Origin of the sequence: Pseudomonas sp. JL2 (assembly GCF_031570495.1) — a bacterium.
Classification (GTDB): Bacteria; Pseudomonadota; Gammaproteobacteria; order Pseudomonadales; family Pseudomonadaceae; genus Aquipseudomonas; species Aquipseudomonas rhizophila.
Window position 1 is genome coordinate 285,662 of sequence record NZ_JAKUDH010000002.1, and the last position, 57,671, is coordinate 343,332.

The 57,671-nt window shown below is 59.8% G+C and carries 43 protein-coding genes, 3 tRNA genes and 2 pseudogenes (1 of these 48 cut by a window edge); 11 read left to right on the top strand and 37 right to left on the bottom strand.

What is annotated here, in order from left to right:
- Window positions 1–505 precede the first annotated feature (505 nt).
- A complete protein-coding gene (locus tag MKS85_RS05340; protein WP_047229034.1) occupies window positions 506–2,089 on the bottom strand; it encodes a peptide chain release factor 3 in 1,584 nt (527 codons plus the stop codon).
- Window positions 2,090–2,378: 289 nt separating this feature from the next.
- Here MKS85_RS05340 and MKS85_RS05345 point away from each other — a divergent pair, with 289 nt between their 5' ends.
- Genes MKS85_RS05345 through MKS85_RS05360 form a run of 4 tightly spaced genes read left to right on the top strand, consistent with a single transcriptional unit; the run spans window position 2,379 to window position 5,888 of the window.
- Window positions 2,379–3,137, top strand: coding sequence for an ABC transporter permease (locus MKS85_RS05345; RefSeq protein ID WP_223194354.1), 759 nt, complete (start codon window positions 2,379–2,381; stop codon window positions 3,135–3,137).
- Window positions 3,138–3,162: 25 nt separating this feature from the next.
- The gene (locus tag MKS85_RS05350; RefSeq protein ID WP_188250984.1) at window positions 3,163–4,065 is read left to right on the top strand and encodes a glycine betaine ABC transporter substrate-binding protein; all 903 of its coding nucleotides are present in this window, start codon (window positions 3,163–3,165) and stop codon (window positions 4,063–4,065) included.
- Between the two features lie 15 nt (window positions 4,066–4,080).
- Window positions 4,081–4,734 carry an ABC transporter permease gene (locus MKS85_RS05355; protein WP_139049130.1) on the top strand — a complete coding sequence of 218 codons (654 nt, stop codon included), beginning with the start codon at window positions 4,081–4,083 and terminating at the stop codon, window positions 4,732–4,734.
- Entirely contained in the window at window positions 4,731–5,888 is a 1,158-nt protein-coding gene (locus tag MKS85_RS05360; RefSeq protein ID WP_139049129.1) for a betaine/proline/choline family ABC transporter ATP-binding protein, read from the top strand. Before MKS85_RS05355 ends, MKS85_RS05360 begins: the two co-directional genes overlap by 4 nt.
- Before the next feature lie 3 nt (window positions 5,889–5,891).
- Here the strand turns inward: MKS85_RS05360 and MKS85_RS05365 are convergent, their stop codons facing one another.
- The gene (locus MKS85_RS05365) at window positions 5,892–7,463 is read right to left on the bottom strand and encodes a hypothetical protein (RefSeq protein WP_188250985.1); all 1,572 of its coding nucleotides are present in this window, start codon (window positions 7,461–7,463) and stop codon (window positions 5,892–5,894) included.
- Between the two features lie 50 nt (window positions 7,464–7,513).
- Complete coding sequence (locus tag MKS85_RS05370; RefSeq protein ID WP_188250986.1) at window positions 7,514–8,959, bottom strand: DUF2599 domain-containing protein; 1,446 nt, start codon at window positions 8,957–8,959, stop codon at window positions 7,514–7,516.
- A gap of 629 nt (window positions 8,960–9,588) precedes the next feature.
- Here MKS85_RS05370 and MKS85_RS05375 point away from each other — a divergent pair.
- Together MKS85_RS05375 and MKS85_RS05380 are read left to right on the top strand one after the other, a co-directional pair.
- Window positions 9,589–10,752: a type III PLP-dependent enzyme gene (locus MKS85_RS05375; protein ID WP_047229038.1), complete on the top strand. Its 1,164-nt coding sequence runs from the start codon at window positions 9,589–9,591 to the stop codon at window positions 10,750–10,752.
- Window positions 10,753–10,943: 191 nt separating this feature from the next.
- Window positions 10,944–13,469: a sulfite reductase flavoprotein subunit alpha gene (locus tag MKS85_RS05380; protein ID WP_139049126.1), complete on the top strand. Its 2,526-nt coding sequence runs from the start codon at window positions 10,944–10,946 to the stop codon at window positions 13,467–13,469.
- A gap of 139 nt (window positions 13,470–13,608) precedes the next feature.
- Here the strand turns inward: MKS85_RS05380 and MKS85_RS05385 are convergent, their stop codons facing one another.
- From MKS85_RS05385 to ptsP, 4 genes are all read right to left on the bottom strand, one after another.
- Window positions 13,609–15,150 carry an alkaline phosphatase gene (locus MKS85_RS05385; protein ID WP_139049125.1) on the bottom strand — a complete coding sequence of 514 codons (1,542 nt, stop codon included), beginning with the start codon at window positions 15,148–15,150 and terminating at the stop codon, window positions 13,609–13,611.
- Between the two features lie 200 nt (window positions 15,151–15,350).
- Window positions 15,351–17,093: a PTS fructose-like transporter subunit IIB gene (locus tag MKS85_RS05390; RefSeq protein ID WP_188250988.1), complete on the bottom strand. Its 1,743-nt coding sequence runs from the start codon at window positions 17,091–17,093 to the stop codon at window positions 15,351–15,353.
- Window positions 17,094–17,107: 14 nt separating this feature from the next.
- A complete protein-coding gene (pfkB, locus tag MKS85_RS05395; RefSeq protein WP_188250989.1) occupies window positions 17,108–18,049 on the bottom strand; it encodes a 1-phosphofructokinase in 942 nt (313 codons plus the stop codon).
- Window positions 18,049–20,913: a phosphoenolpyruvate--protein phosphotransferase gene (gene ptsP / locus MKS85_RS05400; RefSeq protein ID WP_188250990.1), complete on the bottom strand. Its 2,865-nt coding sequence runs from the start codon at window positions 20,911–20,913 to the stop codon at window positions 18,049–18,051. The genes pfkB and ptsP overlap by 1 nt, the downstream gene beginning before the upstream one ends.
- Before the next feature lie 289 nt (window positions 20,914–21,202).
- On the opposite strand from ptsP, the gene cra reads away from it, so the two are divergent.
- Together cra and MKS85_RS05410 are read left to right on the top strand one after the other, a co-directional pair.
- Window positions 21,203–22,198 carry a catabolite repressor/activator gene (cra, locus tag MKS85_RS05405; RefSeq protein WP_188250991.1) on the top strand — a complete coding sequence of 332 codons (996 nt, stop codon included), beginning with the start codon at window positions 21,203–21,205 and terminating at the stop codon, window positions 22,196–22,198.
- A 20-nt stretch (window positions 22,199–22,218) separates the two neighbouring features.
- Entirely contained in the window at window positions 22,219–22,995 is a 777-nt protein-coding gene (locus tag MKS85_RS05410) for a TatD family hydrolase (RefSeq protein WP_188250992.1), read from the top strand.
- A gap of 58 nt (window positions 22,996–23,053) precedes the next feature.
- Here the strand turns inward: MKS85_RS05410 and MKS85_RS28890 are convergent, their stop codons facing one another.
- The 5 genes and pseudogenes from MKS85_RS28890 to MKS85_RS05430 all read right to left on the bottom strand — a co-directional run bounded on the left by MKS85_RS28890 (window position 23,054) and on the right by MKS85_RS05430 (window position 29,027).
- Window positions 23,054–23,983 carry a methyl-accepting chemotaxis protein gene (locus tag MKS85_RS28890; RefSeq protein WP_370695208.1) on the bottom strand — a complete coding sequence of 310 codons (930 nt, stop codon included), beginning with the start codon at window positions 23,981–23,983 and terminating at the stop codon, window positions 23,054–23,056.
- Window positions 23,960–25,051 (bottom strand): annotated as a pseudogene (locus MKS85_RS28895) (methyl-accepting chemotaxis protein); the annotation flags it as partial. The pseudogene MKS85_RS28895 and the gene MKS85_RS28890, both read right to left, overlap by 24 nt.
- 307 nt (window positions 25,052–25,358) lie before the next feature.
- Window positions 25,359–26,195, bottom strand: a complete 837-nt coding sequence (gene ampE, locus MKS85_RS05420; protein WP_188250993.1) for a regulatory signaling modulator protein AmpE — start codon at window positions 26,193–26,195, stop codon at window positions 25,359–25,361.
- Window positions 26,192–26,752, bottom strand: a complete 561-nt coding sequence (ampD, locus tag MKS85_RS05425) for a 1,6-anhydro-N-acetylmuramyl-L-alanine amidase AmpD (protein ID WP_188250994.1) — start codon at window positions 26,750–26,752, stop codon at window positions 26,192–26,194. Before ampD ends, ampE begins: the two co-directional genes overlap by 4 nt.
- 64 nt (window positions 26,753–26,816) lie before the next feature.
- On the bottom strand, window positions 26,817–29,027 hold the full coding sequence (locus tag MKS85_RS05430; RefSeq protein WP_188250995.1) for a DUF1631 domain-containing protein: 2,211 nt from the start codon (window positions 29,025–29,027) through the stop codon (window positions 26,817–26,819).
- 288 nt (window positions 29,028–29,315) lie between these two features.
- Between MKS85_RS05430 and nadC the strand changes: the two genes are divergently transcribed.
- Window positions 29,316–30,164 (top strand): carboxylating nicotinate-nucleotide diphosphorylase, encoded by an 849-nt coding sequence (nadC, locus tag MKS85_RS05435; protein ID WP_047229050.1) that lies wholly within the window; start codon window positions 29,316–29,318, stop codon window positions 30,162–30,164.
- Window positions 30,165–30,245: 81 nt separating this feature from the next.
- Here nadC and MKS85_RS05440 read toward each other — a convergent pair whose 3' ends face one another.
- Window positions 30,246–30,551, bottom strand: a complete 306-nt coding sequence (locus MKS85_RS05440) for a DUF6388 family protein (protein ID WP_188250996.1) — start codon at window positions 30,549–30,551, stop codon at window positions 30,246–30,248.
- Window positions 30,552–30,850: 299 nt separating this feature from the next.
- On the opposite strand from MKS85_RS05440, the pseudogene MKS85_RS05445 reads away from it, so the two are divergent.
- Window positions 30,851–31,395: pseudogene (locus MKS85_RS05445) on the top strand (hypothetical protein).
- 10 nt (window positions 31,396–31,405) lie between these two features.
- Here MKS85_RS05445 and MKS85_RS05450 read toward each other — a convergent pair.
- The 16 genes from MKS85_RS05450 to rlmE all read right to left on the bottom strand — a co-directional run bounded on the left by MKS85_RS05450 (window position 31,406) and on the right by rlmE (window position 46,934).
- A tRNA-Thr gene (locus MKS85_RS05450) sits at window positions 31,406–31,481 on the bottom strand.
- Window positions 31,482–31,606: 125 nt separating this feature from the next.
- The gene (gene pnp / locus MKS85_RS05455; RefSeq protein ID WP_047229052.1) at window positions 31,607–33,712 is read right to left on the bottom strand and encodes a polyribonucleotide nucleotidyltransferase; all 2,106 of its coding nucleotides are present in this window, start codon (window positions 33,710–33,712) and stop codon (window positions 31,607–31,609) included.
- A gap of 175 nt (window positions 33,713–33,887) precedes the next feature.
- Window positions 33,888–34,157 carry a 30S ribosomal protein S15 gene (gene rpsO / locus MKS85_RS05460; RefSeq protein WP_024684882.1) on the bottom strand — a complete coding sequence of 90 codons (270 nt, stop codon included), beginning with the start codon at window positions 34,155–34,157 and terminating at the stop codon, window positions 33,888–33,890.
- A gap of 142 nt (window positions 34,158–34,299) precedes the next feature.
- Complete coding sequence (gene truB, locus MKS85_RS05465) at window positions 34,300–35,217, bottom strand: tRNA pseudouridine(55) synthase TruB (RefSeq protein WP_076383530.1); 918 nt, start codon at window positions 35,215–35,217, stop codon at window positions 34,300–34,302.
- Between the two features lie 3 nt (window positions 35,218–35,220).
- Complete coding sequence (gene rbfA / locus MKS85_RS05470; RefSeq protein WP_003177871.1) at window positions 35,221–35,622, bottom strand: 30S ribosome-binding factor RbfA; 402 nt, start codon at window positions 35,620–35,622, stop codon at window positions 35,221–35,223.
- 159 nt (window positions 35,623–35,781) lie between these two features.
- The gene (gene infB, locus MKS85_RS05475) at window positions 35,782–38,304 is read right to left on the bottom strand and encodes a translation initiation factor IF-2 (protein WP_047229053.1); all 2,523 of its coding nucleotides are present in this window, start codon (window positions 38,302–38,304) and stop codon (window positions 35,782–35,784) included.
- Between the two features lie 27 nt (window positions 38,305–38,331).
- Window positions 38,332–39,813 carry a transcription termination factor NusA gene (gene nusA, locus MKS85_RS05480; RefSeq protein WP_047229054.1) on the bottom strand — a complete coding sequence of 494 codons (1,482 nt, stop codon included), beginning with the start codon at window positions 39,811–39,813 and terminating at the stop codon, window positions 38,332–38,334.
- 59 nt (window positions 39,814–39,872) lie between these two features.
- Entirely contained in the window at window positions 39,873–40,331 is a 459-nt protein-coding gene (gene rimP, locus MKS85_RS05485; RefSeq protein ID WP_025211790.1) for a ribosome maturation factor RimP, read from the bottom strand.
- Between the two features lie 141 nt (window positions 40,332–40,472).
- Window positions 40,473–40,549 (bottom strand) — tRNA-Met (locus tag MKS85_RS05490).
- A gap of 97 nt (window positions 40,550–40,646) precedes the next feature.
- A tRNA-Leu gene (locus MKS85_RS05495) sits at window positions 40,647–40,732 on the bottom strand.
- Between the two features lie 21 nt (window positions 40,733–40,753).
- Window positions 40,754–41,137 (bottom strand): preprotein translocase subunit SecG, encoded by a 384-nt coding sequence (secG, locus tag MKS85_RS05500; protein ID WP_047229055.1) that lies wholly within the window; start codon window positions 41,135–41,137, stop codon window positions 40,754–40,756.
- A 4-nt stretch (window positions 41,138–41,141) separates the two neighbouring features.
- Window positions 41,142–41,897 carry a triose-phosphate isomerase gene (tpiA, locus tag MKS85_RS05505; RefSeq protein ID WP_107321863.1) on the bottom strand — a complete coding sequence of 252 codons (756 nt, stop codon included), beginning with the start codon at window positions 41,895–41,897 and terminating at the stop codon, window positions 41,142–41,144.
- Window positions 41,898–41,963: 66 nt separating this feature from the next.
- Window positions 41,964–43,301: a phosphoglucosamine mutase gene (gene glmM / locus MKS85_RS05510; protein WP_139049106.1), complete on the bottom strand. Its 1,338-nt coding sequence runs from the start codon at window positions 43,299–43,301 to the stop codon at window positions 41,964–41,966.
- A gap of 16 nt (window positions 43,302–43,317) precedes the next feature.
- Window positions 43,318–44,169, bottom strand: a complete 852-nt coding sequence (gene folP, locus MKS85_RS05515) for a dihydropteroate synthase (protein ID WP_188250999.1) — start codon at window positions 44,167–44,169, stop codon at window positions 43,318–43,320.
- Between the two features lie 8 nt (window positions 44,170–44,177).
- Window positions 44,178–46,091 carry an ATP-dependent zinc metalloprotease FtsH gene (gene ftsH, locus MKS85_RS05520; protein ID WP_047229059.1) on the bottom strand — a complete coding sequence of 638 codons (1,914 nt, stop codon included), beginning with the start codon at window positions 46,089–46,091 and terminating at the stop codon, window positions 44,178–44,180.
- A 192-nt stretch (window positions 46,092–46,283) separates the two neighbouring features.
- A complete protein-coding gene (gene rlmE, locus MKS85_RS05525; protein ID WP_047229060.1) occupies window positions 46,284–46,934 on the bottom strand; it encodes a 23S rRNA (uridine(2552)-2'-O)-methyltransferase RlmE in 651 nt (216 codons plus the stop codon).
- Window positions 46,935–47,041: 107 nt separating this feature from the next.
- On the opposite strand from rlmE, the gene MKS85_RS05530 reads away from it, so the two are divergent.
- The gene (locus MKS85_RS05530) at window positions 47,042–47,350 is read left to right on the top strand and encodes a YhbY family RNA-binding protein (RefSeq protein WP_003177852.1); all 309 of its coding nucleotides are present in this window, start codon (window positions 47,042–47,044) and stop codon (window positions 47,348–47,350) included.
- A gap of 10 nt (window positions 47,351–47,360) precedes the next feature.
- Here the strand turns inward: MKS85_RS05530 and MKS85_RS05535 are convergent, their stop codons facing one another.
- The 8 genes from MKS85_RS05535 to grpE form a co-directional block, all read right to left on the bottom strand.
- A complete protein-coding gene (locus MKS85_RS05535) occupies window positions 47,361–47,765 on the bottom strand; it encodes a hypothetical protein (RefSeq protein WP_047229061.1) in 405 nt (134 codons plus the stop codon).
- Window positions 47,766–47,793: 28 nt separating this feature from the next.
- Window positions 47,794–48,270 (bottom strand): transcription elongation factor GreA, encoded by a 477-nt coding sequence (gene greA / locus MKS85_RS05540; protein WP_027911987.1) that lies wholly within the window; start codon window positions 48,268–48,270, stop codon window positions 47,794–47,796.
- 2 nt (window positions 48,271–48,272) lie between these two features.
- Complete coding sequence (gene carB, locus MKS85_RS05545; RefSeq protein WP_047229062.1) at window positions 48,273–51,494, bottom strand: carbamoyl-phosphate synthase large subunit; 3,222 nt, start codon at window positions 51,492–51,494, stop codon at window positions 48,273–48,275.
- Window positions 51,495–51,599: 105 nt separating this feature from the next.
- Window positions 51,600–52,736 carry a glutamine-hydrolyzing carbamoyl-phosphate synthase small subunit gene (gene carA, locus MKS85_RS05550; RefSeq protein WP_047229063.1) on the bottom strand — a complete coding sequence of 379 codons (1,137 nt, stop codon included), beginning with the start codon at window positions 52,734–52,736 and terminating at the stop codon, window positions 51,600–51,602.
- 294 nt (window positions 52,737–53,030) lie between these two features.
- Window positions 53,031–53,837 (bottom strand): 4-hydroxy-tetrahydrodipicolinate reductase, encoded by an 807-nt coding sequence (gene dapB, locus MKS85_RS05555; RefSeq protein WP_107321860.1) that lies wholly within the window; start codon window positions 53,835–53,837, stop codon window positions 53,031–53,033.
- 9 nt (window positions 53,838–53,846) lie between these two features.
- Window positions 53,847–54,971 carry a molecular chaperone DnaJ gene (dnaJ, locus tag MKS85_RS05560; RefSeq protein WP_047229065.1) on the bottom strand — a complete coding sequence of 375 codons (1,125 nt, stop codon included), beginning with the start codon at window positions 54,969–54,971 and terminating at the stop codon, window positions 53,847–53,849.
- 360 nt (window positions 54,972–55,331) lie between these two features.
- Window positions 55,332–57,248, bottom strand: a complete 1,917-nt coding sequence (gene dnaK / locus MKS85_RS05565) for a molecular chaperone DnaK (protein WP_047229066.1) — start codon at window positions 57,246–57,248, stop codon at window positions 55,332–55,334.
- 101 nt (window positions 57,249–57,349) lie between these two features.
- Window positions 57,350–57,671 carry the 3' portion of a nucleotide exchange factor GrpE gene (gene grpE, locus MKS85_RS05570; protein ID WP_188251000.1) on the bottom strand. 245 nt of this gene lie beyond the right edge of the window, so 322 of the gene's 567 nt are visible here — the last part of the coding sequence; the start codon falls outside the window, past its right edge — the gene reads right to left on this strand; its stop codon occupies window positions 57,350–57,352.

Sequence of the window (57,671 nt, forward strand, 5' to 3'; positions counted from 1 at the left end):
AGCCGATTCCTTTTTTTCTCTGGTTAAAGCCCAAGCCTGACGGCGTTCAAGAAACGCTGCTCCTGAACGGTCGGTTCCTCAGATAAGACGCCTATGTACAGGCAGAAATGCCGTCCGCTGACAGAATGGTTTCGCATAACGTTTATCCCGAACGGTTATGAACTGAGCCTACTTACCAACCCACCCCAGAAACCTTGTGGGAGCAAGGCTTGCCCGCGATGGCGAAGGCACATTCAACACCCCCGCAAGCTGACCCACCGCTATCGCGAGCAAGCTTTGCTCCCACAGAGTGATATGTGCCGAACACATTTTTTTGCCCGCTGAAGTTCCTGTGTGGGAGCGAGCCTGCTCGCGATGGCGGTGGGTCAGCAGCTTTGAGATTGACTGACACTGCGCCATCGCGAGCACGCTCGCTCCCACCGGGGGTTGGTGGTGCCCAGTCGTTAAGTGGAAATAAAAAACCCCGCAGCTTTCGGTGCGGGGTTCTGGGTGTAAAGCTCAGCGCTTAGTGATGCTCACGCGTCGCACGGAAGTTCACATCCGGCCAGCGCTCTTCCATCAGCGCCAGGTTGACCCGGGTCGGGGCCAGGTAGGTCAGGTGACCGCCGCCATCCAAGGCGAGGTTTTCCACGGCCTTGTTGGAAAACTCTTCGAATTTCTTCTTGTCGCCACATTCGACCCAACGAGCGGAGTACACGGTGATCGGCTCGTAGGAGCACTCGACCTTGTATTCCTCCTTCAAACGGCTGGCGACGACGTCGAACTGCAGCACACCGACAGCGCCGAGGATGATGTCGTTGCTGCGGGTCGGGAAGAACACCTGGGTGGCGCCTTCCTCGGCCAGTTGCTGGAGGCCCTGGCGCAGTTGCTTGGACTTGAGCGGGTCTTTCAGGCGCACGCGGCGGAACAGTTCCGGGGCGAAGTGCGGGATGCCGGTAAAACCCAGGGCTTCGCCTTCGGTGAAGGTGTCGCCGATCTGGATGGTGCCGTGGTTATGCAGGCCGATGATGTCACCGGCAAAGGCTTCTTCCAGTTGCTCGCGTTCCGAGGAGAAGAACGTCAGGGCATCGCCGATGCGTACGTCCTTGCCGGTGCGCACGTGGCGCATCTTCATGCCTTTTTCGTATTTGCCCGAGCAGATGCGCATGAAGGCGATGCGGTCGCGGTGCTTGGGGTCCATGTTCGCCTGGATCTTGAACACGAAGCCGGTGAACTTCTCTTCCACCGGCTCCACGGTGCGCTCGTTGGCGACGCGGGCCAGCGGGCGCGGCGCCCAATCGACAACGGCGTCGAGCACATGGTCGACACCGAAGTTGCCCAACGCCGTACCGAAGAACACCGGGGTCAGTTGGCCGTCGAGGAATTCCTGCTGGTCGAACTCATGGCAGGCGCCTTGCACCAGCTCCAGTTGCTCGACAAAACGGTCGTACTCGTCGCCCAGGTGGGCGCGGGCTTCGTCGGAGTCGAGCTTCTCGATGATTTTGGTTTCGGTGCGTTCATGACCATGCCCGGCGGTGTAGACGATGATGTAATCGTCGGCCAGGTGGTACACGCCCTTGAAGTCGCGATAGCAGCCGATCGGCCAGGTGATCGGCGCGGCCTTGATCTTCAGGACCGCTTCGATCTCGTCGAGCAGTTCGATCGGGTCGCGGATGTCACGGTCGAGTTTGTTGATGAAGCTGACGATCGGCGTGTCCCGCAGACGGCAGACATCCATCAGGGCGATGGTCCGTGGCTCGACGCCTTTACCGCCGTCGAGGACCATCAGCGCCGAGTCCACCGCCGTGAGGGTGCGGTAGGTGTCTTCGGAGAAGTCTTCGTGGCCCGGGGTGTCGAGCAGGTTGATCATGTGATCGCGATACGGGAACTGCATGACCGACGTGGTAATGGAAATACCCCGCTGTTTTTCCATTTCCATCCAGTCGGAGGTGGCATGGCGGTCGGACTTGCGAGATTTCACCGTGCCGGCTACCGCAATCGCCTTGCCCATCAGCAAGAGCTTTTCGGTGATGGTGGTCTTACCGGCATCGGGGTGGGAAATAATGGCGAAAGTGCGGCGTTTCGCGACTTCGGCGGCCTGTTTGGTCATGGGAAATCGCCTGGCAGGTGATTCAAAAAAGGGCGGCGATTATAGCTCAACTTGTGCCAGGAACCGAACCATTGGGCACATCCGGGGTGGCCAAATGCCCCCTGACGTGGGAACCTTTCGCCGTGTGAAGACGTCCACCACCCTGATACAGCTGTTCGTCAGGGTCTGCAAAATCAGCAAGTTAGCCTGACGAGGCTGCGCTTATGGCTCAATTTACAGGCCGTTTTACCGGCACTGAACAGAGCTGCTTCTCGCGAACGTTTTCCCGGCAACCTTGACGGTTCGCCGCATGGGAAAGCGCGCGCCGACTGAAATACAAAGGAGTCCGCCTGTGGCTATCCGCTATGGCAAAGGGCTGACAGGGGGCGCGATCGTCGTCGCTCTCCTGGCCCTGCTGGTCTATTGGATCGGTATCGATACGATTGAGCGTTACCACGACGATTTACTGTTTTACCTGCAAGCTCACCTGATGCTCGTTGTGGCGTCCATGTTGGCGGCCCTGATCGTGGGCATCCCCGCCGGCATCGCCCTCAGCCGTCCCGCAATGGTCGGGCGCGCCGAACGCTTCATGCAAGTCTTCAACATCGGCAACACCGTGCCGCCCCTGGCCGTACTGGCCATCGCCCTGGGCTTCCTGGGTATCGGCAGCGGGCCCGCCATCTTCGCCCTGTTCCTCGCCTCGCTGCTGCCCATCGTGCGTAACACCTATGAAGGCCTGAAAAACGTTCAGGGCTCCCTCAAGGAAGCCGCCGTCGGCATCGGCATGACCCCGCGCCAGGTGCTGTGGAAAGTCGAGTTGCCCAACGCCGTGCCGATCATCATCGGTGGCGTGCGGGTGGCACTGGCGATCAACGTCGGCACCGCCCCACTCGCGTTCCTGATCGGCGCCAACAGCCTTGGCAGCCTGATATTCCCCGGCATCGCCTTGAACAATCAGCCGCAACTGCTGCTCGGCGCGGTATGCACCGCCCTGCTGGCGTTGCTGCTCGACGGCCTGGTGACACTGGCCAGCCGCCTCTGGCTGGAACGCGGTCTGCGAGCGGCATAGACCCGGCTGCAATAAAGGAATCGTTATGAAGAAGTTGAGCTTGATACTGGGCTGCGTCCTGCTGTTCGCAGGTTTTGCCCAGGCCGCTGAAAAACCGCTGATTCGCCTCGGCGCCCGAGTGTTCACCGAGCAGACGCTGCTGGCAGAAATCACCGCCCAATACCTACGCGGCAAAGGCTACGACGCGCAAATCACCGGCGGACTTGGCAGCAACCTGGCCCGCAGCGCCCAGGAGAGCGGACAACTGGACCTGCTCTGGGAGTACACCGGCGTGTCGTTGGTGTCCTACAACCACATCACGGAGAAACTCGACAGCGCCCAGTCCTACGCCCGGGTGAAAGAACTCGACGCCAAAAAAGGCCTGACCTGGCTGACGCCGTCGAAATTCAGTAACACCTATGCCCTGGCCTTGCCGGAAAAAATCGCGCAGCAATATCCACAGATCAACACCATCAGCCAATTGAACACCGTGTTACAGGCCGAGGCCGATGAACATCATCTGGTGGCCCTGGACACCGAGTTCGCCAACCGTTCCGACGGGCTGGATGGCATGGTCGAGCTGTACGGCATGAACCTGACCCGCGAGAACATCCGGCAAATGGACGCGGGTCTGGTCTACACCGCCCTGCGCAACGGCCAGGTATTCGCCGGCCTGGTGTACACCACCGACGGACGTCTGAGCGCGTTCAAACTCAAACTGCTGGAAGACGACAAGCAGTACTTCCCGGACTACACCGCCGCGCCCGTGGTGCGCCAGACGACTCTGGATGCAAATCCACAACTGGCCGCGCAGCTCAAACCCCTGGCCGAACTGTTTGACGATGAAACCATGCGCCAGCTCAACGCCCGCGTAGACGTCAACCACGAAAGCCCTTCCGCCGTTGCCGCCGATTTCCTGCGCCAGCATTCCCTGCTCTCAACCCAATGACCTGGAGGAAAAGCCATGGATTTTCTTGACGCCTTTTCCCATCTGGACTGGCCGCTGGTGCTGCACCTGACCTTGCAGCACATCACCCTGGTGGGCATCGCCGTGACCCTGGCGATCGTGGTCGGCGTGCCGCTGGGCATTTTCATGACCCGCTTTCCGGCCCTCGCCGGCCCATTGCAGGCCAGCGCCACGGTACTGCTGACCATTCCGTCGATCGCCTTGTTCGGCCTGCTGCTGCCGGTCTATTCCACGTTCGGCCAAGGCCTGGGGCCGATGCCGGCGATCACCGCGGTGTTCCTCTATTCCCTGCTACCGATCATGCGCAACACCTATCTGGCCCTGACCGGCGTGGAACCGGGCATCCGCGAAGCCGCCCGTGGCATCGGCATGACCTTCGGCCAGCGCCTGCGCATGGTCGAGCTGCCCATCGCCGTACCGGTGATCCTGGCCGGCGTGCGCACCGCCGTGGTCATGAACATCGGTGTCATGACCATCGCCGCCACCATCGGTGCCGGTGGCCTGGGCGTACTCATCCTCGCTTCCATCAGCCGCAGCGACATGTCGATGCTGATCGTCGGCGCCGTGCTGGTCAGTCTCCTGGCCATCTTCGCCGACCTGCTTCTGCAATGGCTGCAACGCTCGCTGACCCCAAAAGGACTCCTCAAATGATCGAACTTCAAAACCTCAGCAAAACCTTCAAAAGCAACGGCAAGGACGTCAAGGCCGTGGACTCGGTGAGCCTGACCGTCAACGAAGGCGAGATCTGCGTGTTCCTCGGGCCATCGGGCTGTGGCAAAAGCACCACGCTGAAGATGATCAACCGCCTGATCGCGCCCACTTCGGGCAAGGTCTTGATCAACGGCGAAGACACCACCGGCCTGGACGAAGTGACCCTGCGTCGCAACATCGGCTATGTGATCCAGCAGATCGGCCTGTTCCCGAACATGACCATCGAGGAAAACATCACTGTGGTCCCGCGCCTGCTGGGCTGGGACAAGCAGAAATGCCACGACCGCGCCCGCGAATTGATGAGCATGATCAAGCTCGAACCCAAGCAGTACCTGCATCGCTACCCCCGTGAACTGTCGGGTGGCCAGCAGCAACGGATCGGCGTGATCCGCGCACTGGCGGCCGATGCGCCACTGCTGCTGATGGACGAACCCTTCGGCGCAGTGGACCCGATCAACCGTGAGATGATCCAGAACGAGTTCTTCGAGATGCAACGGGCGCTGAACAAGACCGTGATCATGGTCAGCCACGACATCGACGAAGCCATCAAGCTGGGCGACAAGATTGCGATCTTCCGCGCCGGCAAGCTGATCCAGTTCGATCACCCCGACACACTGCTGGCGCATCCTGCCGACGAGTTCGTGAGCAACTTTGTCGGCCAGGACAGCACACTCAAGCGCTTGTTGCTGGTCCGCGCTGAAGACGCGGCGGACAATGCGCCATCGGTCAGCCCCGAGACACCGGTGGCCGAGGCGCTGGAGTTGATGGACGAACATGACCGTCGCTACCTGGTGGTGACCTGCGCCGAGAACAAGGCCCTGGGCTTTGTACGACGCCGCGACTTGCACCGTCAGACCGGCGCCTGCTCGCAGTACCTGAGCGAATTCAACGCCACAGCGGCGTACGACGAACACCTGCGGATCCTGTTGTCGCGCATGTACGAGTTCAACCGTTCGTGGCTGCCGGTGATGGATGCCGAGCGGGTATTCCTCGGGGAGGTGACCCAGGAATCGATTGCCGAGTACCTGAGCTCCGGCAAGTCCCGTGGGGGTAAGACCAGTATTGTTTCGCCAGCCGAGACAGCGTTGGCCTGACGTTTATAGCTGGACCCGGAGCACTTGGGAAAACAACCACTGCGGGCTGAGTTTGGTAAACACCGAATAATTGATCAGCACCGTTTTTCCCTTGTGTTTCGAGACCCAGGTCGGGTCAAGCACGAAAGAGTTGGGCTTACCGGCCGTAACCAGCTGATGGGCCGTATCAAGGAGGGTTTCCCCCACGACACGTACGCGCAGGGTCGAGCCCGACGGAGCTGGAGAGTTGACCGTGACTGTCCCCGAGGCATAACTGGGTGCAGGAAGCACCAGCGCCTGGGGATCGATGGTCAGAAACCGCACCCCAGACTCCAGGGTTTCACCGGCACCGCTTTTCTTGATGGTGTAGCTCACCGGTACGGTGAGCCCGATGCTATCGACGACCTCAGTGCGGGGAATCAGCACCTGTTTGTTCGCGGGAAGCTCGCCGTATGCGACCGGCGGACTGCTGTATGGCACCCGGCCTCCCCACCGAACGCTCAAGATATCGGAGGCGGCAATTGCTTCGGTGGGCAATTGCACGATGAGGTACTCATCTCTATAGATATCCTTAGTGTTCAGACGGTCGCCAGAGACTGTGCTGTAAGCCTTGGGAATGGTGGGTGCAGCAAAAGCGGGCATCGGGATAACCGGGGAGATCGCCTGGTCCGCACTCACATATTGGAAACTGAAATGACCTTGTGGGCTGGGAGGCAATGTGACGCGAACGATGGGGATAAAAAGACCGTTGGTGCGCTCATGATATTTTTTTTGGTCGATTCGGGAGGCTTCCAGATCGTTTGAGCCGGTGATCCAGAAAAACGCCTGGATGGGCAGCGCAGCCGGATTTTTTTCTGGCCAGGCTTCGATGCGAAGCTCGTTGTGATTCTTGAAATTAAAATCGGCGCCCCCTGCCTCAAGCTCAACAAGTTTTCTGACTTGCAATCCCGCATTGAAGTTAGCCACGGCTTGCTCATTCAACGCATCGTTGAGCATCCACGCGCAACTGGCAGGATTTCCGTAACTGACCCTTCGAAAATGGGTCAGCCAGGCCCTGGCAGTGAAAATATTCTGTTCATTACAGGGTTTACTCAGGGGATAGACGAACTGAGTAATGCTGTCACGGCAACCGCGGGCGCCCGGTTTGCTGCGATAGATCGTCGCGCCATCGTAGGGAAAATAGCAGATGATCGAGGGCCTTATTTTTCCCTGCGGAGCCCGGAGGGTGGGATAAAAAATATAGCCATGCCGGGCTTCGTTGTTGCCCCATGGCGCACCACCAAACTTGGCGTCGGCCCTCAGGTAGGAAAATGAAACCGCGCCGCTGGTCCTGGAAAATTCGCTATGGTCCCAAGGATCGAAGTTTCCTGCGTTGGTCGTGCGTGCCACGACACCCGTGCATAAAAAAGCCGGTGCCGTGGCAGCGCCACAGTTGACCGCGGTGTCGTAGTAGTTACGGGTCAAGGCGGCTGCGGTTGCTTCTCCTGATTGCACGCTCGTGGCCACGAGCGCTTCGCTAAAGGACAGCGGCAAAACACAAAGATTGCCCAGTAGAATCAACAGCTTTGCTGATTTTTTTAGCGTGAGAGTTGCCATGTTCGTCGCCCTGAGTATCCCGGTCGGGTCAACAGCCTGATCTGACCCTTTCAATGAGGATTACACCGGTTATCACCCGGCAATTTAATAATCACATCATGGGCCACATAGGGACGAGCGGGCTCAAGGCTCCACGTAGGTTTATTCTCGGCGATATCGGGGGAGTCAAGATGGCAGGCCAACTGACGGCGCATGCTGCTGCCCATGTTATCGAAATTCCAGTCCTTGCGATTCGGATCAAGGGCAGCAGCCTTGATCGCCAGCTCGGCCAGCACGACATTGGTTTTCCCTACGCCGGCTTTTCTTCCGCAGGCCGTGGGCGTGACCTTAAGCGATGAAATTTTTCCCAATACGGGTTCTACATAATTGTTATCCCACTCGATCTTTTCTATGTAGTTATCGCAGGAACGACTATCCACCGGGGGTTGAACATGCTGATCGGCGGGATAGTAAGCAAATTTCGCGTCCTCAGCGATCGAGTTCGGAAATTGTATTTTTATGATCGGCTTCCACGTATTGTCTTGCTCTACCCATCGGCGCTGATCATCTCGAGCAAGTTCACGAGACGTAAAAGTCTTTGTAGTTCTGTCAATGTAATCAATACCACTCTCATAAATAAAAGCAGCGATAGGGAGCTCCAGGTACGTGGCTTTTGCTGAGTCGCTGTCACTGGCGACAGGCGCATCAAACTTCACCCGTGCCTGACTGCCCCAGTCCCTTTTCCAGTGTTTATTAGGTGGCCAGGTTTCAATTCGCAGCTCCGACTGGGTATGGATCGCATCGTCCTTTTCCTCAGGATCATTGGCCAAAATTTTTCGTGCTTCGACAAACGTATTGAATGCATCAGCCTTGTTGTAGGTACCGAAGTAGTCTCTCGTGGTATCAAAGCCGCATTGAAACTTGTGCGCTTTCGTGGCTTCAGGGTCTCGGGTTTGACGGTCATAGTGCTCCATCCACGCCTTGGCATTGCTGATGCCCAGCTTCTGGCAATAGTCCTCGACAACGCCGAGGGAGTTCCCGTTCTCCTGATAATCGCCGCAGCCGCTGTTGTTTCGATAATTCGTCCAGGAATCAATAGGAAAGGCACACAATACTTTGATTTTGAATTGCGTCTTTTCATTCACAAAATCATTGGGCACCAAGGCAAAGCCATTGAACCTGAGCATACCCAGCCCATTGTACTCAACATCTTTTCTTAAATATGAAACCGATGTACCTCCGGCCGCTATACCGGTGCCCCCCGCTTCCAGGCTCTGCGATAACGGACTGGGATCCCACGGCAAATAACTCTGTTTACTGGCGATCCCTCGAAGTATCAAGCCAGAGCAATCAGACGCCAACCTGCCACTTCCACAATCCCGTGCGGTCAATCGATACCAGTACTCCATCAATTTGGCCGTATCGGTGCCAGGGCTTGCCTGCAACAGGCTGGAGCCCGATACAAAACCGAGAAACAAAGAAATGTTTAATATCCGTATGACCCGACGCTTGCGCATGACTCTCTCCTAGAGCTTTTCATCGCTCAGCTCAATCAGTTATGCAATCCCGCCTAATAACCTGCGTTCCCGGCATAAACCCAACACCGGTTTTATTCAGCGGCGAGTACAACTGGAGTCTTGAGTATTCGATGATCGCTTCGTCGCGCCCACTGTCGACACTTACAGTTTTTTAGATCTGTTTAAACGATTTCCTCATAACCGGCCGCCAATCAGTCAACAAATGATCTGCCATGAAACGCCCTTCCAAGCTGCCATGTGCAAATGGCCAACCTGGAGGCCTGTGTCGCATTGCCGAGGAACATCTGACTGTCACACAGGTCGGTTACATCAGGAGCTGTCGCGGGCCGCACGACGAATGAGTGCAAAAACGCGACATTTTTTGTTGATCTCAGGCCCCTCACGCCCTAAAGTTCGCGCCGAACGTCCATGCTGGAAACGATCCATCCGGCTCAAGTACTGACGACGAGACAGCAAGGCCAAGGGAATCAAGCATCCCGTGGCCTTTTTGCTTTCGGCGACATGCCTTGGGAAGTAGGCGAACCAAAGTGGGGATACGGAGGACGTTCACGAGGGCTGCTTGCCCTTACACCCATTGATCCTGATGTTTGCCAGTAGGAGTCCCAAGTATGTCGATCCAGGTCGAAGATTATTTCGCGCGCGAGACCTTTCAGAAAATGAAGGCGTTCGCCGACAAGCAGGAAACCCCGTTCGTGGTGATCGACACCGCGATGATCTCCCAGGCCTACGATGACCTGCGCGCAGGTTTCGAATTCGCCAAGGTCTATTACGCCGTCAAGGCCAACCCGGCAGTGGAAATCATCGACCTGCTCAAGGATAAAGGCTCGAACTTCGACATCGCTTCGATCTATGAACTGGATAAAGTCATGAGCCGTGGCGTAGGCCCGGATCAGATCAGCTACGGCAACACCATCAAGAAATCCCGGGACATCCGCTACTTCTACGAGAAGGGCGTACGCCTGTATGCCACCGACTCCGAAGCCGACCTGCGCAACATCGCCAAGGCCGCGCCGGGCTCGAAAGTCTACGTGCGCATTCTTACCGAAGGCTCGACCACCGCTGACTGGCCGCTGTCGCGCAAGTTCGGCTGCCAGACCGACATGGCCATGGACCTGCTGATCCTGGCCCGCGACCTGGGCCTGGTGCCGTACGGCATTTCCTTCCACGTCGGTTCGCAACAGCGTGACATCAGCGTCTGGGACGCGGCCATCGCCAAGGTCAAAGTGATCTTCGAGCGCTTGAAAGAAGAAGACGGCATCGTGTTGAAGCTGATCAACATGGGCGGTGGCTTCCCGGCCAACTACATCACCCGCACCAACAGCCTGGAAACCTACGCAGAGGAAATCATCCGTTTCCTCAAGGAAGACTTCGGCGACGAACTGCCGGAGATCATCCTGGAGCCGGGCCGTTCGCTGATCGCCAACGCCGGCATCCTGGTCAGCGAAGTGGTGCTGGTGGCCCGTAAATCCCGTACCGCCGTCGAGCGCTGGGTGTACACGGACGTGGGCAAGTTCTCCGGCCTGATCGAAACCATGGACGAAGCCATCAAGTTCCCGATCTGGACCGAGAAGAAAGGCGAGATGGAAGAAGTGGTCATCGCCGGCCCTACTTGCGACAGCGCCGACATCATGTACGAAAACTACAAGTACGGTTTACCGCTGAACCTGGCCATCGGTGACCGTCTGTACTGGCTGTCGACCGGTGCCTACACCACCAGCTACAGCGCGGTGGAATTCAATGGCTTCCCGCCGCTGAAGTCGTTCTACGTGTAATTCGCTGGTCGCTGGACCCGAAAGCCCGTGACTGTGTCACGGGCTTTTTTGCAATAGCGCAAAACGCGCCCATCAGCGCAATGCTATTGACTTCAGGCTTGTCTGAATCATGTGGCTTTTATGTGTGTTTATGAATGGTTCTCGATAACATGCGCGCCATGATGAACAGCAATGACTGAAAGGCGAGTGACGTGTTTAAGAAAACCCTGTTCCAGTTGCACTGGTTTTTCGGCATCAGCGCCGGGCTGGTCCTGGCGTTTATGGGCATTACCGGTGCCGCGGTGTCGTTTCAGGACGAAATCCTGCGGGCGTTGAACCCCCAGGTGTTGATGGTCCCGAAACAACCGGAAGGCGTCCTGCCGCCTGCCGAGCTGGTGCAACAGATCGAGGCCGCTTCCGGTAAAACCGTCGCCATGCTTTGGGTCGAGACCGACAGCGGCCACGCCGCACGGGCAATTTTCGCCGCCCCGCCTGGGGAAAAGCGCGGGCCCATGCGCTATTTCAACCCGTACAACGCACAATTCATGGGCGATGTGGTGGGCCAGGATCTCTTCGCTCTGATACTCAGGCTGCATCGCGTCCTGGCCTTGGAGGATGTGGGTCGACAGATTACCGGTGCCTGCACGCTGATCCTGGTGTTTTTCTGCCTGTCCGGGCTGTACCTGCGCTGGCCACGCCAATGGAAAAGCTGGCGTGCCTGGCTGACCCTCGACTGGGCGAAAAAAGGCCGCAGCTTCAACTGGGACCTGCACTCGGTGGCGGGCACCTGGTGCCTGGCGTTCTATCTGCTGGCGGCCCTGACCGGCCTGACCTGGTCCTACGATTGGTACAACAAAGGCGTGACCCACCTGCTCTCCGATTCCCCCGAAGAAGAACGGGTGCGCAACCGCGGCCCAGCGCCGAGCGGCCCGCCGCCGGTGGCCGATTATCGGGCCATGTGGAGCAGCATCTACAGCGCCGCGGGCCCTGGCCTGATCGCCTACAACGTGCGCATGCCGCCGGTGGCCGGGCAACCGGCAACGGTGTTCTACCTGCTGAAAAACTCGCCTCATGACCGGGCGCTGAACCAGCTCATCCTCGACCCGGCCACCGGTGTCATCAGTGGTCACAGCCGCTACAGCGACAAGAGCCTCAAGGCGCAGTTGCTGACCAGCGTCTACGCCTTGCATATCGGCAGCTATTTCGGCCTGATCGGGCGGATCCTGGTGACGGTCGCCGCGCTGACCATGCCGCTGTTCTTCATCACCGGCTGGTTGCTGTACCTGGACCGTCGCCGCAAGAAGCGCCAAATCAAGAATGCCCGCCAGGAGCTGGGTGCCAACCGCAGCGATGCGCCCGCCTGGCTGATCGGGTTCGCCAGCCAGAGCGGTTTCGCCGAGCAACTGGCCTGGCAGACCGCCGGCCAGCTCCAGGCTGCCGGTTTGCCGGTGAAGGTCCAGCCGCTGGCCGGTGTCAGCGAGCAGGAGCTGAGCAATTGCAGCCACGCCTTGTTCGTCGTCAGCACCTTTGGCGACGGCGAAGGACCGGACAGCGCCCGGGGTTTCGAGCGCAACGTGTTGGGTCGGGCCATGAGCCTGGAGCGCCTGCAGTATTCGGTGCTGGGCCTGGGCGATCGGCAATACGAAAACTTCTGCGGCTTCGCCCGACGCCTGCACACCTGGCTGTCGGAGCACGGCGGCAAGACCCTGTTCGCTCCGGTGGAAGTCGACAGTTGCGACCCTTACGCCTTGCGTCACTGGCAACAGCAATTGGCCGAACTGACCGGCCAGGCTCCGCTGGACACTTGGCAGGCGCCCAGTTTCGAGAACTGGACCCTGCACCAGCGCACCTTGCTCAACCCCGAGAGCAGCGGCTCAGGCGTGTATCTGTTGGGCCTCACCGCGCCCGGCCCGAGCAGTTGGCTGGCCGGTGACCTGGTGGAAATCCTGCCGCGCAATGACCTGTCGGCCATCGACCATTTCCTGGAGGGCCTGGGCATCGCCGGCGTTGCTCGCGTGCAGGTCGATGGCTTGCCCCAGCGCCTCGATCAGGCCCTGGCCAACCGCCAACTGCCGGAAAATCGCGCCCATCTGGTGGGCATGCATGCCCAGGCCCTGGTGGATGCCCTGGCGCCACTGGCACTGCGCGAATATTCCATCGCTTCGATTCCCGCCGATGGCCTGCTGGAACTGATTGTGCGCCAGGAACGTCACGCCGACGGCAACCTGGGTATCGGCTCCGGTTGGCTCACCGAACATGCGCCGCTGGGCAGCGCCATCAGCCTGCGGGTACGCCGTAACAGCGGCTTCCATCTGCCGCCTCAAGGCGTGCCCATGATATTGCTGGGTAACGGCACCGGTCTGGCCGGCCTGCGCAGCCTGCTCAAGGCGCGGGTGGCCGAGGGCATGCAGCGCAACTGGCTGCTGTTCGGCGAGCGCCAGCGCGAGCATGATTTCCACTGCCGTGATGAGTTACAGGAATGGGTGACCTCCGGCGATCTGGAACGCCTGGACCTGGCGTTTTCCCGGGATCAGGAACAGAAAATCTACGTCCAGGACCGCCTGCGCGAATCCTCGGCCCTGCTCAAGCAATGGCTGGTCGATGGTGCGGCGATCTATGTCTGCGGCAGCTTGCAGGGCATGGCGTCGGGCGTGGATCAGGTGCTCAACGACGTGCTCGGCGCCGCGGCAGTGGAGCGCTTGATCGAACAGGGCCGGTACCGGCGGGATGTCTACTGACAAGCCACCCGCTAAAACACTGCCCTCTGTGGGAGCGAGCCTGCTCGCGATAGCGGAGTATCAGACGGCACTCTTGTCGACTGACACAGCGCATCGCGAGCAGGCTCGCTCCCACATTGATTGGTGGCGTACTTGAAACTCAGACCGGCTGCAACTTCTTCTCGAACACTGCCACGCCCTCCAGATCCCGCAACACCACGCTCATCTCCCCGCTCGACCCATCGATGTTCACCTCGCCAAAGAACTGGTATCCGGCAAACGGCGACGTGTTCTGCGCCGGGGGCGCTTTCTGGAACACCACTTCGGGACCGAACGTCTTGTCCAGAGGATTAGGCCCGAAGCTGCCGGCATTCAACGGCCCGGCGACAAACTCCCAGAAGGGTTCGAAATCCTGGAACGCGGCCTGTTCCGGGTGGTAATGGTGGGCGGCGCAATAGTGCACGTCAGCGGTGAGCCAGACGTAGTTGCGCACCTGATGCTTGCGTAGGTAGCCGAGCAACTCGGCGATCTCCAGTTCACGGCCCTGGGCCGGCCCCGGATCACCGTTGGCGACCGCTTCCCAGCGCGACACGCCGGGGCTGACTTCGCCGTCGGGCACACCCAGGCCGATGGGCATGTCGGCAGCAATGACTTTCCACTGGGCACGGGACTGCTTCAGTTCGCCCTTGAGCCAGTCCAACTGCTCGCGACCGAGAAAGGGTTTGGCCCCGCCGAGGTTGGCGTCGTTGGCTTCGCGGTAGCTGCGCATGTCCAGCACGAACACATCCAGCATCGGCCCGTAAGCGAGCTTGCGGTAGATCCGCCCGCCGCCGTCGGCCTTCTGCAAGCGCATGGGGGCGTATTCCAGCCAGGCCTGCCGCGCACGGCCCACAAGACTGTGGATATCCTTGGTCTGGTAGCGTTCATCCAGTTGCTTGCCCGGCGACCAGTTGTTGACCACCTCATGATCGTCCCATTGCCAGATCTGCGGCACTTCGGCGTTGAAGCGGCGCACGTTCTCGTCCATCAGGTTGTAGCGGTAGTTGCCACGATACTCGTCCAGGGTCTCGGCGACCTTGCTCTTGGCTTCAGTGGTGAGGTTGCGCCAGATGCGCCCGCCTTCGGTGGTGATCTGCGCCGGCACCGGACCGTCGGCGTAGATGGTGTCGCCGCTGTGGATAAAAAAATCCGGCAGGCGCAAACGCATGGCTTCGTAGATGCGCATGCCGCCAATGTCCGGGTTGATCCCAAAGCCCTGGCCGACGGTGTCGCCGCTCCAGACAAACCGGATGTTGCGCTTGAACTGCGGGACGCTGCGCAGGTGACCGAGCCAGGGCTCACTGGCGACGCCGGTCTGGGCGTCTTCAAAATGCACGCGGTAGAAAATCGCCTGGTCAGGCGGCAGCCCGGTGAGCTCGACCCGAGCGGTAAAATCGCTGCGGCTGTCGACCAGTGGCGAGACGAAACGCCGCGGGTTGGGCAACTGGCTGCGGGTGTCCCATTCCACCACCATCCGGGCCGGGCGGTCGCAGCGGCTCCAGATCATCGCCCGGTCGCCCTGCAAATCGCCAGACTGCACGCCATCGGTGAGCACCGGGCGATCCTTGACTGAGGCAATCACCGCCGGCGCCAGCCCCGGCAACAACAACCCCGCACCCACGGCTTGCATCACACGGCGACGGCCCAGGTCAAATTCGCTCATGGTGTTTCCCCCAAATGGGGAAACTTAAGCATGGCAGTGTTAATCAGGCGTGACAGGGATCTTGTGAACACCCCAAAACCACTGTGGGAGCGAGCCTGCTCGCGATTGCAGAGTATCAGGCAACCCATTGTCGACTGATACACCGCTATCGCGAGCAGGCTCGCTCCCACAGGGAATTTTCATTGTTCAAACTTAAGTGATCAGGCCTTGGCCGGCTCCAACGCCATCTCCACCACTTCCGGCCGCTTGAGCAGCGCATAGGACACCGCCGTCAGCAGGCTCCCCGCCACAATCGCCAGCAAATACAACAACGCATGGTTGATGGCATTGGGGATCAGCATCACGAACAAGCCACCGTGAGGCGCCATCAGTTTGCAGCCGAAGTACATCGACAGCGCACCGGTCAGTGCGCCGCCGGCGATGCTGGCCGGGATCACCCGCAAAGGGTCCTTGGCGGCGAACGGAATCGCCCCTTCGGAGATGAAGCACAGCCCCAGCACCAGCGCCGCTTTACCGGCCTCGCGTTCGGTCTGGGCAAACTTGCGACGGGCGATAAAGGTTGCGATGCCCAGGCCAATCGGCGGCACCATGCCAGCGGCCATGGCCGCCGCCATCGGTGCATAACTTTGCGACGCCAGCAGTCCCACGGAAAACGCATAGGCGGCCTTGTTGATCGGCCCGCCAAGGTCGACACACATCATCGCCCCCAGCAAAACACCCAACAGAATCGCGTTGGTGGTGCCCATGCTGTCGAGGAAATGGGTCAGGCCATCCAGCATGCCCGCCACCGGTTTGCCGACGATGTAGATCATCACCAGACCGGTAAACAGGCTCGCCAGCAACGGGATGATCAGGATCGGCTTGAGCGCTTCCAGGCTCTGGGGCAGGCGCGCGTAGCGGTTGATCGCCTTGGCCGCGTAACCGGCCAGGAAACCGGCGATGATCCCGCCGATGAACCCCGCGCCCAAGGTGCTTGCGAGCATCCCGCCGATCATGCCGGGCGCCAGGCCGGGACGGTCGGCGATGGAATAGGCGATGTAGCCGGCCAGCAACGGCACCATCAGTTTGAACGCGGTGTCACCGCCGATCTGCATCAGCGCCGCCGCCAGCGTGCCGGGCTCCTTGAACGCGGTAATGCCAAACACGAACGACAAGGCGATCAACAGACCACCGGCCACCACCATCGGCAACATGAACGACACGCCGGTCAGCAGGTGCTTATAGACGCCGGTCTTCTCCGATTTTGCCGCAGCGCCGGCACCGACCGACGCGCTTTCCTGGCGGCCTTCGGCAAGCGCCTTGTTCAGCGTGGCTTCAGCCTGCTTCAAGGCGATGCCAGTGCCGCAGCGATAGATCTTCTTGCCGGCAAAACGCTCGGTGGCGACTTCGATGTCGGTGGCCAGCAGCACCACGTCGGCCTCGGCGATGGCCTCGGGGCTCAACGGATTGCGGGCGCCCACCGAGCCCTGGGTTTCCACTTGCAAGTCGTAACCGAGCTTCTTCGCTGCCTGCTGCAACGCCTCGGCGGCCATGAAGGTATGGGCCACGCCGGTTGGGCAAGCAGTGATGGCGACCAGACGCGGAGCCCGCTCAGCCGAAACCGCAGGTGCCTCTTCCAGCACATCCGACTCGACAAAAACCTTGGCCTCTTCGGCGCCGCGACGCAGCACCGAATCGACATCCTGCAGGGCCTGGGCCGGGGTGCTGCGGAACAGACGTTTGCCGACGAACCGCGACATATCCACCGGGCCGCTGGCTACCAGCAACACCCACTCGGCCGCTTCCAGGGTCGCCGCCGATAATTGGCGCTCCGGATGGGCCGCGTCATGGACTTCCACGCTGGTGCTCCAACCCTGGCGCTGGGCCGCCGCGTCCAGCAGGCGGGCGCACAACACACTGGTGACCATGCCGTTCGGGCAGGCCGTCACAATGGCTAATTTCATTCTTGCGAACCCTCTTATTGTTCGGTCAGGGGGCGCACGCGCACGCCCTGTTCAAGCGACGCCAGCAACGCGCTGTCATGGATGCCAAAACCGATCTGCGTCACGGCCATGGCGGCGATGGCCGTGGCGGTGCGCAGGGTCTGTTGCGGCGTGTCGGCGCTGAGCAGGCCATGCAGCATGCCGGCCAGCAGCGAATCGCCGGCCCCCACGGTACTGGCGACAGTGACGCTGGGCGGCGAGGCATGCAGCGCCGAACCGACACTGAACCAGTTCACGCCGTCGGCACCGTGGGAAATCACCACATGCTCAATGCCTTGGGCGTGCAATCGTTGCGCCGCTTCCGCCTGGGCAAATTCGCTCACCACGTCGCAACCCAGCGCATCGGCCAGTTCCTCGGTGTTTGGCTTGATCAGCCACGGCCCCGCCGCGAGGGCGACGCGCAAGGCTTCGCCGCTGGTGTCGAGGGCCACGTTCAAGCCCAGTGCCTTCAAGCGAATGATCAGCGCCTGCAACCATTGCGGGCTGACGCCCCGGGGCAGGCTGCCCGCCACTACCACGGCATCGTGGCCCGGGGCGATGTGTTCCAGTCGCTCAAGCAGCGCTTGCTGCGCGGCGTCGTCAACTACCGGGCCTGGACCGTTGAGGTCGGTGATGCGTCCGTCCTGCTCGGCCAGCTTGATGTTGCTGCGGGTCTCCCCTGGGACGCGAATAAAGGCGTCGACAAAACCGCGCTGGGCGAACAGCGTTTCGAATGCCTGGGCGTTGTCTTCACCGAGAAAGCCGCTGACAGTCACGGTGTGGCCGAGGTCAGCCAGCACCTGGGCCACGTTCACGCCCTTGCCGGCGGCGTGGCTGTGCATGGCATCGCTGCGGTTGACCTGACCGGGTTCCAGGCGCGCCAGTTCCACCGTGAGGTCGAGCGCCGGGTTGAGGGTCAGGGTAAGGATCTTGGCCATTACAGCGCCTCCACTAATGCGCGCACGTCATTGGCGCTGCCCACGGCCAAGGCCTCTTGGGCGAGGATTTTTACCTGCGCCAGGCTCACTTCGCGTACCCGCGCCTTGACCTCGGCAATGCTGCGTGCCGAAACACTCAGCTCGTCTACGCCCAGGCCCACCAGCACCGGCACCGCCAAAGGGTCGGCCGCCAGCTCACCGCACACGCCGACCCACTTGCCATGCGCATGGGCGGCACGCACGGTGATGTCGATCAGTTGCAGCACCGCCGGGTGCAGGCCGTCAGCCTGAGCCGAAAGGGTTGGATGACCGCGGTCAATGGCCAGGGTGTATTGCGTCAGGTCGTTGGTGCCGACACTGAAGAAGTCGACTTCCTTGGCCAGCACCGGCGCCAGCAGTGCCGCGGACGGCACCTCGATCATGATCCCCAGTTGCAGGTCCGCCACCGGGATCTCCAGGCGCAGGCGCTCGGTCATGTCCCGGGCCTGACGCCACTCATCGACGCTGCCCACCATCGGGAACATGATCCGCAACGGACGGTTGTCGGCAGAACGCAACAAGGCGCGCAATTGCGCTTCCATGACCTGCGGACGTTGCAAGGTCAGGCGAATGCCTCGCACGCCGAGAAACGGGTTTTCCTCTTTCGCGATCGGCCAGTACGGCAGCGGTTTGTCGCCGCCCACATCGAGGGTACGCACCACCAGCGGTCGCCCGGCCAGGCCATCGAGCACCTTGCGGTATTCGGCTTCCTGAGTCGCTTCATCGGGAGCCTGGGTATGAGCCATGAAAATCAGTTCGGTGCGCAACAGGCCAATGCCTTCGGCGCCCTGCTCCACCGCACTGGTGACCCCGGCGCTCTCGCCGATGTTGGCGAACACTTCCACGGCATGACCGTCACGGGTCAGCGCCGGTTGATGACGTTGTTCGGCAGCGACCTTGAGACGTTGCTCGCGGGTGTCGCGCTCCTCGGTGGCCCGTTGCAGCGTGGGGGCGTCGGGGTCCACGTGCAGGCGACCACGCTGGCCGTCCAACAACAGTGAAGTGCCCGGCGCCAGCAGCAGCACCGCCGCACCGGCCCCCACCAGCGCCGGGATACCCAGGGCTCGGGCGACAATGGCGCTGTGGGCGGTGGCGCCGCCGCGCGCGGTGAGAATCCCCGCTACGCGGGCGGGATCCAGACGGGCGACGTCGGACGGGCCAACCTCGTCCATCACCAGAATGTAAGGTTGCTCGGGTTCGCTCGGGGTTTCGACGCCGCACAATTGCGCCAGCACACGCCGACCGACGTCCCGCAGGTCGGCGGCACGTTCGGCGAGCAGTGCGTCCTGCAGCGCTTCCTGTTCTTTGGCAGCCGCTTCGATCACGCCCATCCACGCCGCTTGCGCACTCTCGCCCAGCTTCAATCGAGTGTCGACTTCGTCGGTCAGCGCCGGGTCATCGAGCATTTCCTGATGGGTGATAAAGATTTCGCGGATGGCCTTGGCCTTGGCGCGTTCGACCAGACCTTCGATGTCGCGGCGCACTTGGTTCAAGGCGTTTTGCAAGCGCTCACGCTCGATCGCCGCTGATTCGCCGCGCAATGGATACTCGAAGGCCTGCAACACCTGGATGTGGGCCGGGCCGATGGCAATGCCCGGAGCGGCGGCAACGGCCTGGATCAAGCTACCGGATTCGGGCGCCAGCACGACGGTAGCAACCTCGGCCATGGTGGTTTGCTGAGGCGCACTCGGTGGTGGCAGCGGCTCGACTTCTTCGCCAAGGCCCTCTTCGATGGCGGCCAGCAGCGCCGGCAAGGCGTCAGCGGCGATGCTCGGTTCGGCGATGAACTCCAGGACCTGGCCGCGACGAGCGCCCAGGCTCAGCAATTTGCTCAGGCTCTTGACCGACACGGCGCTGTCCTGGCCGTCGACGATGCGCACGCGGATCTCGCCTTCGAAGCTTTTCGCCAGTTGCGCGAGGATCTTCGCCGGACGCGCGTGCAAACCATGGGCATTGGCCAGGCCGATGCGGGCGCTGGGCCAATCGGCGGGCAGTTCGCCGCCCAACACTTCCAGCACCTTGCGGCTGCTGGTGGCGCGCCCCAGTTCATGACCGCGACCTTCGATCAACAACGCACAGAGCCTTTCGAGCAAAGCCTGGTGAGCCTCGCCGAGGCTGGCGAGACAGAACAGACCGCTCAAGGGCTGACCGAGGTAACGGATGGGCTTGTCCGGCGTGACGAAGGCCAGGCCCGGACGCTTGACGGTCTGTTCGCTGTGCAGCCACCACAGGCCATCGCCCAATGGCAGCGCCTCGACCTGCTGCAACACCCCAGCAAAGCCGTTGCTCACACAGTCGGCCTGGCGCAGCAGACGGGCACCGCGCCAGACCAGCTCTTCGAAATCGTCGGCCGACACGCCGAGGCCGATCATCTGCGCATCCAAGGCCAGTTCCTGTGGCGCGCCTTGCAGAAGCTTCAACAGCGCTTCGGCCGAACCTGCGCGGCGCAGGGCCTGGCCCAGGTCGGTCTCGCCGAGGGCGCGGGTCAGCAGTTGCAAAAGACGCAAGTGTTCGTCGGACTTGGCCGCGATACCGATCGCCAGGTAAACGATCTGACCGTCCCCCCAGTCCACACCGTCGGGGAACTGCAACAGACGCACACCGGTGGAGTACACAAGATCGCGGGTTTGCGGGGTGCCGTGGGGGATGGCAATACCTTGGCCAAGAAAGGTCGAGCCCTGGGCCTCGCGAGCCTGCAAGCCGGCCAGGTAACCCTCGGCTACAAGGCCATCGGCCACCAGTTTGTCAGCGAGCAATTGCAGCGCGGCGTCTTTATCCACAGCCGTCTGGGCCATGGATATCTGCTCTAGAGTGAGCTCGAGCATGCTTTCTCCTTTTTGGCGTCGGGTTGGCGCCAGGTATTGTTTTGAATGAATCAGCTTAGCGTTACAGGACGGCTTTTGGCGCTATCGCGGCAGACGGGCCAAAAAATCCTGCTAACCTTGAAAATACGCCTGCTGAAACGTTTAATCTAGAAAGATTGGCACGTTACTCGATAATCTCTCATCCTTGAAGTGCAACTTGTCGCCGCCGTCGCGACAGTAACCGTCGTCCTGAATCGGGTAGGATGCCCCTCATTGTCGGGGCAAACTCGAAAAAACAAGGAAAACCGGGTTGAAACTCAGTGATATCGCCCAGTTGGCCGGTGTGTCCGTGACCACCGCCAGCTATGTCATCAATGGCAAGGCCGAACAGCAACGCATCAGCAGCGCCACCGTCGAACGCGTACGCGCCGTGGTCGAGGAGCATGGCTTCACGCCCAACCCCCAGGCTGCCGGGTTGCGCAGCCGGCATACGCGCACGCTGGGTTTCATCCTGCCGGACCTGGAAAACCCCAGTTACGCCCGCATCGCTAAACTGCTGGAACAGGGTGCCCGAGCGCGGGGCTATCAATTGCTGATCGCCAGCTCCGACGATGCGCCCGAGAGCGAACGGCAACTGTTGCAACTGTTCCGCGCCCGGCGCTGCGATGCGCTGATCGTCGCCAGTTGCCTGCCTGCCGGGGACGACAGTTATCGCCAGTTACAGGCTAAAGGTATCCCGATCATCGCCATCGACCGGGTGATGGAGCCTGCGCACTTCTGCTCGGTGATCAGCGATGACCGCCAGGCCAGCCTGCAACTGACCCGTAGCCTGCTGGAAACCAATCCCCGCCAGATCGCGCTGATCAGCGCCCGGCCCGAATTGAGCATCAGCCAGGAACGCACCGCCGGTTTCAACGAAGCCCTGGCCGGGTTCGAAGGCCAGGTGCTGATCGAGCACGGCGAGTCGTTCAGCCGTGAATGCGGTCGCCAGTTGATGGACGAATTGCTCGCGCGACTGGGGCACCTGCCTGATGCGTTGATCACCACCTCCTATGTGCTGCTGCAAGGGGTGTTCGACGCCCTGCACGACTTCCCGCTCAAGTCGCGCCCACTACGGTTGGGCACCTTTGGTGATACGCAACTGCTGGACTTCCTGCCGCTGCCGGTCAACGCCATGTCCCAGCAGCACCAACTGATCGCCGACAAAGCCCTGGCGCTGGCCCTGGCCGCCATCGAAAACGATGATTACCAACCCGGTGTGCAGGCCATCCCACGCACGTTCAAGCAGCGCATTCATCACGGCTGAGTATTCTTCAGGATTGAAGCATGGAACTGATCGATACCCACACCCATCTGGATTTCCCCGACTTCGATGCGGATCGCCCGGCGCTGCTGGCCGAAAGCCGCGCCTTGGGCGTGCGGCAGATGGTGGTGCTGGGGGTGTATCGGGATAACTGGCAACGGGTGTGGGATCTGGTGCAAAGCGACCCGGACCTGCACGCCGCGCTGGGCCTGCATCCGGTGTATCTCGATCAGCATCGCCCCGATGATCTGGGGCAATTGTGCCAATGGCTGATCCGCCTGGCGGGGCATCGGCAGTTGTGCGCGGTGGGGGAAATCGGTCTGGACTACTTCATCCAAACCCTGGACCGGGAGCGCCAGCAGGCATTGTTCGAGGCGCAACTGCAACTGGCGGCGCAATTCCAATTGCCGGCGCTGATCCACGTGCGCCGCAGCCACGCCGCCGTGATCGCCACCCTCAAGCGCATTGACCTCAAGCGCGGGGGGATTATCCACGCCTTCGCCGGCAGTTTTGAGGAGGCTCGCGAGTACATCAAGCTCGGCTTCAAGCTCGGCCTTGGTGGCGCCGCCACTTGGCCTCAGGCCCTGCGCATGCATCGGGTACTGGCAAAACTGCCGCTGGACGCGGTGGTGCTGGAAACCGATTCGCCGGACATGGCCCCGGCGATGTTTCCCGGCCAACGCAACAGCCCGGCACATTTACCGGCCATTTGTGAAGCACTGGCTGGGATCATGGCGATCAGCCCTGATCAGTTGGCAGAGGCCAGCACGGCCAACGCCCGCCAATTGTTCAATTGGTGACCCCCTGTGGGAGCAGGCTCGCTCCCACATTGGATCGGTGGTGAGCACCATCCTTTAACTACACCCGAAACGCATTGATCAACTGCTTGAGCTGCACCACTTGGGCGGACAACTCACGGCTGGCGTCTTCGGTCTGGTGCGCGCCTTCGGCGGTGCGTTCACCGGCGCGATTGATCTCGACGATGTTCTGGTCGATGTCATGGGCCACGGCCGTCTGCTGCTCCACCGCTGCAGCGATCTGCTGGTTCTGGTCGACGATCATGCCGACGGCGCCGAGGATATTTTCCAGCGCCTGCTGGACCTTTTCCGACTGCCCCACCGTGCCACTGGCCATCTCATGACTGGTGCCCATGGCTTTGACGGCAGCGCCCACGCCGCCGTGCAAGCGGGTGATCATTTCTTCGATTTCTTCGGTCGATTGCTGGGTGCGCTTGGCCAGGGTCCGCACTTCGTCAGCCACCACCGCGAAACCGCGCCCCTGCTCTCCGGCTCGTGCGGCTTCGATCGCGGCGTTGAGCGCCAGCAGGTTGGTCTGTTCGGCAATGCTCTTGATCACGTCCAGCACACGACTGATGGCCTGGCTGTCAGTCGCCAATTGATTGATCACCTGCACCGACTGATCGATCTCGCTGGCCAAACGCACGATGCTGCTCTGCTGTGACTCCACCAGCCCGCGCCCGCTGAGGGTTTCGTCGTTCACGCTGTGGGCGCTACTGACCGCCGCGGCGGCGCTACGAGCCACTTCCTGGGCGGTGGCCGACATCTGGTTCATCGCCGTGGCGACCAGTTCGATCTGGCTGCGCTGCCCGGACACGGCCTGGTTGCTCTGGGCCGACACCGCCTCCACCTGCCCGGCCTGGCGCTCGACCTCGGCAACGGTCCGGCCGACCTGTTCGATCAGGTCATGGATCTTCGCCACCGTGCCATTGAACACTTCACCCAACTCCCCCAACTCATCCTTGCTGCGCGCCACGAAGTTGACCGTCATGTCGCCCGCTGCGACCTTGTCCATCATCTCGCCGAGATGTTTGAGTGTGGTGCGGGTCGAGGCGTAGAAGCCGGCGTACAGGTAAAAGATCAGCAGAAATACGGCGACCAGCGCAACGGCTTGCAGCACCATGTGGCTGCGGTTCTGCTCCAGGCGATGCTGCAACTGAACATCCAGAAAACCCAGGGTTACGTCGTTCAGTCGGTAGGTTTGCTCCATCAGACTGCTGACCTGCTCGTAAAACGGCAGCCATGGAGCATCCAGCGTGTCAGCCATCACCACCTGTTCTTCGATCAGTTCACCGGCTTTCTTCAAGGTTGCCTTGCTGCCTTCGGCCTGACTGGCAAGCGCCTGCTCGGCCGCCTTGCTGGAACCCAGGGCGTCCTGAAGCTTGAGGTCATATTCACCCTGCAGCTTTTCGATTTGCCCCAGCAACTCGTCGAACCGGGTGCTCGACGCCGAATTGAGAAAGCCCAGGCCCAGGGACGCAGCGCCCAGCGCACGGCCTTCACCCAGGGTTTGGGTCACGTTGGGGGTCACGCTGATGATCAATTCGCTCAGTTGGCGGATGTCGCCCTGGTTGTCGCGGCTCAGGCCAGCCTGGCTGGCGATGATTTGACTGAACATCTGCGCGCTGTTGAGCAGCTTGCCAATCAGTGCGCTTTTGCTTTGCAGGGAGCGCTCGGCCTGCTGGGCCTTGAAAGCGGCAATCATTTCGTCGCGCTTGGCATCGAAGGCGCTGACCTGTTCAGGATCGACGGCCATGGCTTTCAAGCTCTGCAACCGCGCCAGCACCTGCTTTTCAAGGGTGCCGATCTTCGCTTCCACGTCCCCGGCCTTGCCGGACTGACCGAGGCTGGCATTGATCTGCACCAGATTGTTCAGGGTTTCCAGGTCGCGCCGCAGGGTCAGGCTGTTGCCCAGCAGATCGAGGCTTTGCAGCTCCACTTGCGTGCCCTGGAATTCGCGATAGGAATCGCGCACCAAAAAGAAATTGGTCACCAGCATCGGCAGCAGGAACAACACGCTGATCAGGCTGAACTTCATGCCGAAGCTCAGGCGGTTCATCAGCGCGACGGCGGGCCAGAGCAAACTCTTCACAAGGAAGTCTCCCGGTTGTATTTCTTGTTTTTATGGGCAGGCGCACAGAGACAGCAGATAGCCACTATTTGGGCGCTGTCCCTGTATAGCCTAAATCGGCGGGAAGATTTGTAACTTAAGGTTAACGACGAGCCGTGGCACGGTTCTTGTGGCGAGGGGATTTATCCCCGCTGGGGCGCGAAGCCGCCCCTAGCTATCTTAAAACCCGCAATCAAATGGGGCTGCTGCGCATCCCAGCGGGGATAAATCCCCTCGCCACAGAGCGTGCGTATGCCTAAGCCAGCACTGTCCACAGTGCAAACCCGGCATACCAGAGCACCGCCGCACGCAACAACAGCTCCCACAGCCGATCCAAGCTGTTGATGCCGTCCGGGCCCGCGACAGGGTCGGGAATCTCGCCGGCCACCAGCCCGACCTTGCCGATCAGGTCTGCTGCGCTGATGTTCCAGTTCAGCAACTCATGCAGCATGACCCGGCTGACTGCCACGAAGTTGCCCACCAGGGCGAAGCTCGCGGTCAGCAACCGCACCGGCACCCAATCGAAGGCATGGCGCAACTGCGTCGCCCGCTCGGCCACGCCGGGGTTCTGACTGTGCTCGGCGGCCAGCGCCAGCAGGCGATAGCTCAGCGCCGCGACTGGCCCCAGCAGGAAATACCAGAAAATCACCGCGAAAAAACTCTGATAGGCCTGCCACAGCAGATGCCCCTGGACCCGCTCCAGCAACTGCTCGCCGCTATCGGCCTCGATATTCAGGTCGCGCTTGGCCACATGGTCGGCCGCCTGCAGGTCTTCCCGTCGCCAGGCGTCACGAAACGGCCCCAGGTCAGCGAGCAGATCCCCTCGACCCAGGCTGTAAATCACCACCAACAGATGCACCGGTAGTGCCAGCAGACCGTAGGCCACCGGCTCCAATACCCACAGTAACAACGCCAGCAGTGCCACGGGCAGCAGGATCAACACAACCAACACCAGCCAGGGCCGGTTGACCCAGCGTGGGTTCGTCTCGAGTTTGTTCAGTTCGCGCAGCCAACCGCCGTCACGCTGGACCCGATGGCGCAACGCCGAGAATTTCTCGATCCAGATCGCCAGCAGCAGCACCAGAAAACTCATTGCCCTTCCCCTTCTATCAAGGCAGCGCGGTAGCGCGCCCAGTCGAATGCCGGTCCCGGATCGGTCTTGCGACCCGGGGCGATGTCGCTGTGCCCGCAGATGCGCTGCGGCGTGATCGCCTTGAACGCCGCCTGCAACTGCCGGGTCAGGCAGACCAATGCGGCATATTGCGCGTCAGTGAAGGGCAGATCGTCGGTGCCTTCCAGCTCGATGCCCAAGGAAAAATCGTTACACGTCTCCCGCCCTTCGAAACACGAAACGCCCGCGTGCCAGGCACGATCCAGACAGGAGACAAACTGGGTAATCGCGCCGTCACGCTCGATCAGAAAATGCGCAGACACGCGCAGATCGGCGATACCGGCAAAATAGGGGTGTTGCGTGACATCCAGACGATTCTGGAAAAACTCCTGCACCTTGCCCGTGGAAAACTGTGCCGGCGGCAGGCTGATGTTGTGGATCACCAGCAGTGAAATTTCGCCTTCGGGGCGCGCATTGAAGTTGGGTGATGGGCAATGCCGCACGCCATCGCACCAACCACTGGCGGGGTCCAACTGCATACAGGTTCCTTCGATGACATCAGTGAATGCCGCCAGTATGCCGCGATCGGCCCTGGCTGTGCGATCACTTGCCGCGATTGAGCTGACGCAGATTGCCCAGCACCGATTCCAGCGCCCGGTCGAACAGCAAGGTGTCGTCCAACAGACGCGCCGTCCCCCGGCGAAATTCCAGGGCCAGGCTGGTGCGGCTGTGCTCCAGCACTTTGAGGCCAGTGCGGTTGACGAAGACGTATTTGCCGGTGGCCTCGATGATCGCCGCCAGTTTACAACGCAGGCTGTTGTCATCGTCCTCCTGGAACTCAACCCAGCTTCCCAATCGCAACTGATCGACCTGAAGCAGGCCCACATCATCGGCCGGCAAGTGCACCGCCGCACTGTCTTCCGGGGCCTTTTGAGCGGTGCGCAGGACAATTTTCTCCGAGACCTGGACCATGACCGGCGAATTGAACGACTGGGTTTGTTCCGTTGCCTGTCCCATGCGTTCGAGGGCCAGCACGTGGAGGGTTTCCAGCTCGCTGAAAAACTCGCTGGTGGCAAACGGGTCGAACGCCGAACGGCTCAGGCCTTCACGCAAGGCTTTGAGCAGCTGCGGCACTATCGTCAGCAAGCGCAGGCCGGCATCCGGTTCTTCGTGATGCTGGACGCTCCAGATCAGCTGTTCCAGCGTCAAAACGTCGGCCTGCCACTCGGCTGAATATTTGCCGTGCTTGAAGCAGGTCAGCAATAACACCTGGCTCCAGGCGTGCTGCACGAACTCCACCACCGCTTGCGGCAACACTTTGCCCAGCATGACCTGATTCAGCACGCCTTCGACGCGCAGGCGCGCCAGTTCGGCCTTGGCCCGACCTTCTTCGGCGTCACGAATACGCTGTTCGAGCAATTCGCTGCGACGTCTTTCATCGCTGGTGAAGGCCAGGAAATCGGCCAGCAATTCAGAGAAGATCGCCGGGTCATCGACAAAGTCATTCAACAACCGCTGCACCACCTGTTCAATGCGCAGATAGAGGCTGTCGCGCTGATGGTCGTCGCAATCGCCCCAGCCCGTGGCAGCAGCGGCGATTTCATTGAGCAACCGTCGGGCCGGATGATTGCCCCGACTGAAAAAGCTCTTGTCCTGCACCGCAACCTTGAGCATCGGAATCTGCAGACGGCCGATCAACGCCTTGAAGGAGTCCGGCAGGTTATGGTCGTCGAGGATGAATTCAAACATCATCGAGATCAGGTTGATCACGTCTTCATCGGCGTCGTCGACCACCCGCGACTTGCCGCTTCTGACGCTGACCCGGGTCAGCAGCTGTTCGAGTTGGCTGCGCAGGTCGAACTCATCCTCGATGGCAGGCGCCGGCACGTACTGCTGCAAATGGGAAAGCAGGCGCAGCAAATCACGGGTCGAGATCGGTTGGGCCGGTGCGCTGGCCTCCAGAGTCGGCGCCACGCTGCCACGCACCTGCATCAATAGTTTCTGCAACGCAGCAAATACTTCCTGCACGCTGTCATCGACTTCGGCGGCCTTGGGGCCGGCACTTTCAGTCTTGGTACGCGGGGCCTCATCGGCGCGATCCGACGCTCGTCGCGAGGGTGAAATCTTGAGATCCGGCAGGATGCCCGTAGCGGCCAGCAACTGGTTGGCCTCGGTATACAGTTGATCGCACTCGCTGAGCACATAGCGCTCGAACAATTTGAGCAAGATCAGCTTGACCTTGATCTCCACCCCCAGGTTGCGACCGGCCTGTAGAAAGTTTTCACACAGCAGCGCTGGGCTCAAAGGGTTCTGCTGGTTTGCCAGCGGCCTGGTGAGCAAGACGCTGAGCCGTGCAGTCAGTTGCTCAAGAGCCACGCTATCGCGACTGAGCACACGGGTGACCATGGCCTCCACCGCCAGATGGCGCTCCAGGTCATCATGCGTGCGCTGAACCTGAGGGCCGGAGGCGTGCGCCGGCGCCAAGGTGGCTTGGGTCGGATCGTATTGGGCGAGGCTGACAAAGGCTTCGAAAAACTGCTCGATAAATTCGCGCTCAATGCTTTTGCGCTTGAGGCGCAAGTCCCGCATGGCTTCGAAGAACAGGTTCTGATCGACATCGTTGCGCGCCCGATCGGCCATTTCAAACAGCGTGTCGTCGGCATTGTCGAACAGCCCCTGCAAACCAAGGCGCAACTGCTGGGCGGCCTTGTCGCGCACCTGAAGCAGAATCACAGGCAGGCGGGCGAGCGGCGAACGGTTCGCCTGATCGGTAGAAACCTTGTGCAAGGGCACTACATTCCCGTCGTTGTGCATCCTGGTCTCCTGAAAGGGTGCTCTTGCGCTCGAAACGTCAAAGCCATGACGTCAATCGAAAGGCGGATTATCTGGTAAAAGAACCCGGTCATGCCAGCAGACTCTGTGACCCAGGTCGAAATACTCCGCAATAAGTGACCGGACAATCGGGGAAATGTTGCGAGGATGCGACCAAATGCAGGTTTCGATGCCTGGCGCAGACGTCCGGCGCCGTCCCCCATAAGGAACATTGTTTGTGAGACAAGCCACTGGCCCTATAATCGGGCCACTTTGTTTGTGGAGCCCGTTATGCCGAATCTACGTCTCGCCGATCTGACCGCCGAAATCGAGGCCAACGTGCGCCGCGCGTTGCTCGAAGACATCGGCAGCGGCGACATCACCGCGCAACTGATCCCCGCCGAACGCCTGGCCAAAGCCACCATCATTACCCGGGAAGCCGCAGTCATCAGCGGCACGGCCTGGGTCGATGCCGTGTTCCGGCAACTGGATCCGCGCGTCGCCGTGCATTGGCAAGTACGCGATGGCGACCGGGCAAGCCCCGACCAGGCGCTGTTCCACCTCGAAGGCCCGGCCCGCTCGCTGCTGACCGGCGAACGCAGCGCGCTGAACTTTCTGCAGATGCTTTCTGGCGTGGCCACCCGGGCCCGCTACCTGGCCGACTTTGTGGCCGACACCCAGGTCAAGCTGCTGGACACTCGCAAAACCCTCCCTGGGCTGCGCCTGGCCCAGAAGTACGCCGTCACCTGTGGCGGTTGCCATAACCACCGCATCGGCCTCTACGATGCCTTCCTGATCAAGGAAAACCACATCGCAGCCTGCGGCGGCATCGCCCAGGCCATTGCCGCCGCCCACAAGATCGCACCGGGCAAACCGGTGGAAATCGAAGTGGAAAGCCTGACTGAATTGAAAGAAGCGCTGGCGGCCAATGCCGACATCATCATGCTCGACGAACTGAGCCTGGACGACATGCGCGAAGCCGTACGCCTGAACGGCGGCAAGGCGAAGCTGGAGGCCAGCGGCGGGATCAACGAAAGCACGTTGCGCCCCATTGCCGAGACCGGGGTGGACTACATCTCGATCGGGGCAATGACCAAGGATGTGAAAGCGGTGGACCTGTCGATGCGGCTCAGTCTCTGAGCAGCTTCAAGCCCCAAGCTGCAAGCATCAAGCCATTCCGTGCTTGCCCTGCAGCTTGTAGCTTGTAGCTTGAAGCTGCTTTTAAACTACAAGATTATTCATCTCGCAGTATTCATCCCATTCCACACCCAGTACCTCGGCCGCTTCCTTGTGCAAGGCAAGGCGCTGTTCCTCGAACTCTTCAGGTGTGCTGGTGTACTTGAGCGTCAACTCCCAAGGCTGTAATCCCTGGGCTTCGGCCTCATCCTCGAACGCCCACTGGATCTGGTCTTTTTGATCGTCGGCGCTCAGGTCCTTGATCTCTTCGAGCAACTGGGGCGCATCCAGCACGTACTTCTTCAGTGCTTCTTCGTATCTGGCTTCCTGGGTGAGTTCTTTAGCAGTCATGTCGTTCTCGCTGATCGGAGGAATGGAAGATGGATCTGGATCATCAAGGATCTCTCTGCCGCAGAAACCGTTACAAGCCCTGTTTTCCTGGCCTTCAGAACCATTCGGGGATCATCTGAAAACTGCTGGGCGATGCTCATGCAACGACGAATATAGGACGTTTTGCCGATGATTTACACGGCTCTTTACATCTATCCCACAAAAAACAGTTGCGCAAGGTGCGCAAGAAGTTGGGAACATATGTCAAAACATCCAGTCATAGCCATGTGCCACATCAGCATTTCACAAGGAACCCAGTGATGCGCATTTTTTCCAAGCTTCCCTCTACCCCCCTTGCGATCGCCACCTTGCTGTTCGGCAGCCTGACAGTGGCCAGCCTTGCTCAAGCCGCTGTCGAAGCCACCTCTGATTTGCCGTTGGCCTCCGACACAATTCCTGCTCTTCGCAACTCATTGACAAGGACATACTCGTCAAGACCAACATCAGCGTAGGGGCCTTGGAAAGTCTGCCAAAAACGGTGAAGGACAACGCCGCCGAACTGGAAAATCAAAAGCACATCCTCCGCGAGCAAGCTCGCCAGATTGAGGAGCTCAAGCGCAATAGTGGGACCAGTTCCAACTCCAGCAGCAAGGAGATTGAGGATCTCAAACGCACGATCAAGGACCAGGAAAGCGATCTGAAAGACCTTGCCAAGCAAGTGGAAGAACTCAAGCGCAACAGCGGCTCGAACTCGAGCTCGAACAACAGCGAAATTTCGTCCCTGAAACGGGAACTCAGCGATCAGGATCGCGAGATGGATCAGCTCAAACGCACTGTCGATGAACTGAGCAGAAAGATGAAATAGCGAGGGGAAATGGTGCCCGAGACAGGAATCGAACCTGCGACCTTCGCGTTACGAGTGCGCTGCTCTACCGGCTGAGCTACACGGGCGGTGGGCTAAACCTAGCACTGAGCTTATGGCCAGGCAACCTGCGACACGGTGATTTCCCGCGCATAGCAAAACGCCCCGAACCAGTCGGGGCGTTTGCTTGTTCAGCGGCTAAGCGAGGGGGTGATTAAACGCCCGACGCCTTGGCTGCCGCTACGTCCTTGATGGACAGTTTGATACGGCCGCGGTTGTCCACGTCCAGTACCAGCACTTCCACTTCCTGACCTTCTTTGAGGATGTCGGTCACTTTCTCGACGCGAGCATCGCTCAGCATGGAGATGTGAACCAGACCGTCCTTGCCCGGCAGGATGTTGACGAACGCGCCGAAGTCGACGATGCGCTCAACCTTGCCCACGTAGATCTTGCCGATCTCGGCTTCTGCGGTGATGCCCAGGACGCGCTGACGTGCTGCTTCTGCCGCTTCCTTGGTTTCGCCGAAGATCTTGATCGAGCCGTCGTCTTCGATGTCGATCGAAGCCTTGGTTTCTTCACAGATCGCACGGATGGTCGCGCCGCCTTTACCGATGACATCACGGATTTTGTCGGTGTCGATTTTCATCGCGATCATGGTCGGAGCGTTTTCCGACAACTCGGTACGCGACTGACCAATGATCTGGTTCATCTGGCCGAGGATGTTCAGGCGCGCTTCCAGGGCTTGGCCCAGGGCGATTTCCATGATCTCTTCGGTGATGCCCTTGATCTTGATGTCCATCTGCAGTGCGGTCACGCCTTTGGCGGTACCGGCCACTTTGAAGTCCATGTCGCCCAGGTGGTCTTCGTCACCCAGGATGTCGGTCAGGACGGCGAACTTCTCGCCTTCTTTCACCAGACCCATGGCGATACCGGCAACCGGAGCCTTCATCGGCACACCGGCGTCCATCAGGGCCAGGGAAGCGCCGCAGACCGAAGCCATGGAGCTCGAACCGTTGGACTCGGTGATTTCCGATACCACGCGAATGGTGTACGGGAACACGTCAGCGGCTGGCAGCATGGCCTGGACCGAACGACGGGCCAGACGCCCGTGACCGATTTCGCGACGACCGGCGCCACCCATGCGACCACACTCGCCCACCGAGAACGGAGGGAAGTTGTAGTGCAGCATGAACGGGTCTTTTTTCTCGCCTTCCAGGGTGTCCAGCAGTTGCGCGTCACGGGCGGTGCCCAGTGTTGCAACGACCAGGGCCTGGGTTTCGCCACGGGTGAACAGCGCCGAACCGTGGGTCTTTGGCAGAACGCCGACTTCAATGTTCAGCGGACGCACGGTGCGAGTGTCGCGACCGTCAATGCGTGGCTTGCCGTTGACGATGTTTTCGCGAACGGTGCGGTATTCGATTTCACCGAAAGCGGCTTTGACTTCAGCGGCAGTCGGCTGGCCTTCTTCACCGGACAGCTTGGCAACCACCTGGTCTTTCAGCTCGCCCAGGCGCGCATAACGATCGGCCTTGACGGTGATGGTGTAAGCCTGGGAGATCGCTTCGCCGAACTCGGCACGGATCGCGCCCAGCAGTTCGGTGGCTTCGGCTTGTGGAGCCCAGGTCCAGGTTGGCTTGGCGGCTTCGGCGGCCAGTTCCTTGACGGCGTTGATCACCACCTGGAACTCGTCGTGGGCGAACAGTACAGCGCCCAGCATCTGGTCTTCGGTCAGCTCTTTGGCTTCGGATTCAACCATCAGCACGGCTTCGGAAGTACCGGCCACGACCATGTCCAGGCTCGAAGCTTTCAGTTGCTCGTAGGTCGGGTTCAGCAGGTAGCCGGTGCTTTCGTGGAACGCAACACGGGCAGCGCCGATCGGACCATCGAAAGGAATGCCGGAGATCGCCAGCGCGGCCGAAGTACCGATCATCGCAGCGATGTCCGGATCAGTCTTCTTGCTGGTGGAAACGACGGTGCAGACAACCTGCACTTCGTTCATGAAGCCTTCTGGGAACAGCGGACGGATCGGACGGTCGATCAGTCGGGAAGTCAGGGTTTCCTTCTCGGAAGGACGGCCTTCGCGCTTGAAGAAACCGCCAGGGATCTTACCGGCAGCGTAAGTCTTTTCCTGGTAGTGGACAGACAGAGGGAAGAAGCCCTTGCCTGGATCGGCTTGCTTGGCACCGACAACGGTCACCAATACGCTGACGTCGTCGTCAACGGTGACCAGCACTGCGCCGGAGGCCTGACGGGCGATACGGCCAGTCTCGAGGGTAACGGTCGACTGACCGAACTGGAATTTTTTGATTACCGGGTTCACGGTGTCCTACCTTCTTTGTGGCTCTTGGGGAACTTGTCTTCTTGCGAAATTCTTGGGCAGTGCGGGGAATCGGCCCAACGACTGTCCAGATAAAACTTGAGGCTGGGAGCCTGCCGGCTGCCGGCGCAAAACGCAGGCAACAGGCAGACAACCAACCTCATAGCGCAATCGCTGATTAGCGACGCAGACCCAGGCGACCGATCAAGGTGCTGTAACGACTTACGTCCTTACCCTTGAGGTAATCCAGCAGCTTACGACGCTGGTTTACCATGCGGATCAGACCACGACGGGAGTGGTGATCTTTACCGTTGGCCTTGAAGTGACCCTGCAGTTTGTTGATGTTGGCGGTCAGCAGTGCAACTTGCACTTCTGGCGAACCAGTATCACCAACAGCTTGCTGGTAGTCGGTCACGATCTGAGCTTTTTCTTCAACGCTGAGTGCCATGTGGCTTTCCTCTTGTAAGGTACCGTTCCCAAGGAAACCGTACCAACAGGCCAGGGACAAATCCCTGTATCTATAAATGAGTAGTGACCGTGCCTGTTAACAGCCACACTCGCCAACCTGCTGTTACACAGGCTGGTTCCGGTCATTCCGACCGAATCAGTCGACGCGGCGCAATGCGCCCGTCTTCGCTCACTTCACCGATACCGATGAAGCGGCCATTGTGATCCTGTACCCGTACCATGCCGAACTTCGGTGCATCCGGAGCACGTACCGGTTGGCCGTTGAGCCAGTAGAACGCGCTGTGCTCGGAGAACTGCAACAGTGGCCAGTCCAGCAGGCCGCTGTCCGATGGCATCAGGAAACGGTCAACCGCTTCGTTGCCGCCTTCGGCATGTACCGCTTCGAGCTCTTCCAGCGTGACCGTCTGGGCCAGCGTGAAAGGTCCGGCCTGGGTCCGTCGCAGTTCGGCCACGTACGCACCACAGCCGAGCTTTTCACCAATATCCTCCACCAGGGTGCGGATATAGGTGCCTTTGCTGCAATCGACTGCCAGCCGCGCAGTATTACCGTCAAAGGCCAGCAATTCCAAGCGCGCAATAGTAACAGAACGCGGTTCACGCTCCACTACTTCGCCTGCACGGGCCAGTTTGTATAACGGCTGGCCATCACGCTTGAGAGCAGAGTACATCGGCGGTATCTGGCTGATTTGTCCGCGAAAACCCGGCAACACAGCCTCGATATCAGCCTGACCAACGGTCACCGGCCGCTCCAGCAACACCTCACCTTCGGCGTCCGCCGTGGTGGTGGTCTTGCCCAGTTGCGCCAGGGTTTCATAACCCTTGTCCGAATCGAGCAAATACTGAGAGAACTTGGTCGCCTCGCCAAAACACAGTGGCAACACGCCGGTAGCCAGCGGATCGAGACTGCCGGTGTGCCCGGCTTTCTCGGCATTGAGCAGCCAGCGAACCTTCTGCAACGCCGCGTTGGAGGTGAACCCCAGCGGTTTGTCGAGCAGGATGATGCCGCTGACGTTACGGCGGATACGTTTGACCTGAGCCACCATTTACTCCTTGGTGTCTTCGGGTTCAGCCGCAACCGGGTGCTGACTGTCTTCAGCCACGGCGCGCTCGATCAGGGCCGACAGATGCGCGCCCCGCACGACGCTTTCGTCGTAGTGGAAGTGCAACTGTGGAACGCTGCGCAGCTTCATCTCCCGGGCCAACTGCATCCGCAGGAAACCGGCAGCCGAGTTGAGCACCTTGATGCTTTGGGCGATTTCTTCGGCGCTGTCCTGCCCCATCACGGTGATGAAAATCTTTGCATGACCGACGTCACGGCTGACTTCCACTGCGGTAATGGTGACCAGGCCGACGCGCGGGTCTTTGACTTCGCGACGGATCAGTTGGGCCAGCTCGCGCTGCATCTGATCGCCGATTCGTTGGGTACGGCTATATTCTTTTGCCATGTCTTGTTACCTGTTACTGCCCCACGGTCAAACCCGTGAGGTCTGAAAGCGGCAAACGCCCGGCCTGACAAAAGCCAGACCGGGCGTTGCGTTTAGAGTCCGCCTGAGAGGCAGCGCATGTTCATGCGACTGCCCGGTGCGGCTCTTGAAGTACGCGAGTCAGAGGCTGCGAGCAACCTGGACCTTCTCGAAGACTTCGATCTTGTCGCCGACCTTGACGTCGTTGTAGCTCTTGACGCCAATACCGCATTCCATGCCAGCGCGGACTTCCGAAGCGTCATCCTTGAAGCGGCGCAGGGATTCCAGCTCGCCTTCGAAGATAACGATGTCTTCACGCAGTACACGGATTGGACGGTTACGGTGAACGACACCTTCGATCACCATGCAACCGGCGATCGCGCCGAACTTCGGCGAACGGAACACGTCACGCACTTCAGCGGTACCCAGGATGTTCTCGCGAACATCGCTGCCCAGCATACCGGTCAGGGCTTTCTTGACGTCTTCGATGATGTCGTAGATCACGTTGTAGTAACGCATATCCAGGCCTTCCTGCTCGACGATCTTGCGAGCGCCGGCATCGGCACGCACGTTGAAGCCAAACAGTACAGCGTTGGAGGCCAGTGCCAGGTTGGCGTCGGATTCGGTGATACCACCGACACCGCCACCGACCACACGCACTTGCACTTCGTCGTTACCCAGGCCATTCAAGGCGCCGTTCAACGCTTCCAGCGATCCACGGACGTCGGATTTGAGGACGATGTTGAGCGTCTTCTTCTCTTCCTGGCCCATGTTCTCGAAGATGTTTTCCAGCTTGCCGGCGTGAGCACGAGCCAGTTTGACTTCGCGGAACTTGCCTTGACGGAACAGAGCCACTTCACGGGCTTTCTTCTCGTCAGCCACAACGCTCATCTCGTCGCCAGCGTCCGGAGTGCCGTCCAGGCCGAGGATCTCGACCGGGATAGCAGGACCTGCTTCCTTGATGGGCTTGCCGTTCTCGTCGAGCATGGCGCGCACGCGGCCATAGTTCGAACCGACCAGCACCATGTCGCCCTGGCGCAGGGTACCGTCTTGAACCAGAACGGTCGCAACCGGGCCACGGCCCTTGTCGAGACGCGATTCGACGACCACGCCACGGCCAGGAGCCGAAGGTGTAGCAGTCAGTTCCAGAACCTCGGCTTGCAACAGAACGGCTTCGAGCAGCTCGTCAACGCCAGTACCCATCTTCGCGGAGACCGGTACGAATGGAGTGTCGCCACCCCACTCTTCGGAAGTCACGCCGTGAACCGACAGTTCGCTACGGATGCGATCGAGATCGGCGCCCGGCTTGTCGATCTTGTTCACCGCAACCACTAGAGGGACGCCAGCTGCCTTGGCATGCTGAACGGCTTCGATGGTTTGTGGCATCACGCCGTCGTCCGCTGCGACCACCAGGATCACGATGTCGGTCGCTTTGGCACCACGGGCACGCATTGCGGTAAACGCAGCGTGACCTGGGGTGTCGAGGAACGTCACCATGCCGCGGTCGGTTTCAACGTGGTAGGCGCCGATGTGCTGGGTGATACCACCCGCCTCGCCTGCCGCAACCTTCGCACGACGGATATAGTCGAGCAGGGAGGTTTTACCGTGGTCAACGTGGCCCATTACGGTCACGACCGGAGCACGGGAAACCGCCTCGCCTTCAAACTTCAGGGACTCGGCCAGGGAATCTTCCAGGGCCGTGTCGCTGACCAGGGTCACTTTGTGGCCCAGCTCTTCAGCAACCAGTTGGGCAGTTTCCTGATCCAGTACCTGGTTGATGGTGGCCGGCGTACCCAGCTTGAACATGAACTTGATGATTTCAGCAGCCTTGACCGACATCTGCTGGGCCAGATCGCCCACAGTGATGGTCTCGCCGATCTTCACTTCACGCACGACAGGGCCGGTAGGGCTCTGAAAACCGTGGGCGTTGCGTTTCTTCAGCTTGGCCTTGCCGCGACCGCCACGACGGAAGCCATCGCTTTCTTCGTCGGTGGTACGTGGCGCAACGCGTGGTGCTGGCGCCTTTTCCTTGACCGAAGCACGATGAGGAGCGTTTTTGCGCTCGCCATCGCCACTGCCCCGACGGTTGTCGTCGGCACGTGGTTTGTCCGGACGACGCTGTTCGTCGCGCTTGCGAGTATCGGCCGCAGGTGCTGGAGCGGGTGCCGGGACCGGCGCGCTTTCACGCACTGGCTCGGCTGCCGGGGCTGGAGCCGCAACGGCTTCGGCCGGAGCGGATTGCGCAGCAGCAGGCTGGCGACGCGCTTCTTCTTCGGCGCGACGCTTGGCTTCTTCTTCAGCCTTCTGACGTGCAGCATTTTCTACTGCGCGACGTTCTTCCAGTTCGCGTTTGCGCTCGGCTTCGATTTCTTCCGGGCTGCGCTGTACGAAGACTTTCTTCTTGCGTACTTCAACGCTGATGCTTTTGCTACCGGCAACACGCAGGGTGCTGGTGGTTTTACGCTGCAGAGTGATCTTGCGCGGTTCTTCCACTTTCGCCTTGTGACTGCTCTTCAAGTGAGTCAGCAGGGACTGCTTCTCACTGTCGGTCACATGTTCCTCGGCGGCGGTGTGCGGCAGACCTGCCTCACGCATCTGCTGCAACAGGCGCTCTACCGGTGTTTTGACCTCATCGGCCAGTTGTTTCACCGTGACTTGCGTCATGCACTTCTCTCCTCAGGCCGCGCCTAATTACTCGAACCAGTGGGCTCGGGCGGCCATGATCAACTTGCCGGCACGATCATCGTCAATGCCGTCGATGTCGAGCAGATCGTCAATAGACTGCTCGGCCAGGTCTTCGCGGGTAATTACGCCGCGCACCGCCAGTTCCATCGCCAAATCCTTGTCCATGCCCTCAAGCGAGAGCAGGTCTTCGGCCGGATGGGCGTCTGCCAGCTTTTCCTCAGTAGCGATGGCTTTGGTCAACAAACGATCCTTGGCCCGAGCGCGAAGCTCGTTGACGATGTCCTCGTCAAAGCCGTCGATGTTGAGCATTTCCTCCACCGGTACGTAGGCAATCTCTTCCAGGCTGGTAAAGCCTTCATCCACCAGCACCTGCGCCAGTTCTTCATCGACTTCAAGCTCTTCGATGAAGTTGCGCAGGATATCGCCGGTTTCAGCTTGCTGCTTAGCCTGGATGTCCGATTCGGTCATCACGTTCAGTGTCCAGCCAGTCAATTGGCTAGCCAGACGCACGTTCTGACCACCGCGACCGATGGCCTGAGCGAGATTGTCTGCGCCAACGGCGATGTCCATTGCATGGGCATCTTCGTCGACGATAATTGCCGCCACTTCAGCAGGCGACATGGCGTTGATCACGAACTGAGCCGGGTTGTCGTCCCACAGGACGATATCCACACGCTCGCCGCCCAACTCGCCGGATACGGCCTGGACACGCGAACCACGCATGCCAATGCAGGCACCTTGCGGGTCGATGCGCTTGTCCTTGGAGCGGACCGCGATCTTGGCACGCGAACCCGGATCACGGGAGGCGGCCATTACTTCGATCAGGCCTTCAGCAATTTCCGGCACTTCGATGCGGAACAACTCGATCAGCATTTCCGGCGCGGTACGCGACAGGATCAGCTGCGGGCCCCGGTTCTCGGTGCGGATTTCCTTGAGCAGCGCACGCAGTCGCACGCCAACCCGGAAAGTTTCGCGAGAAATGATGTCTTCACGAGCCAGCAACGCTTCAGCGTTGTTGCCCAGGTCGACAATCACGTTGTCGCGGGTGACTTTCTTCACGGTGCCGGAGATGATTTCACCCAGGCGCTCGCGATAAGCATCGACGACTTGCGCACGCTCGGCTTCGCGAACTTTCTGCACAATGACCTGCTTGGCGGTCTGCGCAGCAATACGACCGAACTCGATGGATTCGATCTTCTCTTCGACTACATCACCTACCTTGGCGCCAGGATGCGTTTCTGCAACCTTGCTTGGCCAGGTTTCGATAGCCGGATCGTCCAGGTCGGCTTCTTCGACGACCGTCCAGCGACGGAAAGTCTCATAGGCACCGGTGTGGCGATTGATTTCCACACGCAAATCAACTTCGTCTTCAAACCGCTTCTTGGTAGCAGTGGCCAGAGCCAGCTCCAGCGCTTCAAAAATAACGTTAGCCGGTACGCCCTTTTCATTGGATACCGACTCAACAACCAGCAGTACTTCTTTGCTCATCGTACGCCTCGCCTTTCGCAAGCCATTGGATCCGCGGGATCCGCAGTATCTGGCACGTATCAGTCAAAACTGGGAATAATGTTGGCCTTGTCGATCATATCGATCGGCAACAGGAACTCATGGTCTTCTACCTGCACCACGACATCCTGCTCTTCTACACCGCGCAGAAGGCCTTGAAAGTTGCGTCGACCCTCGAAGGGCGAGCGCAGCTTGATCTTCACTTGTTCACCGGCAAACGAAGCGAACTGTTCAAGGGTGAACAGAGGGCGTTCCATGCCAGGCGAGGAAACTTCAAGGGTGTATTCGGAAGTGATTGGATCTTCGACATCCAATACACCGCTGATCTGACGGCTGACGATGGCGCAGTCATCCACCAATACGCCGCCTTCCTTATCGATATAAACGCGCAACAGTGAGTGGCGACCTTGAGCCGAAAACTCAATACCCCAGCATTCATAGCCAAGGGCCACGACCACCGGGGCCAACAAGGCCTGCAACTGTTCTAGCTTGCTCGACACCTGAACCCCCTCGTGCATGTTTGTGCATGCTGTGCAAATAAAAAAAAAATGGGCGAATAGCCCATCCCTGAAACGCCGTTGAACAGCGGCGTTATAAAGTGTCCAGCTAACAAAAAGCCCCTTGGAAGGGGCCCCTGAAACTGGTTGCGGGAGCCGGATTTGAACCGACGACCTTCGGGTTATGAGCCCGACGAGCTACCAGACTGCTCCATCCCGCGACAAAGCTGGGGCGGAAGTATACGACCGATCCCTTACAGGGTCAATGTAACCCTTCCACCTACAAGAAAGCCCGCAATCGCGGGCTCTCCTGATAATTGGTACCGAGAAGGGGACTCGAACCCCTACACCCTATGGGCACAACCACCTCAAGGTTGCGTGTCTACCAATTCCACCACCTCGGCAATACAGCGTTTGAAACCTTCTTACTTCTGCTCTTGAGCTGGAGGCACGTCAGTCGCCGGATTGGCCGACTGTTGCTCTTGAAGCACCGGTACATCATCAGAAGCCGGTTGTTGCTTTGGTACTTCCAACACTGCTGGGTTTGGCAAACCTACTTGAGTCAGCTCTTGAGCCTTCTCTTTAGCAAAGTAACCTAACCCCAAGCTGGTTATAAAGAAACCGGCGGCAAGTATAGCAGTAAACTTACTAAGAAAGGTAGAGGAACCTTGGCTTCCGAACACAGTATTTGAAGCACCTGCACCGAAAGACGCACCAGCATCCGCACCTTTACCCTGCTGCAGCAATACCAGGGCAACTACACCCAATGCACCCAGCAGATGAAAAACGACTACGACTGTTTCCAGCATTTTTTCAGTTTCCCGCGGCGCGACAGATCGCACCGAACTCATCTGCATTCAGGGACGCTCCACCAATGAGCCCCCCATCGATATCCGGCATGCCGAACAGTTCGACCGCATTGGCCGCCTTCACGCTGCCGCCGTATAGAAGCCGCACACCTCGTGCCACTTCAGAATTCTCTGCCGCCAACTGCGCGCGGATGGCGGCGTGCACATCCTGCGCCTGTTGCGGCGAAGCAGTCAGCCCGGTGCCAATGGCCCAGACCGGCTCGTAAGCAATGACCGCCTTTGCAAAAGCACCGACACCCAGCTCCTCGATGATGCTGCCCAGCTGACGCTCGACAACTTCAAGGGTCTTGCCGGCTTCACGCTGCACAAGGGTTTCCCCTATGCACAACACCGGAGTCAGACCGCAGGCCTGGGCCGCAGCAAACTTGCGGATCAAGGTCTTGTCCTGCTCGCCCATGATCATGCGGCGCTCGGAATGCCCGACCAAAACCAGGGAACAACCTGCATCCACCAGCTGACTCGGCGCAATTTCACCGGTCAACGCGCCCTGCATGGATTCCACCGCGGAATTCTGCGCACCAACCGCAATCGACTTGCCTTTCAAACCATCAACCACTTGATTGATATACAGGCAAGGCGGGAATACCGCGACGTCAACACCGCTTGACAAGGCCAGATGACGAAGGCCTTTGATCAGCTCAGCGACGCTGGCGCGGGTACCGTGCATCTTCCAGTTACCAGCTACCATAGGGCGACGCATGCTGTACCTCGTCGGTCAAAGTGGGCGCAGATGTTACCCAACCGATTGATGACTGGCAAGCCGAATTCAGGCAGAAACTTCACTAACAAGCTTCGCCAGCTCTTCAGCATAACCGCGGACCTGTGCTTCATCCTCGCCTTCGACCATGACCCGCACCAACGGCTCGGTACCAGACTTGCGCAATAGCACTCGCCCCCGCCCAGCCATAGCCTGCGTTACGCGCTCGCTGGCTTGCTTGACCGTCGCATGCTCAAGAGGGTTCGCACCACCGCCGAAACGCACATTAATCAGCACCTGCGGGCATTTGCGCAACGCCTGACGCGACTGCGCAAGCCCTTCATTGCGCGCCTTGAGTGCCATCAGCACTTGCAAGGCAGCAATAATCGCATCGCCAGTGGTGGTGTGGTCAAAACAAACGATATGCCCGGAGTTCTCGCCCCCGATCACCCAATTGCGCTCCAGCAGCTCCGAGATCACATAGCGATCACCGACATTGGCCCGCACGAAGGGAATATCCAGGTCCGCCAGGGCCAACTCGAGCCCGAGATTGCTCATCAACGTCCCCACCACACCGCCCTGCAGCTTGCCGCGCCCGTGCAGATCGCGAGCAATGATGAACAGCAATTCATCACCATCGACGACAGTGCCAGTGTGATCAACCATCAGAACCCGGTCACCGTCACCATCAAAGGCAATCCCGAGATCAGCCTGCTCGGCCAGCACGGCCGCTTGCAGCGCCTCGGTATGAGTGGAGCCACAGTTGTGGTTGATGTTCAGCCCGTTAGGCTGGGCGGAGAGCACGACAACCTCTGCTCCCAATTCGCGAAATACGCTTGGCGCGACTTTATAGGTCGCACCATGAGCACAATCGACGACGATTTTCAGACCCGAAAAGCTCGTACCGGTGGGCACGCTGCCTTTGCAAAACTCGATATAACGACCTGACGCATCGTTGATCCGCGACACTTTACCGATCTTGCTCGACTCAACCACAGTCATCGGCGCGTCCAGCAGCTCTTCGATCATCAGCTCGATATCATCCGGCAGCTTGGTACCCTGGCCGGAGAAGAACTTGATGCCGTTGTCATCATGCGGGTTGTGCGAAGCACTGATTACGATGCCTGCCTGGGCCTGGAACGTACGCGTCAGGTAGGCAATGGCCGGCGTCGGCATCGGACCGAGCAGCATCACATCGGCGCCCGCCGAAGTCAGGCCGGCCTCAAGCGCCGATTCGAACATGTAGCCGGAAATTCGCGTGTCCTTGCCAACCAGCACTTTGCAGGCGCCCATCTTGCGGAACGCCATACCGGCAGCCCAGCCGAGCTTGAGCATGAAATCAGGGGTAATGGGGTATTCGCCGACCCGACCACGAATACCGTCGGTGCCAAAGTATTTCTTGCTCATAAGTGCTCCGTCATTCTTATTCGGCTGAATCCACTGCTGCGATCATCCGCACAACATCCATCGTTTCGGCCACATCATGCACCCGCAATATGCGTGCGCCTTTTGTAATAGCCAGGGCCGCCAGCGCAAGACCGCCGTACAGGCGCTCCCCCACGGGACGACCCAGGGCATTGCCTATCATGCTCTTTCGCGAAACCCCGACCAACAGGGGCCGCCCCAGGGCATGCAAGGCTTCCATATGTTTGAACAGGCTCAGGTTGTGAGCCAGCGTCTTGGCAAAGCCGAACCCGGGATCAAGAATGATCCGCTGCGCAGGAATACCTGCGGCGGCACATTGATCCAGGCGCTCCACCAAAAACTCTCCGACTTCCCTGGTCACATCATGATAGTGCGGGTCGTCCTGCATCGTTCCGGGCTCGCCCAGCATATGCATCAGACACACCGGCAACCCCGTAGCCGCTGCGGCATCCAGGGCACCATCGCGCCGCAAGGCGCGAACGTCGTTGATCAACCCCGCTCCAAGCCGCGCAGACTCACGCATGACCGCAGGCGTGGATGTATCCACCGAGATTATGACATCAAGCTCACGGTGGATGCGCTCGACAATCGGCGCCACACGCTCCAGCTCTTCGGTGGGCGAAACTGCCCGCGCGCCTGGCCGGGTCGACTCACCGCCGACATCGATCAGCGTCGCGCCGGCGGCGACCATAGCCTCGGCATGCCGCAACGCAGCATCAAGCTGACTGAATCGACCGCCATCGGAAAAGGAATCGGGAGTGACATTGAGAATGCCCATGACATGGACATGGGACAAATCAAGAACCCGGTTGCCGCAAGGCAACCGGGCTGAGGACTGAACAGAAGTCATTTCAAGCCTTAAACGTCAGCAGCCGGACCGCCAATCGGTGTCTCCGGACGCTCGCCCTGTACCGCCGGAGGCGTACCGGACGTACCGGTGCCGCCGCCCGACCAGTCACGAGGCTCGCGAGGCTCGCGACCTGCCATGATGTCGTCGATCTGCTCGGCATCAATGGTTTCATACTTCATCAGGGCATCAGCCATGGCGTCGAGCTTGTCACGGTTATCCGTGAGGATCTGCTTGGCGGTGCCATAGCACTGGTCGATGATGCTGCGCACTTCAGAGTCGATCAGCTTTGCCGTCTCGCCAGAGAAGCTTGCGTGCTGGCCACCGCCACCACGACCGAGGAACACTTCACCCTCTTCTTCGGCGTACATCAGTGGACCCAGTTTTTCGGACAGGCCCCACTTGGTGACCATGTTCCGAGCAATCTGACTGGCACGCATGATGTCGTTGGACGCGCCGGTGGTTACACCGTCAAAGCCCAGTGTCATTTCTTCGGCAATACGGCCGCCGTAGAGCGAACAGATCTGGCTGATCAGCGCACGCTTGGACAGGCTGTAACGATCTTCTTCCGGCAGGAACATGGTCACACCCAAGGCACGACCGCGCGGAATGATCGAGACCTTGTAGACCGGGTCATGTTCGGGCACCACACGACCAACGATCGCGTGACCCGCCTCGTGGTACGCCGTGTTCTGCTTTTCTTTCTCGGACATGACCATGGATTTGCGCTCCGCGCCCATCATGATCTTGTCTTTGGCCAGCTCGAACTCTTTCATCTCAACGACACGCTTGCCGGTACGAGCAGCGAACAGCGACGCCTCGTTGACCAGGTTCGCAAGGTCGGCACCGGAAAAACCCGGTGTACCACGAGCGATCACTGCCGGAGCGACGTCGTCACCCATCGGCACCTTGCGCATATGAACCTTGAGGATCTGTTCACGACCACGAATGTCCGGCAGCCCCACCACGACCTGGCGGTCGAAACGGCCTGGACGCAACAGCGCAGGATCGAGCACGTCCGGACGGTTGGTGGCGGCAATCACGATGATGCCGTCATTCATTTCAAAACCGTCCATCTCGACCAGCAACTGGTTGAGGGTCTGCTCGCGCTCGTCGTGACCACCACCCATGCCGGCGCCACGATGGCGACCGACAGCGTCGATTTCGTCGATGAAGATGATGCAAGGCGCGTGTTTCTTGGCCTGTTCGAACATGTCACGCACACGACTGGCGCCCACACCGACAAACATTTCCACGAAATCGGAACCGGAAATCGTGAAGAACGGCACTTTGGCTTCGCCGGCAATCGCCTTGGCCAGCAAGGTCTTACCGGTACCCGGAGGACCAACCATCAGCACGCCGCGTGGGATACGGCCGCCCAGGCGCTGGAACTTGCCCGGATCACGCAGGAATTCAACCAGCTCGCCAACCTCTTCCTTGGCCTCATCGCACCCGGCGACGTCGGCCAGGGTGGTCTTCACCTGGTCTTCAGAGAGCAGTCGGGCCTTGCTTTTGCCGAAACTCATCGGCCCACCCTTGCCACCGGCACCGCCCTGCATCTGGCGCATGAAGAACATGAACACCGCGATGATCACCAGGATCGGGAAGCTGGCCACCAGAAGCTGGGTCCAGATGCTCTGCTGCTCAGGCTGCTTGCCTTCGACCACGACATGATTGTCCACCAGGTCGCCGATCAGGCCGTTGTCCTGAATCGCCGGACGAATGGTCTTGAAGCTGTCACCATCGGTGCGCTTGCCGGTAATCACATAACCGTCGACGGCAACGCGCTCGACCTTGCCATCCTTGACTTGCTGGATGAAGTCGGAATAGTTGAGGGTCTGCGGCTCGTTAGGGCTGGAGAAGTTGTTCATCACGGTCACAAGGACAGCGGCGATGATCAACCACAGGATCAGATTCTTTGCCATATCGTTCAATTAACTACCCTCTGAAGCAAGCTCCGCTACTGGCGCGCGCTTCGCATGATATTCACCGGCCTAACTTACTACATTACCTACGACTCTGGCAGGCGCCGTCTGTAACCCTTTGTGAAACTCTGACCGCGTAATTTTCGTAACACGGCTCTTGCAAGGCGAGACAAAAAAAACTATCGGCCTTTATCAAAGACGCTCATCACTGGCTGCGCCTTCAATTCCCCGGAAGCCCCGCGCCAGCAGATACTGCTCACGAGAGCGATCGCGCGACGACAATGGCTTGCGCATCTGCACTTTGTCGAACAGCTTGCGCATCCCCTTGTGGTATTCATCAAAACCTTCACCCTGGAAGACCTTGATCAAAAAATCACCACCTGGGCGCAACACCCGCCCGGCAAGATCCAGGGCCAGCTCGCTGAGGAACATTGCTCGAGGCATGTCGACAGCCGCCAATCCACTCATATTGGGGGCCATATCGGAAATCACAAGGTCAACCTGCGTATTTCCGACAGCCTCGAGAATCTGCGCCAGCACGGCGTCTTCGGTGAAATCGCCCTGAATGAAGGTCACGTCGGGGATGCTGTCCATTTCCAGGATGTCGGAAGCAATCAATCGCCCCTGACCGCCGATCAGACGACTGGTCACCTGAGACCATCCCCCCGGCGCGGCGCCAAGGTCGATCACGGTCATGCCTGGGCGGATCAGACGATCCTTTTCCTGGATTTCGAGCAATTTATAGCTGGCACGAGAACGATAGCCGTCTTTTTGCGCCATTTTGACGTACGGATCGTTGAAATGCTCTCTGAGCCAGTTCTGGCTAGTCTTGGAACGGGCCACGGGCTACCTCTAAAAAATAAAACGGGTCGTGATTAACTGGGCGGTCCCGGACTCGCTCGGGTAAACTGGCCGCCGCTTTTTACAAGATCAGACGCAGGGGTCAGATTATGCCGCTCACTCAAGAGCAGAAGAAACAATACAAATCCATTGGCCACCATCTGAAACCGGTTTTGACTGTGGCTGACAACGGTTTGACTGAAGGTGTTCTAGCTGAGCTGGAACGCGCCTTGGGCGATCATGAGCTTATCAAGATCAAGCTCAATATTCTCGATCGCGAAGCCCGCCTGGCTGCCGTTGCCGAACTGTGCAAGACCGGCAAGGCAGACCTGGTGCAGGTCATCGGCAAGATGGCACTGATTTATCGCAAGAATTTCAGCGTCAACAAGCAACTGTCGAACGTTCACCGCTTCAAGTAATGCCAAAGGGTCAAGGGTGTGCTTCGCGCACCCTGCTGCTCCATCCGGGTACCGGTTGCAACACCAGCACCAACCCGGAAAAACCCAGCACCAGGTAACTGAATACCTGCCACAGGCTCGCATCCGGCCAGCCGAGACGTACAGCAAGAAACATCCCGCACGCATACAACGACATGAGCAGCAACTGCCCACGAATGTCGCGCCATAGACTGTCAAGGCCCTCGGCCTGAACCAGCACCAAAGCCTGAAACACTACGCATGCCGAGGAAAAACCCACCAGAAGCGACGTCAGCATAGCTGCGATTTCATCGATGAGCAGCGGTGCCAGGCCGATTCGACCCAGCACCGGCAGCAAACCGACGTGCAACAACCAGACGCCGCCCACCCACAACATCTGGGTGAGCTGCCAGATCATGGCGCCGGCTCGCAGCGGACGCCTTCGCTCAGATGTGACGGACTTCGACAATCTCATACTCGATGACACCACCCGGCGTCTTCACAACCACTACATCACCCTCTTCCTTGGCAATCAAGGCGCGAGCAATGGGGGAGCCGACGGAAATCTTGCCAAGCTTGATGTCCGCCTCGTCCTCACCAACGATCTGGTAAGTGACGCTTTCATCAGTCTCGACGTTGGCGATTTCCACTGTGGTGCCGAAAATGACCTTGCCGGTGTGCGGGATCGTCGTGACATCAATGATCACGGCATTCTGCATGCGCCCTTCGATATCACGGACTCGCGCCTCGACCATACCCTGCTCCTCGCGGGCAGCGTGGTATTCGGCGTTTTCCTTGAGATCGCCCAGCTCACGCGCTTCGCCAATCGCCTGGCTCAAGCGCGGACGCTCGACCTTGGTCAGGAAAGCGTGTTCTTCTTCCAGGGCCTTCGCGCCCTGAACAGTCATCGGGTACTTGGTTATGCTCATGCCTTCAATCCTGCATGTAGATCCTGCAAGCGACGCACGGTCTTCTCGGGACCGAACTTGAGCGCTTCGCAGATAGCTTCGCCCGCAGCAATGGTCGTGGTGCAGTAGATCTTGTGCTGCAGCGCGTTGCGACGAATGGAATACGAATCGGCGATCGACTGGCGACCTTCGGTGGTGTTGATGATCAGCGTGACTTCGTCATTCTTGATCATGTCGACCACGTGCGGACGCCCCTCGGTCACCTTGTTCACGCGGCGCACCTTCAAGCCAGCCGCCTCGATCAGCTTGGCGGTACCGGCAGTGGCGACCACTTCGAAGCCCAAGTTGATCAGATCACGGGCCACGCCTGCAACCAGCGGCTTGTCGTCATCACGCACGCTGATGAACGCCGTGCCGCCAGTTGGCAGAACTTCGCTGGCGCCCATCTGGGCCTTGGCAAAAGCTTCGCCGAAGGTATCGCCCACGCCCATGACTTCGCCGGTGGACTTCATTTCAGGGCCAAGGATCGGGTCCACGCCAGGGAACTTGGCGAACGGGAACACCGCTTCTTTGACGCTGTAGAAGTTCGGAATGATTTCCTTGGTGAAGTTCAGCTCTTTCAGGGTCTTACCGGCCATGACCCGTGCAGCGATCATCGCCAGGGACACACCGATGCACTTGGAGACGAACGGTACGGTACGGGACGCGCGCGGGTTGACTTCGATGACGTAGATGTCCTCGCCCTGCAGGGCCAGTTGCACGTTCATCAGGCCGACCACGCCCAGCTCCAGGGCCATTTTCTTGACCTGCTCGCGCATTTCGTCCTGGATGTGGGCCGGCAACGAATAAGGCGGCAGCGAACAAGCGGAGTCACCGGAGTGAACACCGGCCTGCTCGATGTGCTGCATGATCGCGCCGATCACCACGTCCTTGCCGTCACAGACCGCATCCACGTCCATTTCGATGGCGCAGTTGAGGAAGTGGTCCAGCAGCACCGGGCTGTCGTTGGACACCTGAACCGCTTCACGCAGGTAGCGCTTGAGTTCGTCTTCCTGATAAACGATTTCCATCGCCCGACCGCCCAGTACATAGGACGGCCGCACCACCAGCGGGTAACCGATCTTGGCGGCGGCGCGAATCGCTTCGTCTTCGCTGCGCACGGTAGCGTTAGGCGGCTGACGCAGGTTCAGACGCTCCACCATCTGTTGGAAGCGCTCACGGTCTTCGGCACGGTCGATGGCATCCGGACTGGTCCCGATGATCGGCACACCGGCCGCTTCAAGGGCACGCGCCAGCTTCAGAGGAGTTTGGCCACCGTACTGGACGATCACGCCTTTTGGCTTCTCGACACGGACGATTTCCAGCACGTCTTCCAGGGTCACTGGTTCGAAATACAGGCGATCGGAGGTGTCGTAGTCGGTGGACACGGTTTCCGGGTTGCAGTTGACCATGATGGTCTCGTACCCGTCGTCGCGCAGGGCCAGTGCCGCGTGCACGCAGCAGTAGTCGAACTCGATGCCCTGGCCGATCCGGTTAGGACCGCCACCCAGGATCATGATCTTGTCACGCGTCGACGGCGCGGCTTCACACTCTTCCTCGTACGTGGAGTACAGGTAAGCAGTGTCGGTGGCGAATTCGGCGGCGCAAGTGTCCACGCGCTTGTAGACCGGGAACACTTCAAGCTTGTGACGATGACTGCGCAGGCTCTTCTCGGTCACACCCAGCAGTTTTGCCAGGCGCATGTCGGAGAAGCCCTTGCGCTTGAGGCGGAACATCGTGTCGTGGTCAATGCTGGACATGCCCAGGGTCTTGACCTTCTCTTCTTCCTTGATCAGGTCTTCGATCTGCACCAGGAACCAAGGGTCGATCATGTTCATGCCGAAGATCTGCTCGACGGTCATGCCGGCACGGAAGGCGTCCGCCACGTACCAGATCCGCTCGGCGCCCGGCACGGTCAGCTCACGCTTGAGCTCGCTCATGGCGTCCGGGTGGCTCAGGTCCAGCTTCGGATCGAGGCCGCAAACACCTACTTCCAGACCGCGAAGAGCCTTCTGCAGGGATTCCTGGAAGGTCCGGCCGATGGCCATGACTTCACCGACCGACTTCATCTGAGTGGTCAGGCGGGCGTCGGCCTTGGCGAATTTCTCGAAGGCGAAACGTGGCAGCTTGGTGACGACGTAGTCGATGGACGGCTCGAAAGACGCCGGGGTCTTGCCACCGGTGATGTCGTTCGACAGTTCGTCCAGGGTGTAACCCACAGCCAGTTTGGCCGCGACCTTGGCGATCGGGAAGCCGGTGGCTTTCGAAGCCAGGGCCGAGGAACGGGATACCCGCGGGTTCATCTCGATGACCACCATGCGACCGGTGTTCGGGCAGATGCCGAACTGGACGTTGGAGCCGCCGGTTTCCACGCCGATCTCGCGCAGTACCGCCAGGGAGGCGTTACGCAGGATCTGGTATTCCTTGTCAGTCAGCGTCTGGGCGGGTGCGACGGTGATGGAATCACCGGTGTGCACGCCCATCGGGTCGAAGTTTTCGATGGAGCAGACGATGATGCAGTTGTCCTTTTTGTCGCGGACAACTTCCATTTCATATTCTTTCCAGCCGATCAGGGATTCGTCGATCAGCAGCTCTTTGGTCGGCGACAGATCCAGACCGCGGGCACAGATTTCTTCGAATTCTTCACGGTTGTAAGCGATGCCGCCACCGGTGCCGCCCATGGTGAAGGACGGACGGATGATGCACGGGAAGCCGAGGCGTTCCAGGACGGCGTTGGCTTCTTCCATGCTGTGGGCGATGCCCGAGCGTGGGCAGTCCAGGCCGATGGATTTCATCGCCTTGTCGAAGCGCGAACGGTCTTCGGCCTTGTCGATGGTGTCGGCGTTGGCGCCGATCATTTCCACACCGAACTTCTCCAGGACGCCTTCACGCTCCAGGTCCAGGGCGCAGTTCAATGCAGTCTGGCCACCCATGGTCGGCAGCAGTGCGTCCGGGCGCTCCTTCTCGATGATCTTGGCAACGGTCTGCCACTTGATCGGCTCGATGTAGGTGGCGTCGGCCATGGCCGGATCGGTCATGATGGTGGCCGGGTTGGAGTTCACCAGGATGACGCGATAGCCCTCTTCGCGCAGGGCTTTACAGGCCTGGGCGCCGGAGTAGTCGAATTCGCAGGCCTGGCCGATCACGATCGGGCCAGCGCCGAGAATCAGGATGCTTTTTATGTCTGTACGTTTTGGCATGGGTTTGTCACTCAAATCCGCAGGTCAGTCGGCTAGGCCGTCGAACAATCTTTGCAGCGCCCAAGGGGACCACCGGTTTCGGGGCCGCCCTCAGGCTTCACGCGGTCAGCGTCGCTTGGCCATCTCGGTGATGAAGCGATCGAACAGCGGCGCTACATCGTTCGGGCCAGGGCTCGCTTCAGGGTGGCCCTGGAAGCTGAATGCGCTCTTGTCGGTACGCTCGATGCCTTGCAGCGTGCCGTCGAACAGCGACTTGTGGATCGCCCGCACGTTTGCCGGCAGGGTCGCCTCATCCACCGCAAAGCCGTGGTTCTGACTGGTGATCATCACCACGCCAGTATCCAGGTCCTGGACCGGGTGGTTGGCGCCGTGGTGGCCGTGACCCATCTTCAAGGTCTTGGCGCCCGAAGCGAGGGCCAGCAACTGATGACCGAGGCAGATGCCGAACACCGGGATCTCGGTTTCCAGCACGTCCTTGATCGCCTGGATAGCGTAGTCGCAAGGCTCGGGGTCACCCGGGCCGTTGGACAGGAACACGCCGTCAGGATTGAGGGCCAGGACATCTGCCGCCGGGGTTTGCGCCGGCACCACGGTCACGCGGCAACCACGCTCCACGAGCATGCGCAGGATGTTCAGCTTGACGCCGTAGTCGTACGCAACCACGTGGTACGGCAGCTCGGAAGCCTCGATCGTCGCGTGGCTGTCGGTTTTCAAGTCCCAGACCGTGGAACGCCACTCATACTGCTTCTTGGTGCTGACGACTTTCGCCAGATCCATGCCTTTAAGGCCAGGGAAGCCCTGGGCAGCGGCGATGGCGGCTTCTTCGGTGATGTTGTCACCGGCCATGATGCAGCCGTTCTGCGCGCCTTTCTCGCGGAGGATGCGGGTCAGGCGACGGGTGTCGATACCGGCGATTGCCACAACGTTGTTGGCTTTCAGGTAGTCGGACAGGGACATGGTGTTACGCCAGTTGCTCGCTACCAGCGGCAGATCACGGATGACCAGGCCAGCGGACCAGACACGATCGGACTCGGCATCTTGCGGCGTGGTGCCGGTGTTGCCGATGTGCGGGTAAGTCAAAGTAACGATTTGCTGGGCGTAGGAAGGATCGGTAAGAATTTCCTGATAGCCGGTCATTGCGGTGTTAAACACCACCTCACCAACGGTCTGGCCGTCGGCTCCAATGGCTTCGCCGCGAAAAATGCTGCCATCAGCAAGGGCGAGTATGGCTGGCTTAGTCAAGAAGACCTCCCGTAAATAAAGCCTGAAAGGGCGATCGCAGGTTGTAAAAAAGCGGAGTGACGTATGGACACGTCACCCCGCTTGTTCACTGAATTATTCTGCGCGCTTTTAGTGGACACACTAAAGCTGTAGCTTACAGAAAAAGGGTTTTTTGGTCCACCGCTAATGAGCCTTAAAGGCAGGGGAATGCGACAGGTCGTCGCGAGGCGGTGTAAAACGGGGCTCAGTATAACCTGAACCCCGCTTTCTGGCGCTGCGTCTGGCAAAAGGTTTGCCAGACAGCACACCGGAACATCAACGCAGGTCGAGAACATCCTGCATGTCGTACAGACCAGCCGGGCGGCCATCCAGCCACAACGCGGCACGCACCGCACCCTTGGCGAAGGTCATGCGGCTTGACGCCTTGTGAGTGATCTCCAGACGCTCGCCCTCTGTGGCGAACAGCACGGTGTGATCCCCCACCACATCCCCACCACGAACCGTGGCGAAACCGATGGTGTCGCGCTCACGGGCACCGGTATGCCCTTCGCGCCCGTAGACGGCCACCTTCTGCAGATCGCGACCCAAGGTATCGGCAATCACTTCGCCCATGCGCAGGGCCGTGCCCGAAGGCGCGTCGATCTTGTGTCGGTGGTGAGCCTCGATGATTTCGATATCCGCATCGTCACCCAGAACCCGAGCCGTCATCTCCAGCAGCTTCAACGACAGATTCACACCCACGCTGAAGTTCGCCGCAAAAACGATCGGAATATCGTTGCCAGCCTCGGCCAGTAACTGCTTTTGCGCAGCATCCAGCCCGGTCGTGCCAATGACCATGGCCTTGCCATGCTTGCGGCAAATGGCCAGATTTTTCAGCATCACTTGCGGCAGGGTGAAATCGATCAGGACATCGAACTCATCCAAGACCTTTTCCAGGCCACCGGACATCGGCACCCCGATACGCCCCAGGGAGGCCAGCTCGCCCGCATCAGCACCGACCAGCGTACTGTCGGGCCGGACGATAGCGGCTGTCAGGCCCGAGAGCGGCGAGCGCTGCTGCACCGCCTCGACCAACGCCTTGCCCATGCGCCCGGCAGCGCCCATCACAGCTATACGTCGCATGCGAGCTCCTTACAGATCGCCGAAGAAGCGCTTCACGCCTTCGAACCAACCGGTGGTTTTCGGGGAGTGGCTGTTATCGTCCGCCAGCGAGCTGCGGAACTCTTCCAGCAATTCGCGCTGACGCCGACTCAGATTGACCGGAGTCTCCACCGCAACACGGCACATCAGGTCACCCGCACCGCCGCCACGCACCGGCGCAACACCCTTGCCGCGAATCCGGAATTGCTTGCCGGTTTGCGTGCCCTCGGGGATTTTCAGCTTCACGCGACCATCGAGGGTCGGGATCTCAAGCTCACCGCCCAAGGCCGCATCGACGAAACTGATCGGCACTTCGCAGAACAAATGCTTGCCGTCGCGCTGGAAGATCGCGTGCTCACGCACATTGATGACCACGTACAGGTCGCCAGTCGGACCGCCCTGAGCACCCGCCTCGCCTTCGCCAGACAAACGGATGCGGTCACCAGTATCGACACCGGCCGGCACTTTCACCGACAGCGTCTTGTACTCTTCGACGCGCCCTTCGCCGTGGCAGGAATCGCACGGATCGGAAATGATCTTGCCCTGGCCATGGCAACGCGGACAGGTCTGCTGCACAGAGAAGAAACCCTGTTGCATGCGCACCTGACCGATGCCGCCGCAAGTCGGACAGGTGACGGGCGAGGAGCCCTTCTTGGCGCCCGAACCGTCACACGGCTTGCAATTGACCAGCGTGGGAACGCGGATGTTGACGGTGGTACCGCGCACCGCCTCTTCCAGGTTCAACTCCAGCGTGTAGCGCAAATCGCTGCCGCGCTGGGCGCCGCCACGAGCACCACCGCGACCCCCACCGAAGAAGTCGCTGAACACGTCGCCAAAAATATCGGAGAAGTTCTGCCCGCCAAAACCGGCACCGCCGCCGCCCATGCTCGGGTCGACACCGGCATGACCGTACTGGTCGTAAGCCGCACGCTTGCTGGAATCGGACAGTACTTCGTAAGCCTCGTTGGCTTCCTTGAACAACTCTTCCGACGCTTTGTCGTCGGGATTACGGTCCGGGTGGTGCTTCATTGCCAGACGACGGTAGGCCTTTTTCAGGTCCGCGTCGCTTGAACCACGCTCGACACCCAATACTTCGTAATAGTCACGCTTTGCCATTAGTCTTTGCACTCTTATAGGACGTCCGGCAAACCTCTCCTGAACCTTGCCAAACTCGTTGAGCCCCAATACAGGCCCGGACCCAACTCACGTCAATTCAACGATCCTGGTCTTGGGCCTTGAACGAAAAGTGCGACTTTCCGTACAAACCCACATCTTTCAGCCAGGGAACCGGCCAAAACGCGGCGTCTCTCGCTCGGAAAGCAGGAGCATTCCCGATCACGCCGCCAGCATCCGAACGCTGTCGCATGCTGTAAAAATTCACTGACTCCAGACACGCCAACGCGGGAGCAAGCTCCCGCGCGGCGACATCCTACCAGTCACCGCACAAATGCAGTCAACCGGCCGACCAACAAGCGATTACTTGTGGTCTTTCACTTCTTCGAACTCGGCATCAACGACATCATCGGCTTTTTCGGCCGACTCGCCTTGCTGCGCTGCGCCTTCAGCCGGCTGAGCCTGCTCGGCGTACATCTTCTGAGCCACTGGAGCGGAGACCTTGGACAGTTCTTCGATCTTCGCCTCGATGGCCGCCTTGTCGTCACCTTTGACAGCCGCTTCAAGAGCAACCACAGCTGCCTCGATGGCGGTTTTCTCTTCAGCGGTCACTTTATCGCCAGCATCAGCGACCATCTTGCGAGTCGAGTGCACCAGGGCATCACCCTGGTTGCGGGCACTGGCCAGCTCTTCGAACTTGCGGTCTTCTTCGGCGTTGACTTCAGCATCGCGAACCATCTGCTGAATTTCTTCCTCGGACAGACCGGAGTTGGCCTTGATCACGATCGACTGGGTCTTGCCGGTGGCCTTGTCTTTCGCACCAACGTGCAGGATGCCGTTGGCGTCGATGTCGAAGGTCACTTCGATTTGTGGCACGCCACGTGGAGCTGGCGGAATCTCGGCCAGGTCGAACTTGCCCAGGGACTTGTTCTGCGCGGCTTGCTTGCGCTCACCCTGCAGCACGTGAATGGTCACGGCGTTCTGGTTGTCATCGGCGGTCGAGAACACTTGGGATTTCTTGGTAGGAATCGTAGTGTTTTTCTCGATCAGCGCAGTCATCACGCCACCCATGGTTTCGATACCCAGGGTCAGCGGGCTGACGTCGAGCAGCAGAACGTCTTTCACGTCACCGGCCAGAACAGCACCCTGGATGGCGGCACCCATGGCAACGGCTTCGTCCGGGTTCACGTCTTTACGCGCTTCTTTACCGAAGAAATCGGTTACCAGCTTCTGAACCAGCGGCATACGGGTCTGGCCGCCGACCAGGATCACGTCGTTGATCGAGCCAACGTCGATACCGGCGTCCTTCATTGCAATGCGGCAAGGTTCGATGGTGCGCTGAACCAGGTCTTCCACCAGCGCTTCGAGCTTGGCGCGGGAGATTTTCACGTTCAGGTGCTTCGGCCCCGTGGCATCTGCAGTGATGTACGGCAGGTTCACGTCGGTCGACTGGCTCGAGGACAGCTCGATCTTGGCTTTTTCGGCAGCTTCTTTCAGACGCTGCATGGCCAGCGGGTCACCCTTGAGGTTCATGCCGCTTTCTTTCTTGAATTCGTCGACGAGGTAGTCGATCAGACGAATGTCGAAGTCCTCACCACCGAGGAAGGTGTCACCGTTGGTGGCCAGTACTTCGAACTGGTGCTCACCATCGACTTCAGCGATCTCGATCACGGAGACGTCGAAGGTACCGCCACCCAGGTCATAAACGATCACGGTGTGATCGCCCTTGGCCTTGTCCATACCGTAAGCCAGAGCGGCCGCGGTTGGTTCGTTGATGATGCGCTTGACGTCCAGGCCCGCGATGCGGCCGGCGTCTTTGGTCGCCTGACGCTGGCTGTCGTTGAAGTAGGCCGGAACAGTGATTACCGCTTCGGTCACCGCTTCGCCGAGATAGTCTTCGGCGGTTTTCTTCATTTTCTTCAGGATTTCCGCCGAGATCTGTGGCGGCGCCATTTTCTGGCCGTTCACTTCAACCCAGGCGTCGCCGTTGTCAGCCTTGGCGATTTTGTAAGGCACCATCTTGATGTCTTTCTGAACAACTTCTTCGTCGAACTTGCGACCGATCAGACGCTTCACCGCGTAGAGGGTGTTATGCGGATTGGTCACTGCCTGACGCTTGGCCGACTGGCCAACCAGAATTTCGCCATCGTTGGCGTACGCGATGATCGACGGCGTAGTACGCGCGCCCTCAGCGTTTTCAATTACTTTGGCCTTGCCGTTTTCCAGCACGGAGACGCACGAGTTGGTGGTCCCCAGGTCGATACCGATAATCTTGCCCATGTTAACTCTCCCGGAACTTGGATTTTGTTGCCGCAGCAGTGGTGGCTAACTGCGGTAGCACTTAAACGCTTGACTTCTAAATGGGGCCGCTGCGCTAAATTTCAAGCCTGCTCATCAATAGAAGGCGAAACCGGCGCCGGCGTCTTGCTGACCACAACCATGGCCGGGCGCAGCAAGCGACCGTTGAGCAGGTAGCCCTTCTGGAAAACCTTCAATACGCTGTTGGGCTCGACGTCCGCACTTTCCTGCATCGCCATGGCCTGATGGTGCTCGGCATTGAAGGGCTCGCCATGCGGATCAATGGCTTCAAGCTGATAGCGCTTGAGCGTGTCCTGGAACATCTTCAGGGTCAGCTCGATGCCTTCACGCATCGGACGAATGTTTTCGTCGTCCGGATTGGACAGCTCCAGGCCGCGCTCCAGA

Excerpts from the sequence above, each read along its gene's own strand:
- MKS85_RS05340 (WP_047229034.1), bottom strand. The coding sequence starts at position 2,089 with ATGACCAAACAGGCCGCCGAAGTCGCGAAACGCCGCACTTTCGCCATT.
- MKS85_RS05345 (WP_223194354.1), top strand. The coding sequence starts at position 2,379 with ATGGGAAAGCGCGCGCCGACTGAAATACAAAGGAGTCCGCCTGTGGCT.
- MKS85_RS05350 (WP_188250984.1), top strand. The coding sequence starts at position 3,163 with ATGAAGAAGTTGAGCTTGATACTGGGCTGCGTCCTGCTGTTCGCAGGT.
- MKS85_RS05355 (WP_139049130.1), top strand. The coding sequence starts at position 4,081 with ATGGATTTTCTTGACGCCTTTTCCCATCTGGACTGGCCGCTGGTGCTG.
- MKS85_RS05360 (WP_139049129.1), top strand. The coding sequence starts at position 4,731 with ATGATCGAACTTCAAAACCTCAGCAAAACCTTCAAAAGCAACGGCAAG.
- MKS85_RS05365 (WP_188250985.1), bottom strand. The coding sequence starts at position 7,463 with ATGGCAACTCTCACGCTAAAAAAATCAGCAAAGCTGTTGATTCTACTG.
- MKS85_RS05370 (WP_188250986.1), bottom strand. The coding sequence starts at position 8,959 with ATGCGCAAGCGTCGGGTCATACGGATATTAAACATTTCTTTGTTTCTC.
- MKS85_RS05375 (WP_047229038.1), top strand. The coding sequence starts at position 9,589 with ATGTCGATCCAGGTCGAAGATTATTTCGCGCGCGAGACCTTTCAGAAA.
- MKS85_RS05385 (WP_139049125.1), bottom strand. The coding sequence starts at position 15,150 with ATGAGCGAATTTGACCTGGGCCGTCGCCGTGTGATGCAAGCCGTGGGT.
- MKS85_RS05390 (WP_188250988.1), bottom strand. The coding sequence starts at position 17,093 with ATGAAATTAGCCATTGTGACGGCCTGCCCGAACGGCATGGTCACCAGT.
- pfkB (WP_188250989.1), bottom strand. The coding sequence starts at position 18,049 with ATGGCCAAGATCCTTACCCTGACCCTCAACCCGGCGCTCGACCTCACG.
- ptsP (WP_188250990.1), bottom strand. The coding sequence starts at position 20,913 with ATGCTCGAGCTCACTCTAGAGCAGATATCCATGGCCCAGACGGCTGTG.
- MKS85_RS05410 (WP_188250992.1), top strand. The coding sequence starts at position 22,219 with ATGGAACTGATCGATACCCACACCCATCTGGATTTCCCCGACTTCGAT.
- MKS85_RS28890 (WP_370695208.1), bottom strand. The coding sequence starts at position 23,983 with ATGACGGTCAACTTCGTGGCGCGCAGCAAGGATGAGTTGGGGGAGTTG.
- ampE (WP_188250993.1), bottom strand. The coding sequence starts at position 26,195 with ATGAGTTTTCTGGTGCTGCTGCTGGCGATCTGGATCGAGAAATTCTCG.
- ampD (WP_188250994.1), bottom strand. The coding sequence starts at position 26,752 with ATGCAGTTGGACCCCGCCAGTGGTTGGTGCGATGGCGTGCGGCATTGC.
- MKS85_RS05430 (WP_188250995.1), bottom strand. The coding sequence starts at position 29,027 with ATGCACAACGACGGGAATGTAGTGCCCTTGCACAAGGTTTCTACCGAT.
- nadC (WP_047229050.1), top strand. The coding sequence starts at position 29,316 with ATGCCGAATCTACGTCTCGCCGATCTGACCGCCGAAATCGAGGCCAAC.
- MKS85_RS05440 (WP_188250996.1), bottom strand. The coding sequence starts at position 30,551 with ATGACTGCTAAAGAACTCACCCAGGAAGCCAGATACGAAGAAGCACTG.
- rpsO (WP_024684882.1), bottom strand. The coding sequence starts at position 34,157 with ATGGCACTCAGCGTTGAAGAAAAAGCTCAGATCGTGACCGACTACCAG.
- rbfA (WP_003177871.1), bottom strand. The coding sequence starts at position 35,622 with ATGGCAAAAGAATATAGCCGTACCCAACGAATCGGCGATCAGATGCAG.
- infB (WP_047229053.1), bottom strand. The coding sequence starts at position 38,304 with ATGACGCAAGTCACGGTGAAACAACTGGCCGATGAGGTCAAAACACCG.
- nusA (WP_047229054.1), bottom strand. The coding sequence starts at position 39,813 with ATGAGCAAAGAAGTACTGCTGGTTGTTGAGTCGGTATCCAATGAAAAG.
- secG (WP_047229055.1), bottom strand. The coding sequence starts at position 41,137 with ATGCTGGAAACAGTCGTAGTCGTTTTTCATCTGCTGGGTGCATTGGGT.
- tpiA (WP_107321863.1), bottom strand. The coding sequence starts at position 41,897 with ATGCGTCGCCCTATGGTAGCTGGTAACTGGAAGATGCACGGTACCCGC.
- glmM (WP_139049106.1), bottom strand. The coding sequence starts at position 43,301 with ATGAGCAAGAAATACTTTGGCACCGACGGTATTCGTGGTCGGGTCGGC.
- folP (WP_188250999.1), bottom strand. The coding sequence starts at position 44,169 with ATGACTTCTGTTCAGTCCTCAGCCCGGTTGCCTTGCGGCAACCGGGTT.
- ftsH (WP_047229059.1), bottom strand. The coding sequence starts at position 46,091 with ATGGCAAAGAATCTGATCCTGTGGTTGATCATCGCCGCTGTCCTTGTG.
- MKS85_RS05530 (WP_003177852.1), top strand. The coding sequence starts at position 47,042 with ATGCCGCTCACTCAAGAGCAGAAGAAACAATACAAATCCATTGGCCAC.
- MKS85_RS05535 (WP_047229061.1), bottom strand. The coding sequence starts at position 47,765 with ATGATCTGGCAGCTCACCCAGATGTTGTGGGTGGGCGGCGTCTGGTTG.
- carB (WP_047229062.1), bottom strand. The coding sequence starts at position 51,494 with ATGCCAAAACGTACAGACATAAAAAGCATCCTGATTCTCGGCGCTGGC.
- dapB (WP_107321860.1), bottom strand. The coding sequence starts at position 53,837 with ATGCGACGTATAGCTGTGATGGGCGCTGCCGGGCGCATGGGCAAGGCG.
- dnaJ (WP_047229065.1), bottom strand. The coding sequence starts at position 54,971 with ATGGCAAAGCGTGACTATTACGAAGTATTGGGTGTCGAGCGTGGTTCA.
- dnaK (WP_047229066.1), bottom strand. The coding sequence starts at position 57,248 with ATGGGCAAGATTATCGGTATCGACCTGGGGACCACCAACTCGTGCGTC.